50 protein-coding genes and 1 pseudogene (1 of these 51 running past the window's edge) are annotated in these 57,671 nt (G+C 36.8%); 8 read left to right on the top strand and 43 right to left on the bottom strand.

Annotated elements, in window-relative coordinates:
• The 7 genes from OWO01_RS06865 to OWO01_RS06835 form a co-directional block, all read right to left on the bottom strand.
• On the bottom strand, positions 1 to 186 hold the start of the coding sequence (locus OWO01_RS06865) for a flavodoxin domain-containing protein (RefSeq protein WP_268779698.1). 366 nt of this gene lie to the left of the window's left edge; 186 of the gene's 552 nt are visible here — the first part of the coding sequence; it begins with the start codon at positions 184 to 186; its stop codon lies off the left edge, out of view.
• 302 nt (positions 187 to 488) lie between these two features.
• Entirely contained in the window at positions 489 to 1,652 is a 1,164-nt protein-coding gene (mmsB, locus tag OWO01_RS06860) for a multiple monosaccharide ABC transporter permease (protein ID WP_268779697.1), read from the bottom strand.
• On the bottom strand, positions 1,649 to 3,184 hold the full coding sequence (mmsA, locus tag OWO01_RS06855) for a multiple monosaccharide ABC transporter ATP-binding protein (protein ID WP_268779696.1): 1,536 nt from the start codon (positions 3,182 to 3,184) through the stop codon (positions 1,649 to 1,651). The genes mmsB and mmsA overlap by 4 nt, the downstream gene beginning before the upstream one ends.
• A gap of 63 nt (positions 3,185 to 3,247) precedes the next feature.
• Positions 3,248 to 4,309 (bottom strand): multiple monosaccharide ABC transporter substrate-binding protein, encoded by a 1,062-nt coding sequence (gene chvE / locus OWO01_RS06850; protein WP_268779695.1) that lies wholly within the window; start codon positions 4,307 to 4,309, stop codon positions 3,248 to 3,250.
• A gap of 465 nt (positions 4,310 to 4,774) precedes the next feature.
• Complete coding sequence (locus OWO01_RS06845; protein ID WP_268779694.1) at positions 4,775 to 6,208, bottom strand: response regulator transcription factor; 1,434 nt, start codon at positions 6,206 to 6,208, stop codon at positions 4,775 to 4,777.
• The gene (locus OWO01_RS06840) at positions 6,201 to 7,637 is read right to left on the bottom strand and encodes a sensor histidine kinase (RefSeq protein ID WP_268779693.1); all 1,437 of its coding nucleotides are present in this window, start codon (positions 7,635 to 7,637) and stop codon (positions 6,201 to 6,203) included. The genes OWO01_RS06845 and OWO01_RS06840 overlap by 8 nt, the downstream gene beginning before the upstream one ends.
• Entirely contained in the window at positions 7,634 to 8,596 is a 963-nt protein-coding gene (locus OWO01_RS06835; RefSeq protein ID WP_268779692.1) for a substrate-binding domain-containing protein, read from the bottom strand. The genes OWO01_RS06840 and OWO01_RS06835 overlap by 4 nt, the downstream gene beginning before the upstream one ends.
• Positions 8,597 to 9,185: 589 nt before the next feature.
• On the opposite strand from OWO01_RS06835, the gene OWO01_RS06830 reads away from it, so the two are divergent.
• A complete protein-coding gene (locus OWO01_RS06830) occupies positions 9,186 to 9,485 on the top strand; it encodes a class I SAM-dependent methyltransferase (RefSeq protein WP_268779691.1) in 300 nt (99 codons plus the stop codon).
• A gap of 366 nt (positions 9,486 to 9,851) precedes the next feature.
• Here OWO01_RS06830 and OWO01_RS06825 read toward each other — a convergent pair whose 3' ends face one another.
• From OWO01_RS06825 to OWO01_RS06815, 3 genes are all read right to left on the bottom strand, one after another.
• On the bottom strand, positions 9,852 to 10,316 hold the full coding sequence (locus OWO01_RS06825) for a GNAT family N-acetyltransferase (protein WP_268779690.1): 465 nt from the start codon (positions 10,314 to 10,316) through the stop codon (positions 9,852 to 9,854).
• A gap of 120 nt (positions 10,317 to 10,436) precedes the next feature.
• Positions 10,437 to 11,375 carry an alpha/beta fold hydrolase gene (locus OWO01_RS06820; protein ID WP_268779689.1) on the bottom strand — a complete coding sequence of 313 codons (939 nt, stop codon included), beginning with the start codon at positions 11,373 to 11,375 and terminating at the stop codon, positions 10,437 to 10,439.
• Between the two features lie 16 nt (positions 11,376 to 11,391).
• Positions 11,392 to 11,970 (bottom strand): TetR/AcrR family transcriptional regulator, encoded by a 579-nt coding sequence (locus tag OWO01_RS06815; RefSeq protein WP_268779688.1) that lies wholly within the window; start codon positions 11,968 to 11,970, stop codon positions 11,392 to 11,394.
• 477 nt (positions 11,971 to 12,447) lie between these two features.
• Here OWO01_RS06815 and OWO01_RS06810 point away from each other — a divergent pair, with 477 nt between their 5' ends.
• The 3 genes from OWO01_RS06810 to OWO01_RS06800 all read left to right on the top strand — a co-directional run bounded on the left by OWO01_RS06810 (position 12,448) and on the right by OWO01_RS06800 (position 16,520).
• On the top strand, positions 12,448 to 12,786 hold the full coding sequence (locus tag OWO01_RS06810) for a PadR family transcriptional regulator (protein WP_268779687.1): 339 nt from the start codon (positions 12,448 to 12,450) through the stop codon (positions 12,784 to 12,786).
• Positions 12,783 to 13,961, top strand: coding sequence for a DUF2812 domain-containing protein (locus OWO01_RS06805; RefSeq protein ID WP_268779686.1), 1,179 nt, complete (start codon positions 12,783 to 12,785; stop codon positions 13,959 to 13,961). Before OWO01_RS06810 ends, OWO01_RS06805 begins: the two co-directional genes overlap by 4 nt.
• 540 nt (positions 13,962 to 14,501) lie before the next feature.
• On the top strand, positions 14,502 to 16,520 hold the full coding sequence (locus tag OWO01_RS06800; RefSeq protein WP_268779685.1) for a right-handed parallel beta-helix repeat-containing protein: 2,019 nt from the start codon (positions 14,502 to 14,504) through the stop codon (positions 16,518 to 16,520).
• Between the two features lie 307 nt (positions 16,521 to 16,827).
• Here the strand turns inward: OWO01_RS06800 and OWO01_RS06795 are convergent, their stop codons facing one another.
• The 11 genes and pseudogenes from OWO01_RS06795 to OWO01_RS06740 form a co-directional block, all read right to left on the bottom strand.
• Complete coding sequence (locus OWO01_RS06795; RefSeq protein ID WP_268779684.1) at positions 16,828 to 17,913, bottom strand: Gfo/Idh/MocA family protein; 1,086 nt, start codon at positions 17,911 to 17,913, stop codon at positions 16,828 to 16,830.
• 164 nt (positions 17,914 to 18,077) lie between these two features.
• Positions 18,078 to 19,232 (bottom strand): Gfo/Idh/MocA family protein, encoded by a 1,155-nt coding sequence (locus OWO01_RS06790; protein WP_268779683.1) that lies wholly within the window; start codon positions 19,230 to 19,232, stop codon positions 18,078 to 18,080.
• Positions 19,233 to 19,349: 117 nt separating this feature from the next.
• A complete protein-coding gene (locus tag OWO01_RS06785; RefSeq protein WP_268779682.1) occupies positions 19,350 to 20,390 on the bottom strand; it encodes a Gfo/Idh/MocA family protein in 1,041 nt (346 codons plus the stop codon).
• Between the two features lie 474 nt (positions 20,391 to 20,864).
• Positions 20,865 to 21,722, bottom strand: coding sequence for a helix-turn-helix domain-containing protein (locus OWO01_RS06780; protein WP_268779681.1), 858 nt, complete (start codon positions 21,720 to 21,722; stop codon positions 20,865 to 20,867).
• Between the two features lie 374 nt (positions 21,723 to 22,096).
• Positions 22,097 to 22,720 (bottom strand): nucleoside/nucleotide kinase family protein, encoded by a 624-nt coding sequence (locus OWO01_RS06775; RefSeq protein WP_268779680.1) that lies wholly within the window; start codon positions 22,718 to 22,720, stop codon positions 22,097 to 22,099.
• An 870-nt stretch (positions 22,721 to 23,590) separates the two neighbouring features.
• Positions 23,591 to 24,253 (bottom strand): DUF1129 domain-containing protein, encoded by a 663-nt coding sequence (locus OWO01_RS06765; RefSeq protein WP_268779679.1) that lies wholly within the window; start codon positions 24,251 to 24,253, stop codon positions 23,591 to 23,593.
• Entirely contained in the window at positions 24,246 to 24,578 is a 333-nt protein-coding gene (locus OWO01_RS06760) for a PadR family transcriptional regulator (protein WP_268779678.1), read from the bottom strand. Before OWO01_RS06760 ends, OWO01_RS06765 begins: the two co-directional genes overlap by 8 nt.
• A 545-nt stretch (positions 24,579 to 25,123) precedes the next feature.
• Positions 25,124 to 26,182 carry a saccharopine dehydrogenase NADP-binding domain-containing protein gene (locus tag OWO01_RS06755; RefSeq protein ID WP_268779677.1) on the bottom strand — a complete coding sequence of 353 codons (1,059 nt, stop codon included), beginning with the start codon at positions 26,180 to 26,182 and terminating at the stop codon, positions 25,124 to 25,126.
• 18 nt (positions 26,183 to 26,200) lie between these two features.
• A pseudogene (locus OWO01_RS06750) lies at positions 26,201 to 26,725 on the bottom strand (ABC transporter ATP-binding protein); the annotation flags it as partial.
• Positions 26,685 to 26,867 (bottom strand): hypothetical protein, encoded by a 183-nt coding sequence (locus tag OWO01_RS06745; RefSeq protein ID WP_268779675.1) that lies wholly within the window; start codon positions 26,865 to 26,867, stop codon positions 26,685 to 26,687. The pseudogene OWO01_RS06750 and the gene OWO01_RS06745, both read right to left, overlap by 41 nt.
• A complete protein-coding gene (locus OWO01_RS06740) occupies positions 26,845 to 27,024 on the bottom strand; it encodes an AbrB/MazE/SpoVT family DNA-binding domain-containing protein (protein ID WP_268779674.1) in 180 nt (59 codons plus the stop codon). Before OWO01_RS06740 ends, OWO01_RS06745 begins: the two co-directional genes overlap by 23 nt.
• 230 nt (positions 27,025 to 27,254) lie before the next feature.
• Here OWO01_RS06740 and OWO01_RS16140 point away from each other — a divergent pair, with 230 nt between their 5' ends.
• A complete protein-coding gene (locus tag OWO01_RS16140) occupies positions 27,255 to 27,431 on the top strand; it encodes a recombinase family protein (protein WP_418936207.1) in 177 nt (58 codons plus the stop codon).
• A 419-nt stretch (positions 27,432 to 27,850) separates the two neighbouring features.
• On the opposite strand, the gene OWO01_RS06735 is transcribed toward OWO01_RS16140, so the two are convergent.
• Positions 27,851 to 29,206 carry an MATE family efflux transporter gene (locus OWO01_RS06735; protein ID WP_268779673.1) on the bottom strand — a complete coding sequence of 452 codons (1,356 nt, stop codon included), beginning with the start codon at positions 29,204 to 29,206 and terminating at the stop codon, positions 27,851 to 27,853.
• Between the two features lie 94 nt (positions 29,207 to 29,300).
• Here OWO01_RS06735 and OWO01_RS06730 point away from each other — a divergent pair, with 94 nt between their 5' ends.
• Entirely contained in the window at positions 29,301 to 30,107 is an 807-nt protein-coding gene (locus OWO01_RS06730; protein WP_268779672.1) for a MerR family transcriptional regulator, read from the top strand.
• A 436-nt stretch (positions 30,108 to 30,543) separates the two neighbouring features.
• Here the strand turns inward: OWO01_RS06730 and OWO01_RS06725 are convergent, their stop codons facing one another.
• The 18 genes from OWO01_RS06725 to OWO01_RS06640 all read right to left on the bottom strand — a co-directional run bounded on the left by OWO01_RS06725 (position 30,544) and on the right by OWO01_RS06640 (position 50,541).
• Complete coding sequence (locus tag OWO01_RS06725; protein ID WP_268779671.1) at positions 30,544 to 30,897, bottom strand: DUF952 domain-containing protein; 354 nt, start codon at positions 30,895 to 30,897, stop codon at positions 30,544 to 30,546.
• 468 nt (positions 30,898 to 31,365) lie between these two features.
• Positions 31,366 to 31,863 (bottom strand): RDD family protein, encoded by a 498-nt coding sequence (locus OWO01_RS06720; protein WP_268779670.1) that lies wholly within the window; start codon positions 31,861 to 31,863, stop codon positions 31,366 to 31,368.
• Positions 31,864 to 31,978: 115 nt separating this feature from the next.
• Positions 31,979 to 32,098: a DUF6366 family protein gene (locus OWO01_RS06715; RefSeq protein WP_336283857.1), complete on the bottom strand. Its 120-nt coding sequence runs from the start codon at positions 32,096 to 32,098 to the stop codon at positions 31,979 to 31,981.
• Between the two features lie 404 nt (positions 32,099 to 32,502).
• Entirely contained in the window at positions 32,503 to 33,207 is a 705-nt protein-coding gene (locus tag OWO01_RS06710; RefSeq protein WP_268779669.1) for a class I SAM-dependent methyltransferase, read from the bottom strand.
• A 190-nt stretch (positions 33,208 to 33,397) separates the two neighbouring features.
• Positions 33,398 to 34,261 (bottom strand): phosphotransferase family protein, encoded by an 864-nt coding sequence (locus tag OWO01_RS06705; RefSeq protein ID WP_268779668.1) that lies wholly within the window; start codon positions 34,259 to 34,261, stop codon positions 33,398 to 33,400.
• Between the two features lie 267 nt (positions 34,262 to 34,528).
• Positions 34,529 to 35,911 carry a 23S rRNA (uracil(1939)-C(5))-methyltransferase RlmD gene (rlmD, locus tag OWO01_RS06700; protein WP_268779667.1) on the bottom strand — a complete coding sequence of 461 codons (1,383 nt, stop codon included), beginning with the start codon at positions 35,909 to 35,911 and terminating at the stop codon, positions 34,529 to 34,531.
• Between the two features lie 474 nt (positions 35,912 to 36,385).
• A complete protein-coding gene (locus OWO01_RS06695; RefSeq protein ID WP_268779666.1) occupies positions 36,386 to 37,327 on the bottom strand; it encodes a diacylglycerol kinase in 942 nt (313 codons plus the stop codon).
• A gap of 273 nt (positions 37,328 to 37,600) precedes the next feature.
• The gene (gene gatB, locus OWO01_RS06690) at positions 37,601 to 39,031 is read right to left on the bottom strand and encodes an Asp-tRNA(Asn)/Glu-tRNA(Gln) amidotransferase subunit GatB (protein WP_268779665.1); all 1,431 of its coding nucleotides are present in this window, start codon (positions 39,029 to 39,031) and stop codon (positions 37,601 to 37,603) included.
• Entirely contained in the window at positions 39,031 to 40,500 is a 1,470-nt protein-coding gene (gene gatA, locus OWO01_RS06685; RefSeq protein ID WP_268779664.1) for an Asp-tRNA(Asn)/Glu-tRNA(Gln) amidotransferase subunit GatA, read from the bottom strand. Before gatA ends, gatB begins: the two co-directional genes overlap by 1 nt.
• Before the next feature lie 15 nt (positions 40,501 to 40,515).
• On the bottom strand, positions 40,516 to 40,806 hold the full coding sequence (gene gatC / locus OWO01_RS06680) for an Asp-tRNA(Asn)/Glu-tRNA(Gln) amidotransferase subunit GatC (RefSeq protein WP_268779663.1): 291 nt from the start codon (positions 40,804 to 40,806) through the stop codon (positions 40,516 to 40,518).
• Between the two features lie 236 nt (positions 40,807 to 41,042).
• The gene (locus OWO01_RS06675; protein ID WP_272506029.1) at positions 41,043 to 42,212 is read right to left on the bottom strand and encodes a CamS family sex pheromone protein; all 1,170 of its coding nucleotides are present in this window, start codon (positions 42,210 to 42,212) and stop codon (positions 41,043 to 41,045) included.
• Positions 42,213 to 42,246: 34 nt separating this feature from the next.
• Positions 42,247 to 44,253, bottom strand: a complete 2,007-nt coding sequence (gene ligA, locus OWO01_RS06670) for an NAD-dependent DNA ligase LigA (protein WP_268779662.1) — start codon at positions 44,251 to 44,253, stop codon at positions 42,247 to 42,249.
• A 19-nt stretch (positions 44,254 to 44,272) separates the two neighbouring features.
• Complete coding sequence (pcrA, locus tag OWO01_RS06665; RefSeq protein ID WP_268779661.1) at positions 44,273 to 46,513, bottom strand: DNA helicase PcrA; 2,241 nt, start codon at positions 46,511 to 46,513, stop codon at positions 44,273 to 44,275.
• A gap of 12 nt (positions 46,514 to 46,525) precedes the next feature.
• The gene (pcrB, locus tag OWO01_RS06660; protein ID WP_268779660.1) at positions 46,526 to 47,215 is read right to left on the bottom strand and encodes a heptaprenylglyceryl phosphate synthase; all 690 of its coding nucleotides are present in this window, start codon (positions 47,213 to 47,215) and stop codon (positions 46,526 to 46,528) included.
• A gap of 265 nt (positions 47,216 to 47,480) precedes the next feature.
• Positions 47,481 to 47,945 (bottom strand): GNAT family N-acetyltransferase, encoded by a 465-nt coding sequence (locus tag OWO01_RS06655; protein ID WP_268779659.1) that lies wholly within the window; start codon positions 47,943 to 47,945, stop codon positions 47,481 to 47,483.
• Between the two features lie 343 nt (positions 47,946 to 48,288).
• Positions 48,289 to 49,041, bottom strand: coding sequence for a CPBP family intramembrane glutamic endopeptidase (locus OWO01_RS06650; RefSeq protein ID WP_268779658.1), 753 nt, complete (start codon positions 49,039 to 49,041; stop codon positions 48,289 to 48,291).
• Between the two features lie 99 nt (positions 49,042 to 49,140).
• Positions 49,141 to 49,455: a YerC/YecD family TrpR-related protein gene (locus OWO01_RS06645; protein WP_268779657.1), complete on the bottom strand. Its 315-nt coding sequence runs from the start codon at positions 49,453 to 49,455 to the stop codon at positions 49,141 to 49,143.
• A 30-nt stretch (positions 49,456 to 49,485) separates the two neighbouring features.
• Positions 49,486 to 50,541: a DUF3048 domain-containing protein gene (locus OWO01_RS06640; protein WP_268779656.1), complete on the bottom strand. Its 1,056-nt coding sequence runs from the start codon at positions 50,539 to 50,541 to the stop codon at positions 49,486 to 49,488.
• 279 nt (positions 50,542 to 50,820) lie between these two features.
• On the opposite strand from OWO01_RS06640, the gene OWO01_RS06635 reads away from it, so the two are divergent.
• Both OWO01_RS06635 and OWO01_RS06630 read left to right on the top strand, forming a co-directional pair.
• Positions 50,821 to 52,137, top strand: coding sequence for a 6-phospho-beta-glucosidase (locus tag OWO01_RS06635; RefSeq protein WP_268779655.1), 1,317 nt, complete (start codon positions 50,821 to 50,823; stop codon positions 52,135 to 52,137).
• Positions 52,138 to 52,302: 165 nt separating this feature from the next.
• Positions 52,303 to 53,553: a methyl-accepting chemotaxis protein gene (locus tag OWO01_RS06630; RefSeq protein ID WP_268779654.1), complete on the top strand. Its 1,251-nt coding sequence runs from the start codon at positions 52,303 to 52,305 to the stop codon at positions 53,551 to 53,553.
• A gap of 188 nt (positions 53,554 to 53,741) precedes the next feature.
• On the opposite strand, the gene OWO01_RS06625 is transcribed toward OWO01_RS06630, so the two are convergent.
• The 3 genes from OWO01_RS06625 to OWO01_RS06615 form a co-directional block, all read right to left on the bottom strand.
• Positions 53,742 to 54,626 (bottom strand): carbohydrate ABC transporter permease, encoded by an 885-nt coding sequence (locus OWO01_RS06625; protein ID WP_268779653.1) that lies wholly within the window; start codon positions 54,624 to 54,626, stop codon positions 53,742 to 53,744.
• 18 nt (positions 54,627 to 54,644) lie between these two features.
• Positions 54,645 to 55,571 carry an ABC transporter permease gene (locus OWO01_RS06620; RefSeq protein ID WP_268779741.1) on the bottom strand — a complete coding sequence of 309 codons (927 nt, stop codon included), beginning with the start codon at positions 55,569 to 55,571 and terminating at the stop codon, positions 54,645 to 54,647.
• 215 nt (positions 55,572 to 55,786) lie between these two features.
• On the bottom strand, positions 55,787 to 57,352 hold the full coding sequence (locus OWO01_RS06615) for an extracellular solute-binding protein (protein ID WP_268779652.1): 1,566 nt from the start codon (positions 57,350 to 57,352) through the stop codon (positions 55,787 to 55,789).
• Between the last annotated feature and the right edge of the window lie 319 nt (positions 57,353 to 57,671).

Raw genomic sequence — 57,671 nt, 5'->3', positions numbered from 1 at the left:
CTTTAATCCTTGTATGCGACCAGCATGTATGCCGGCACCATAAATAATCAGATCATATGTATTAGTATCAACATGATCGATTTGTTCAAGAGGGATGGTTTGACATGAAATTGTTTCCGAGATCCATTCTACATACTTTTTAGTGAAGCCAGTCTTTGTTTTGTATACAATTAGTATCGACTTCATATTTCTTCTCCTTTTATATTCGGTTTTGCTTCCATTATTTATGGAAATTATATCAATTGTATGCAAACTAGTAAATGGAATGATTGTAAAATGTTCATAGAAGATTAACTATGAATTGTGCTTTTTCTCATGCATAAGCACACAAAGCGAAGCAACCCTAATATTTTTCAAACAAAAGGATTGCCTCGCTTATGGTTCCTTCTAACATCTGTATACCTATTTAACTCATCATACTTTCATAATTACTACCTAGTCTTTTGACTTTCCCCATAACTCACTATGAATTTATCTTTGGTGTGAACTTAAGCATTCCGTTTTTTATTGATTATGTCAAAGGTAACAGCACCAAGTAACACCAACCCTTTGATGGCTTGTTGCCAATCAATACCTACTCCTAAAAGTGACATACCATTGTTCAACACACCCATGATTAGTGCGCCGATTACAGCACCAATAGCTGTTCCTATCCCACCTGTTAGTGAAGCACCACCAATAACCGCTGCTGCGATTGCATCTAATTCAAATAGATTACCAGCTTGTGGAGTAGCTGCGTTTAGACGACCAGCGAAAATTAATCCGGCAAGAGCAGCAAGCACACCCATATTTACATAAACCCAAAACTTAATTTTTCGTGATTTTACTCCTGATAACTGAGCAGCTTTCTCGTTTCCACCAACTGCATACACATGTCGCCCAGGGATTGTCTTTTGCATAAAGAAAGTATACCCAGCAATTAATGCAATCAGAATCAATAAGATATAGGGAATACCTGCGTATACTGCTAGGCGTTCTGTAAATAACGCAATTATAACAGAAATCACAATAACTTTTGTAAGGAAGAGAGGCCCAGATAGTCCTTTCTGATGAAATTTCTTTCTAGCTTTTCGAAGTCTAAATTCATTAAATACAAAAAGAACAATCGCTAATATACCAATGATGATCGCTGTTATGTTATACGTTTCTCCGTTGAAGAAGTCGGGCATATAACTAGAACTCATGAAACGAAATTCTCTCGGAAAAGGTGCTAATGTTCGGCCACTTAACACGACCATCGTTAATCCTCTAAATAACAACATTCCTGCTAACGTAACAATAAATGCTGGTACTCTCACATACGCTACCCAATACCCTTGCCAAGCACCTATCAAAGCACCAACAAGTAGCGAGATAATGATCGACGGAATGACAGGCATGTTCCACCGAATCATGAGGGTACCTGCAATCGCCCCGATAAAAGCAGCAACAGAACCAACAGATAAATCAATTTCACCAGTGATGATTACAAGAACCATACCTATTGCTAAGATGATGATATAGCTGTTTTGCATGATGATATTGGTGATATTAAGAGGGGTTAACAGAATTCCACTTGTTAAAATTTGAAAAATTAACACAATCCCAACAAGGGCAATAATCATACCAAATTTACGTATGTTTTGAGAAATCAGTTCTTTAAATTCCTTCATTTTGCTTCACTCCGATCGTCAGTCATATATGTCATTAGCTTCTCTTGATTCGCATCATCAACAGCAAAGTCAGCTGTGATTTTGCCGTTATTCAAGGTGTAAATCCGATCGCATGTCCCCAGTAATTCTGGTAATTCTGAAGAAATAACGATGATGCTTTTTCCAGACTCAGCTAAACGATTGATAATCTTATATATTTCGTTTTTTGCTCCTACATCAATACCACGGGTCGGCTCATCCAAAATTAATACATCAGGATCGGTAAACATCCATTTACCTAATACCACTTTTTGTTGGTTTCCACCACTTAAATTGATAACTTTTTGCTCAATACTCGGCGCTTTAATTCTTAATTTTTCCCGATAATCTTCGACAACGCTTACTTCTTTTCGCTGATTAATCGTCAATCCGTCTGCTACCTCTTTCAAATTAGCTAAAGTGACATTTTCTCTAATCGTATCATCTAGAACGAGCCCATATTCTTTTCGATTTTCCGATACATAAGCAAGACCATTTTCAATGGCTTTATCTACCGTCGACACATTAATTTCTTTTCCATCTTTCATCACTTTTCCAGATTGGAATTTTCCATAACTTTGTCCAAAAATGCTCATCATCAACTCGGTTCGTCCGGCCCCCATAAGTCCTGCAAGACCTAATACTTCTCCTTTTTTAACATAAAAATTGATCTTATTCGCAATTTTCTTGCCAGGAATTTGGGGATGATCTACGGTCCAGTCTTTGACTTCTAGTAACACATCGCCAATTTTCGGCTGTCTACTTGGATATAAGTTACTTAAACTCCTACCCACCATACTGCGAATAATCCGATCTTCCTCTAAATCCTCACCCTTTGTTAAGGTTTCAATTGTTTGCCCATCACGTAGAACGGTTACATGATCAGATACCTTTATTACTTCTTTTAACTTATGAGAGATTAAAATGGACGTAAGCCCGTTTTTCTTAAACTCTTGAAGCAATTGAAGCAAATTCTCACTTTCTGCTTCGTTTAATGCCGCTGTTGGTTCATCCAAAATCAATAATTTCACTTGTTTCGAAAGTGCCTTTGCAATTTCAACCAATTGTTGTTGTCCCACTCCAATATGTTGAACGAGCTCACTACTATTGACACGCATGCCTACTTTATTGATTAATTTGTCTGTTTCAATGGTTGTTTCTTCCCAGTTAATAATCCCTTTTTTCGCACGTTCATTACCAAGAAAAACGTTTTCTGCTACAGAAAGTTCAGGAATTAAAGCTAATTCTTGATGAATGATGACAATGCCTTTTGCTTCACTTTGGTTTATTTCTTGAAACATACAATTTTCGCCTTCAAACAAAATATCACCACGATACGTTCCATATGGATGAACACCACTCAAAATTTTCATCAATGTTGATTTCCCGGCACCATTTTCACCAACAAGTGAATGAATCTCTCCTTTTTCCACCTTAAAATTCACATTATCAAGTGCTTTAACACCCGGAAATTCTTTCGTTATGCTTTTCATTTCAAGAATAATATTGTTCAAGGTTAGCACCCCTTTTTTAAAAAAGAGGAGGGGTTTGGTTCCCTCCCCTTCTTTCATCATATTTTATAATTCATCTTCATCGTAGTAGCCAGAATCTATTAGTACTTCTTGATAATTGTCAATATCTACAGAAACAGGTTCTAATAGATAAGAAGGAACAACCTTAACATTATTGTCATACGTTTCTGTATCATTAACTTCTGGCTCTTCATCATTTAGCACACTATCCGCCATGTTAACCGCCTGCTCAGCTAAAGCGCGCGTATCTTTAAATACTGTTTGGGTTTGCTCCCCTGCAATAATGGAACGTACCGATGATCGTTCAGCATCTTGACCAGTTACGATCGGTAGGGGACGAGCATCTGTTCCATAGCCTACTGCCTGTAATGAAGATATAACACCTAAACTGATTCCATCAAATGGTGAGTAGACAACATCTAAAGTTTCATCGGAGTAATGAGCACTCAAAATATTATCCATTCGCTCTTGCGCTTCCGAACCGCTCCAACGTAGAGTCGCTGCTTGACTAAATTCTGTCTGCCCACTTCTTACCACGAGCTGACCGTTTTCGATATAAGGATCAAGTACTGACATTGCACCGTCCCAGAAGAAATATGCATTGTTATCATCAGGCGAGCCGGCAAATAACTCAATATTAAATGGACCTTCTCCATCAGCTAATCCTAATTGTTCTTCAATATACTCTCCTTGAATCACACCAACCCCAAAGTTATCGAATGTAGCATAGTAACTGACGTGATCATGATTCATAATCAAGCGGTCATAAGAAATAACAGGAATATTTAAATTTTCTGCTTGATCAAGTACATCCGTTAGCGCTTCTCCATCAATCGAAGCAATCACAAGGATATCTACCCCTCGTGTAATCATGTTTTCAATTTGTGATAATTGATTTTCTACAACATCCTCTGCGTATTGGAGATCTGTTTCATAGCCTAATTCTTCAAACATCTCTACCATATTATTCCCATCATCAACCCAACGCTCAGAAGATTGTGTTGGCATCGCGATCCCCACCGTTTGCGTTCCATCACCATCATCTCCACATGCCGCAACAAACAATAACGTTAAGAGTGTAACTGAAACTAGCACTAATTTTTTCATTACCTTCTCCTCCATTCAATTCTTTAATAGTCAAGCAGCAATTCTCTTGATATGTTTACTTTACCACTGATTTTAAGCGCTTTCATATGAATGGTTCTTGCTATTTTTGCGGTGTGCTAGACAAATTTGTGATCGCTGAAGCATTGCGCTAAATAGTGAAGTTTAAATCAGTGGGAATCTTACGTACAGTTGCTCGGGGACAAAATGGAAGGTGGACAAGTTGGTTACATAAATGTTGATGTAACAACTCTAAACACACCATAATACCTCAATAAGAAAACGAAAGAAAAATGTTCACTCACAAGACATTTTCCTTTCGCTTTTTTAGTTAAATCTAACCGGATATCTTTTATCTTCTTTATCTAGTAAAAATCAAACATAATCATGCAGTGTACATTCAGGTAATTGATACCAAGGATTGATCGTTTATGCGCAAACCTGTCTGTCTACGTTAATATGTTCCTCTTACGGACGGTTGCTCCGGGATAAATATTTGGAAGGAGGTGTGCCCGTTACTTTTTTAAACAGTCGACTAAAATAGTTCGGGTCGCTAAATCCCGCTTCATATGCAATCGCTTTTAATGGCAATTCGCCCTCTCTTAGTAACGTTTTTGCATAGGCTAAGCGTGTATCGCGTAAATAATCAACAAAGGATTGTCCTGTGCACTTCTTAAATGCTTTACTTAAATGATACAGACTTAAACCTACTTCGTTTGCTAATTGTTCTAGCGACAACCCTGGGTCTTTAAAGTGTTCATCAACATAACGTACAGCTTGTTCGACTGGTGATGCATTTTGATATTTTCTTTTTAACATGTGACACTGCTTGAGAAGAAAATCTTTCACTAACGTTTGTAAAGCTTCTCTATGTGTTACTAAATCCATTTCTTGTTGTAAGGGAAAAATGGAATCCTTGATACCAACGTGTGTCAACTGTTCCAATAAAATGGACAAATAACGCCGCATCTTTGGTAACTGATGATGTGTGAGCTGACTAAGTGTATGAACATAACGATCATAACAAGCGCTCAATTCATCAGCATTTGTATTTTCAAAGGCTTTAATTAGGTTCTTTTGACACGTATCGATGTCCTTTAAGGTTGTCTTGAGTCCACTTTTATAAACATTATAAGCGATATCTGGCCGATCAACTAAATCGTAATAACTCAGCAAAGCTTCCTCATAACTCTCTCGCAACTCACTAGCCGGTTTAACACGTCCCATACTAAATCGAATGACCGAGTCTTTTAAACACGCTTGCTTCATTAATTCTAACGCATCATCAGTGGTTTCTACATCAATCCATGCAATAGGAATGTGTGCACCGAAGACAGGACCAATAATCATTCGGTCATCATTTATGTTTGCCGTTAGTTCTTCTTCTGATGTCTTAGCACCAACAAGTGCGACCACAACATTCGTTGTAAATTCTTCCGGTGTATCACTAACGAGCGCTTCAATAAAAGCGGAACGAGCTGTTTGTTTTTTTACCTGTTTTTCCTCAGCCTGATCCAATTCGCGGGACTTTGTCACTTTATTGAAGGTGCTCATCACTTCCTTTTCCGCTGCTGGCTTCAATACATACGCCTTAACCCCGTATTCAATGGCTTGTTTTGCATAATCAAATGTATCGTGTGCAGTGAGCATAATAATATCAACGGATGGTTGATTATCTTTAATTTTTTTCGTCGCTTCTAACCCATCCATGACAGGCATACTAATATCCATAAAAATAACATCGACCATTGTATTTTCACAGAGATCACAGGCTTCTTCTCCGTTTTTCGCTTGAAGAAATGTTAATGATTGCGCTTGTATTTCATCTTTTCTCAACATTTTTTCAATCACTTGTCGTTCAATCGCTTCATCATCTACCAGCAATACCGTAAGTTTAGTCATCTTCTTCACCCTTTTTCGTATTCAATGGTAATGTAATTTTGATGCACGTTCCTTCCCCTTGATTAGAAACGATATCAAAAGTCATTTGATGATTATAGTGACGTAACCTTTCTAACACATTCATTAAGCCTAATCCGGTTGAGTGCCCTTTTGATTGATTGGTCGATTGTGTCGTATCTAATAGTCGATCACGCGTTTCTTTTGTCATGCCTACACCATTATCTTTGACTTGGATGCTTACCGATTCTTTATCACTTGTAATGGTTAATGTTATTACCCCCTCGCCTGCTAACGGTTCAATGCCGTGGATAAGTGCATTTTCTACTAACGGTTGCAAGGTAAGCGGGGGAATTTCTATCTTTAGGCATTGGTTTTCAACCGTATCATAAAAGTGAAAACGATCACCAAATCTTGCCGTTTGAATCGCAAAGTATTTACGAACTGATGACACTTCTTTATCAATGGTTGTAAGATGTTCCAACTCACCAATGTTGTGTCTCAATAATCCCGATAGTGCATGAATAAGTTTCTCTGTTTCTTTTGCATCTTCTAAGTATGCAGTCCGAGAGATTACATTAAGGGTGTTGAATAAGAAATGTGGTTGTATCTGATTTTGCAGAGATTTAATCTTCATTTCTCGCAACAGTTCTCGCAGACGTGCTTTTTCTTTCATTTCTTTAATTGCTTCAACAATGTTGTAGCGCATAACATTAAAACTATCCGCAAGGACTGATAACTCCGTCGTTTGCCCCCCATCTACATTGTCAATAGCATAATCCCCTTGTGCTAACGCTTCTGCCGAGGCCTTTAGTGCATCTAGTGGAACCGTAATCCGCCTACTTAATTGAATCGCAATAAACACAGCGCATACGATACAGACCATGGTTAGAACAAAAATAAATGTATCAAAACGTTCCAATCGCTGTTCTTCTAAATCCACAAGTCTTTGATAACGCGTTAGTGACTGATCCAACAATTTAAAAACTTCTTCTTCAATGTAACCCATGCGTCTTTGTGTTTCTCTAAACGTTTCCATATATTCATCTACTGGTGCATAGTCCACTTGACTCACCGTTTCTGTTGCCAAACGAATAAAATGGGAGACATATTGTTTCAAAGGCAAAACATCGACCTGATCAGCTGTTTGTTTATCAAAGATAATGATAGCGTTTTCAAATTGTTGGAGAGCCATTCCTACTTTTCTTTGTTTTTCTTCTGAGCGCTCTTCTAAACTATCTTCTAACGTATTAAAGATCTGCTGTGTAGTTTGATTAATTGTATTTAGTCTACCTATTTCTTGCGTTTGAGCTTGTTGCAGCTCCATCGTATATTGATAGGAACGATTTTGCAAAAAGATCACCATCAATGTGAAAAACAGTGTGATTAAAAAATAGAATAATAATTGTTTTTTTACACTCAACCTTCTCATGATGACCCATCCTTCACAAGCTGACTATTCGTATGGATCACATCAGGCACAGATTCACCCTGAATAATCTTTTCAATTATTTCCATACTCTTCATCCCCATTTGATGTGGCTCCTGGCTGGCCAATGTCTGCACTTTCCCTTGTTTTAACAATTGAAGATTCTCTTCCAATGTATCGAAACCGACCACATAAATATCCTCTCGCCCCAGTACATCAATCGCTTCTGTAATACCTAAGACGTCAAGCGCACTAATTCCGAGCATCACATTAATTTCCGGATGATTGATCATCATTTGGTATGCTTTTTCTCTCGCGTTGACCCGCTTAATACCAGAAGAAGCTACATCCACAATAGAAGCATCGCCTGCTTGATCGATGACCTCTTTAAATCCCTCTAGTCTCAGTTGATGATGATAATTCGTATATGTTCCTGTAATGATCCCCGCATGTACGTCATCAACATGAGCTAGTACATCTTCAGCGATAGCTTCCCCCGCTAATAAGTTATCAGTGCCTACATAACTCACCCGTTGACTCATCGGTTGATCACTGTCAACGGTAATGACTGGAATATCAAGAGAAATAGCTTCATCAATCAATGGAATAAAGGCTTCCGTCAAACTTTGCACAATAATACCATCTGGTTGAACATCAATCACTCGTCTTAAGATACTCAGTTGTTCATCGGGATCAGAATCTCTGGGCCCTTTGTACTGTAGATAAAGTTCATTTTCTTGGGCATAGTCTTTTGCAGCGTCTCTGACAATGTTCCAATAAAGATGATCTTCCACTTCTCCAATCATGATAATATGGGGACGCCCATTTAACATTTCTGGTTTTTTTTCCTCTTCAATTCTTTGCTGAAGAGTTAATATATCTTTCATTAAATAACCCATATAAACGATTAATACGCAGACGACAAGCAAGACAACACCAGTTAATCCATTTCTTCTCATCATAAACACCCGCTTCCTATTTCCATCATATCATATGGTACTCGACTTCCTAATATGTTCGTGTCGTTAAAAATAAGAAAGAAAATTAGTTTGATAGAACAAACTGCTATAAAGTGAAACTTCAATCAGTGGGGGTTTTTTAGTTATTCCCCCACTGATTGTTAGCCCTAAAGGATGACCTAAAGGTCTTTGAACCATTCGAGGTGCTAGCGTCCGTTACTCCCACTTAAACAACTTGATATTCTCGTTGTTTTGAAGTGAGAGTCTTACAGACGGTTGCTCCGGGATAAATAATCTGGCGATGTGTAATTATTAAACTATCTTACCATTTTCCCTTTTATGGGCGGGGATAAATAGAATGTATTCTATGCAATTTCCTATCATGTAACCACAAGAATGGAGCGACTTTATCATGTATGCTTATACGCAAAGTGAGTATATCATCACAATGACTGAGTTAAACATTATTGTCAATAGTATAGTCATTAGTAAAAATACATTATTTCTATTGGCTTATTTTGGCATATAAGCTATACTTTTTATAATTAAGGGACGTTTTTGTGAGGGGTTTCAGATTAGGGGAGGAAATTAAATGAATAAAATAGAAGCGAACAAACATGCATGGGGGTTATTATCAGAAGATCATTACAACCACTTTAAAACTAAGCTCTCTGAAAATAGTTATGAATTTAACCCTATTGTAAAAAAAGAAATCGGTGATATTAGCGGAAAAAAAGTGCTACACTTGCAATGCAACACCGGTGCTGACACGATTATGTTAGCAAAAATGGGAGCAACTGTCACAGGGGTAGATTTAGTTCCTGGCAATGTTCATTTTGCCAAAGAATTGGCCAAAGATTTAGGTGTGACCAATGTAGATTTCAGTATATGAAAGAATACGATCGTTGTACTCCAGGAGTGGGGGGAACAAAGAAGGATGAAAATAATCTTTGTTATTACCCAGAATTTGAAGGTAAGTTACCTTTAGTATTTAGTTTAAAAGCAACCCCTAGATAAAGGAAAACGAACAGGCAATGGGGGTTTTCGTTATCCCCCACTGATTGTTAGCTGAACCATTCAGGATGCTATTATCCACTCCTCCCACTTAAACAACTTTGATTTTCGACCTGCTTTGAAGTGAGAATTTTGCGAACGGTTGATTCAGGATTAAAGAAAAAACCATTAGATGAAAATCTCTAATGGTTTTTTCGTAATAAATAGAATTTAAAATTATCATTAATTCTATAGCAATCACTCTCTAATAATCTAGAAGTTCAGACTTATAGATCCTTGAGCTTTCTCCCCATGGATGATAACCCATTCCATTGTAAGTAAACCCATATTTTTCGTAATACCCAATGTGCTCAGTACAAAGATACAAATAAGGAAAACCTCCCTTACTAGTATCCTCTTTTGCTTTTTGGAGTAGTAATGATCCGTAATGGTTCCCACGATATTTTTCTTCTATAAACAGTGCACATATCCATGGATATAAATCCATTCTACTAATAAAATCATTTGTAATTAGACCTGCACATCCAATAGTGTTCCCTTCATCACTCAATAGTAAGTACCATTGCGGTAAAGGACTTTTTGCATCAATGCTACTTGAAATACAATCTTCATAAACCATCATTGAACTTTCACTTGCCCACTTTTTCTGAAAATATTGTATCGCCCGCTGCTTAAAATCAGGATTTTCCCTCACCGAAATAATCTTCATTGTACAATCACCTTTCTAAAGATTTTTTTCATTCGTCTATCACTCTCATTGATTCTCTTTAAAAAAATACTTTTCATTCAATTTCACAAAATAGATACAGAGTTTGCTCAATTATATCCATTAGAAAAAGGGCAAAACTTCCTTCCCTCCATCTTTCTGTGTATTGGCAGGTGATTGAAACAAGTCCGCATTATTTCTATCCTTGTTTTCCTTACTTTCTGTACTATTGATCCAATCCATTACTAATTGAGCTAATTCTGGAGCCCTCCATACAAATACACAGTGGCTATCATCCAGCCAAATCAGTTTCTTGTCAGTTTCTAGTTTCTGATAGTATGCGTTAACATACTCTGTTTCGTAGTACCGGTCGTGCTTAGCCGCCATTACTAACGTTGGTGAGCATGGTTGTTCATTTATTGGGCTGTCTTTTGCTATAAGAAGCCATAACAGCGTGTATACAACTTCTAAAGGGAAATCAAATATTCCGGGGTATTCCTTCATCATATTCCGATACCAATTGTTCTCTTTTTCTGCGTTATAACCATTATACTTAGGAATTTTGAATTTCAAACGATATTTAGGAAAAAACTTTGCTGCAATTTTCATAATGGGAAAAACTAATTTAAGTAAAGTACTATTTCCGATCATCGCTAGGTTTCCATGATTTGCAACCCCTAACTGACTATACGATTGAAAATATGGTAGATCTTTGTCTGATGCCAACGCTTGTCCAATGATTCCACCAGTACCAGTTCCGCCGTATAAATGGATCGAATCAGAATAATTCTCCTTTATATATTCAGCAACACTTTTCATTGCTGCTTTGATGTTATTATACGTAAAACGAGCATTTGAGCTATTTCCGATTCCCGGTAAATCAACTGCAAACACATTAAACCCATTATCAAATAGCGGTTGGTAATTCTGGATAGCTACGCCATATTCAACAGAACCGATAGGAGTCATTAGAAAAATTACATTAGGAGCTTTATCATGATTAATCAAACATCTCACAAAAACTCCATTGTCGTCTCCTACAAATTCATTATAAACTTTCATATGTTTCATCTCCTCTTTATTTCAATAATTTCAAAACAAGAACTTTAAGCTCATCTCCTACTTCCTCAATCGAGAATGGAAATTGATCCATTATTACACGGTCAAATAGTTCATGTAACGTTACAATCAGATAATTCGCCATAAATTGTGAATCGTGAATAGAAAGCGTTCCTTCAAGGCGACCTCTCTCAAGCCAAAGTGAAAAAGGTGTAATCCATTTTTTCATATACTTATCTTCCAGACGTTTCATTCCTAAAAATCCATGGAATTTAACATTATGCATTATTTTTAATATTGCAAGGTGCTTCTTAACAAACAATACGATATAGTCAATGATTTCACAGATTTCATCGTCACTATAACCTTTCCGTACAATTTCTTTCATCCATCGGTCTGCGTACGCAAATTTTTCATCTACGAATTCCCAAACAAGCGCTTCTTTCGATTCAAAATATAAGTAAAATGTTCCCTTTGCAATACCAGTACGTTGAACAATATCTTTAATTGTTACTTTGCTAACACTTTTCTCCGCAAACAATTGTTCAGCCGCCTGTAAGATGTTGCTATAGGTTTCTTCACCTTTTTTTGTTTTCACTGGCCTCAGACCTCCAAAAATATTCATTCTATTTACTTATTTTTATGACCGCAGTTCATAAAGTGAAATTTCAATCAGTGGGAAGCTTTAGGTATTCCCCCACTGATTGTTAGCCCTAAAGGACCTTGAACCATTCGGGGTGCTAGCATCCGTTACTCCCACTTATACAACTTGGTATTCTCCTTGTTTTGAAGTGGTAGGCTTACAAACGGTTGCTCCGGGATAAATTAATTCTAACAGCTGCTTATTCTATTTTACATGGTCAATTACTCAAATTTGGTCAGTTTTAACTATTGCTTCCTAGCACTTTTAAACCACTCTTGGGAAGACAAAAGGAATTATGATCACCCACACAGTCGTTCATACTTTACCGTACTGAGATATAGAAATTTTTGGTTTACCTATTGTTATATATGTCACAACGTGATATACTCGCGTTATGATATATCATGACGTAAGATATAGAGGGGGTAGGTTATGACCGAAAAGACTGATAAAGTGATCAAAAAATACGTGCCCATGTCCGAAACAGCTTTTTATATTTTATTAAGCCTGTTCAAACAACCGCAGCACGGATATGGAATCGTGAAGTATGTGGAGGATATAACATCGGGGAGATTAAAGCTTGGTTCAGGTACGGTCTACGGGACGATTACAAAAATGCTAAAAGATCATTTAATCGTTGTTTATGCTAATGAAGAACGAAAAAAAATCTATGAGATAACAGAGCTAGGTGAACTGGTTATTCAACAAGAAATGACACGACTTGAAGAGTTGTATACAAATGCCGTAGCACACAGGGAGGATAAAAAATGAACAAAAAGTTTTGGAAACCGTTTTGGAGCTTTCACATCCAGAGGACAGAGCATTGGATTGAAGAGATGGCTAAAAAGGGCTACACGCTTTCCCGTTTTCAACCAAAATTCAGTCGTTTTACATTTATAAAGGAAACACCTTCTCATCAAATATTTTCTATATCTTTTGATCCTAGCATTCAACATCCTTTACCCAAAGCACTTCAGCTTGACGGTTGGGAAGTGGTGAACAAAAAAAGAAAATGGGCAGTATATGGTAATGTCAAACAAAAGGAAGATGTGAAAACGTCCATCGTTCGAGATAATCTTGAATCAAGAAATAAAAAAATCGAAATATTTTGGTGGATTTATTTCATCTACATTGCATTTTCTGTTACTTCGCAAGCTATGTTATTGTTGCCTCTCTATTTTAGTAGTGATCCAGTTACTGTTACCCGTGTCGAGAGCCCGTTGTGGATCCTCACGTACATCATGTTTGCCTGTCAGATTGCTGTGACAATGATAGGAGTCTATTCTCTCCTTACACTAAAAAAAGAATCACGACGTTTATCAGAGGAGAGTAAACAATCTCAGTTCTTGATTGATTCTACTAGCGAATCAGGTCGATCAAGAGAAAGATGCAACAAGTTTAAATTCGGCTGGACGTTTGCTCCAGACAAACTTGAAACGTGGCTGGAGGATAAAGAACGTTCAGGTTGGCATCTTACCCACATTTATAAAAGAGGATTTACGTTTCAGTTTGTAAGATCTGAAAAGAAGTTGTACGCATACAGCGTCCATTTTGATGGGCGAGTAGATAGTAACGCTCACTCTTTTCACAGTGAAACAGGATGGGAGAGAGTATTTGTCTCAGAGGGTTCTTGGCAACAATGGTCGATCTGGCGGCAAGCCTATTCAGAAGAATCAGAAAAACCTGAGCTCAATATCGATCCTGAAAGTAAGCAACGAGCAGCGATGCGTGTGGCAAGATTTCATACGTTGATGTATACACCTCTTTTACTTTTATTCGGTTATGCCTTCTTTTCCTTTATGCTTCCCAATGTGTTGGAAGAAGGATATTTTTCTATATCAGGAATCGAACAGTTCAACACAACGGTTTATCCTCTCGTCATGTTCATATTTTTAATTTATGTTCTGCGAGCTTGGGCTTATTATTTTAGGGTAAGAAAGAAATAGAAGTGGATTGAGTAGCAATTCATCTTGTGAATTTTTTCAAAGCATGCGTTTTTTCGAAGCGACACCGTTTGATTATTATAAAATTTCAGTTGAAAGTATTCTTTCTGTAAGTTATTTCAAACAAGCTGCTGCATATCAATATTCTTGCTTGTATAGTGGATAATCTACTAATGAATCTATAAACAAACAGGGGAAACGAAAATAGAGGCTGTTGAATATGTCCCAACTTGGGTGTAACGCAAGTGGGACGAGCCTTTCAATTGTTCAGGAAAGTTTTAACTTACTGACACATTTTTTATTTCCCTTGATAAGTTAATCAAGTCTGCTATATCAATAATAATTGAAACAATATTTTTAAGAAAAGATTTCAATTATGCTGCTAAAATGAAAGATCTCGCTAGACACTATATGCACAGGTTTGAGATAATATAATAAGTAAACTGTTTGCAGATTGCTGCAATAATAATTTTTATACAATGCCTGTCGTTAGTGATCAATTATTTGTTACCGCTTTCGCTCGGTAGGAAAAGGAGTGTTCTTATGCAATATCATGTGTCCATACAAGGAAATGATCAAGCAAAAGGGACGTTTGATCAACCCTTTCGTACAATATCACGTGCTGCGGCTCTTGCCATGGCTGGTGATACAGTTACTGTTCATGCTGGAGTATATAGGGAATGGGTTAATCCAGCTAATGGAGGAACAGAAGATCATAGAGTAGTATATAAATCGGCAGGAGACGGAGAAGTAGTCATTACAGGGGCTGAACGTATTACCGACTGGGAGGCCGAAGAAGACGGTGTTTGGAGCACAGAAATACCTAATTCCATATTTTCTGTTCGTAATCCTTTTGAAGTAGAATTAAGTGGTGACTGGCTATTTGACGGAGCTTTCCCAGTACATCTCGGTGATGTATATTTGAATTGCAAATCCTTGTATGAATGCGATAGTGTTGATAAGGTACGGAAGCCAGAAGTTTGGCCCGAAGCTAAATATTCCAAAGATTCACTACTAAAATTTTATGCCGAAGTTAGTTCTACAACAACAAAGATTTGGGCCAATTTTGGTGGGAAAGATCCTCGTCAGGAAAATGTAGAAATTAATGTCCGGCCTTATTGCTTCTGGCCTGAGAAACCAGGACTTAACTACATAACCGTAAGTGGATTCACACTTCGTCAAGCCTCTCCTCAATGGGCACCACCAACGGACTACCAGGAAGGTTTGATTGGACCTCACTGGAGTAAGGGGTGGATTATTGAGAACAATATTATCAGCGAATCCAAAAATGTTGGTATCAGCCTAGGTACTAAAATCGGTACAGGACACACAAACAAGCACATGAAAGGCGGTACACAACGTGAGCAGGAGGTCATCTTACGAGCATTACGCTCGGGATGGCATAAAGATAACGTAGGCAGTCACATCGTTCGAGGTAATGTGATCCATGACTGTGAACAAGCGGGCATTGTGGGACATATGGGTGCAGCCTTCAGCGAAATTAGCCAAAACCGTATTTACAATATTCACCACAAGCGCCTTAGACACGGTGCCGAAGTAGGCGGAATCAAGCTGCATGCTTCTCTGGATACACAAATTAATGAAAATACAATCTACAGCTGTTATCGGGGAGTTTGGCTTGACTGGCAGGCACAAGGTACCCGCATCAGCAGAAATATATTTTTTGACAATATTTCTGAAGACTTCTTCGTTGAGGTTTGTCATGGTCCGTATATGGTTGATCATAATCTGTTCCTCTCTCCGATGAATTTCAGAAATATGGCACAGGGTGGGGCATTTGCGCATAATTTGTTTGCAGGTAAATTTGTGGTTCGTTCCGAGATTACCCGTACTACGCCTTACCACTTTCCTCACGAGACAGCAATGGCAGGTTACTCCAATATTACTGGGGGCGATGACAGGTACTATAATAATATCTTTTTGGGGGATAATGATGACATGAAAGAACCTGTCCCAATAACCTTTTTTGAGCACCTTCCGCTTAAACCTAGGGATGATGCTGGAGATGACGGGAAGCCTTTTATAGATGGTGTTCCGGACGATTCTATTTGCTATCTGCATCCTGTAGGACTGGGAGGCTACGACAAGCACCCTAATGCAAAAGATAAGCAATGGTGGGAATACACCAAAGAGGAGCTTGCTGAGCTTGGAGATGCCGCAAAGGATTTCTTTATAGGAAATGCAGTTCTTCCGGTGGCTATGGGTGGAAATTTACACCTTAACAATGCGATTCCAAGTAGCCATGAATCCAATGCGAAGACATATGAACAGAAGGGCATTAAAGTGGAGATTAATCCTACACAAGGTAAGGTGCAAATTCAGGTCAATGAGCCCAAATTACTTCATGGAGCTTCTGCAATGTTGGTTACCACCGACCTGCTTGGCAAAACTTATCACTCTGATATGAAGTATGAGCAACCGGACAGCACTCCATATCGTTTTGACTCCGACTTTTTCAGGATAAAGAGACCTGATGCAGATGTCACACCCGGTCCGTTTGAATTAACCGAAAAAATTGGCACCATTGATTTTGAATTTTAGTTTATTATTAAAGGTCCAATCGTTTTAGTGATTGGACCTTCATTGTTTTTGCTTTTTATTATCTTTCAAACTGTAGTCACTTTTCTCATCACAACGATAAACCTCTCAATTTTCTACAGCAGGGGTCTGAATCCATATAAAGTGAAACTTCAATCAGTGGGGGTTTTAGTTATTCCCTCAATAATTGTTAGTCCTAAAGGCCCTTGAACCATTCGGAATGCTAGCTTCCGTTGCTCCGGGATAAACAGCAACTGAAAACGCACTTTAGTTCGACAAAATACCACAAAACCCGGGAGGCACCAAATTATTAGCTTTCAGCAGGCTCCACATTAATCGCCATATTTTGAGCTTCAATACAAAGCTCAGCTACTCGGAATGCATGCTCCTGAGTCATGGCATTTTCCGTACCGTTTAAACAGTCTAGGATAAACTGTCCGAAGAACGGGTAACCAACTTTACCAGATAATTTAAAGTGCTTTTCACCTTCTTGATTGACCAAGTATAAATGATCACCGGTGTTATCACGTGCAATATCAATATACTTTCTTATTTCAATATAGCCTTCTGTTCCTAAAATAATTGCGCGTCCATCGCCCCATGTTCCAAGTCCGTCTGGGGTAAACCAGTCAACACGGAAATAAAATGTTGCCCCGTTATCTGCCACGAGTGTCGCATCACCGTAATCTTCAAATTTAGGATACTGCTTGAAATTGTAGTTTGCTACTTTACTATGTAGCACTTTAGCATCCTTTGCACCAGTAAAATGCATAAATTGTTCAATTTGATGGCTTCCAATATCACATAAAATTCCACCATAGCTTTCAGGGTCAAAGAACCAATCTGGTCTACTAGAAACATTTGCTCGGTGAGGACCTGTTCCAATTACTTGGATTACTCGCCCAATTGCCCCTTCTTCAATGAGTTGTCCAGCAAAAATGGCGCTTTCTACATGAAGTCGTTCACCGTAGTAGATACCCCATTTCAAACCAGTTTCAGCAACTTTTTCTCTTGCAAGCTTTACTTGATCGAGTGTTGTAAACGCTGGTTTATCTGCAAAATAATGTTTTCCATGGTCTAACGCTTTTAACCCTACTTTATAGCGGACTGACGGAATACTTGCGCACGCAATTAAATGGATGGTGTCATCTTTTAAAATTTCCTCTTCTGAAGCTGCAATCTTTACTTGAGGGTATGTGATTTTAAACTTTTCCATTTTTTTCGGATCGGGATCATAAACTGCTACCAGTTGCCCACCTGCTTCAATTAATCCATTACACATGCCATAAATGTGTCCATGGTCTAACCCAATTGCGGCGAATAAAAATTGTCCTTCCTCTACTATTTTATTTTCAAACCCTTTAGGTGCATAATTCATTCCATCATTTTTGTTCATCTTGGCTACAACTCCTTAAAAAGTTTTAGATCGAGTTAATTTCATAATTACCACAATAAAATTACATGGAGCAGATATAAACTTTCGAATGTTTTAAACGCAAGCCTATTTGTAATCTTAGTAACGAACTTATAGAATTATGAAATGCATCTTACCTATATTATTTAGTTTTTGTCACTTCCAGTTGTTATTGTGGTGTCAGAAAAGTTCGAAACACTATTTTTCTTTTCAAAGAAATACGTTGCGTTTTTCAGTGACCCTTCTCTTGTATAGAATGGACCTTCTTCTGTTAATGGTAATTTCACTGTTCCTTTCAAGCTAGCTGCTTGGTATATAGCGGTAATTAATTCTAATGTTTGACGACCTTGCTGACCATCGACTAATAGTTCCTTTTTTCCTTGAATGGCTAAAAGAACGTCTTGAATTTGTCCTGGATGTCCTTCATATTCAACTTCTGCTAACTCTCCATATACTTTTTGGAGCTTTTCCTCTAACTCTAAATCTCCTTCAGGAAATCCATTTTCTTTTGACTTTGATGCTGTCACCTTCCATGGAGCTGACACGCGCGCATTCTTCCCTTGGAAAATAAGTTGTTGCTCTTCACCATGGTGTACGACAGAGCTCGTAATTTGTGCTAAACTTCCATCTTCATATTTACCGATTGCTATTGAGATATCTTCAACTTCAGCATTATCGTGTGCTGTATTACTTGTGACCGCAGTAATTTCTGAAGGCATTCCCTTCATCCATTGTAAAATATCAATGTGGTGAACAGCATGATTTAATGTACACCCGCCACCTTCTTTTTCCCAAGTTCCTCTCCACCATAAGTCGTAATAGCTGTACCCTCTCCACCAGAACGAATCAACTTGTGTATGGACGATTGGCCCCATTAACTCCGTATCAAGAACTTGCTTTAATTTCATCATTGAAGTTCGAAAACGATTTTGAGCAATGACAGATAAAAGTTTGCCACTTTTCTTAGCAGCTTCGTTCATTGCATCGCACTCTTCCAGCGAGGATGCCATTGGCTTTTCTACAATAACATGCACTCCTGCATCAAGTGAGTTAATTGAGATTTCTGCATGGGTATATGGTGGCGTACAAACAGAAACTAAGTCAACATCCTCAGACGCTAATAACTTCTGATGGTCATCATAAATATTTACATTCAAATCGTATTCTCTGGCTGCTTTTTCAGCCTTTTCTGGATAGATATCACAAAGAGCAACAATTTCACAGCTTTCTGAGAACTCTTTGTATCCTTGAATATGTGATGGTGCGATTGCTCCTGTACCGATAATTGCAACTTTTAACATGTCTTCACTCCTCATAAAAATTAGATTGTTATTTGGAAACACTTTTCCGAGACAAAGTCGAAAAGAAAGCAAAATTGATTCAACGTACTACTATCTTAATAACTAAATGAGCTTTGCCTATTTTCTAAGATACAGAGCGTTACCGTCATTGTTAGCAGAATCATAGATAGCTAAGACAACCTCTAGGGCATTCCTTCCATCTACTAAGCTAATTATAGGATTTCGATCATGTCGAATTGATTCTACCATGTCTTGAACGACTTTCTCATGCCCAAAACCATATACGGTTGGGGCATTTTCTTCTTGATAACGAATCTGATTCATGACTTCAGCCTGTTCATTTTGATAGTCCTTACTAAATCTCCACGTCTCAATTTTATTCGCTGCGGATCCACTTAGAACAACAGTGCCTTTTTCTCCAAATAGACTAAGGCTACCTTCTAAATCACTTGGAAATACAGTCCCTGCACCTTCTATTAAACCAATCGATCCATTTTCGAATTCTAATGTCGCTGTTCCGACGTTTTCCATTTCAATGTCAAAAAATTTCGTTTTTATATGACCTGATACTTTTTTAACTGATCCCATCATCCAGATTAATAAGTCAATTGTGTGTATCATTTGATTCATTAAAAAACCATCTTTATGCGTTGTTTTTCCTCTCCATGGATCCTGACTATAATAGGATTGATCGCGATACCATCGTACACTTCCCACCCCATGTGTCATTTCACCAAATCGACCTTCTTCTACTGCCTTTCTCGTTACCATTACAGCTTGGTTAAAACGATTTTGAAATGCAATTGTTGCTTTTACCTTATTTCTTTTTTGCGCCTCAATCATTCGGTCTGCATCCTCTAATGTTAAGGCAATCGGTTTTTCAATAATCACGTGCTTTCCAGTATCCATTGCCGCTATTGCAATTTCAGCATGCAGATGATGTTCCGTACAAATGTTTACGACATGAACGGAAGGATCTTGTAATAACTCTTTATAATCCGTGTAAACCTCAATATTCTCTGACCCATGTACTAGTTCACGTGCTTTTTGCTCAACCACATCACATACAGTTGTTAACTGGGCACCATTCGTTTCTAAAATCCCCGCCTTATGGAATGGAGAAATTCTTCCACAGCCAATAATTCCAAAATTAATCATCATTTACACCTCTGTTATTTTGCTTATACCTTTTTTCTGTAGATATCTTTAATAGGTATACACATAAAACATACTATGTTTTCTATAATTCTTTTTTGCAAGCACAAACAAACCTTTTCGAAATAATTAATTGTAAATATTACCTGTTATATTGTTTTTGTTTTTTCTTTTCCTGGTGCAGCCTATCCTTGTTTACTAGATCTTTCTACTCTTTAATTGTTTAGGGCAATTTAAGTTAAAGTATTAAACTTCTTGAGTGTAATAATCGCCCCTAAATTCTATTAACCTTAATGCATCGTATTTCACACATTTTTATCCAAGAAAAATAGTAACAATCTGTTAAAACTGATAATTTCGATTGATTCACCGCTTTCTTTTTATTATTTTGCTTCACTTATTTATATAGTAATAAAAAAAAGAAGTATTGGCTTTTCTGATATTAACCAATACCTCTTTTTATTTAACTGTTATTGCTCAGTTGGAATTTTGCAATAGACTTTTATACTCTTCAGGAGTGACTCCAGTAATCTTTTTAAAAACTTTGCTAAAATGAGCTGGGTGTTTGAAACCTACTTTATAACTTATATCCGTAACACTAACGTGAGAAGACATGAGAAAATCTACTTTCGCTTGATTAACCCTCCTGTGGTATAAATAATTAAAAATAGTAAATCCTGTTGCTTCTTTAAACACTTTTGATAAATAAAATTTACTTATATGTAGCTCCTGTTCAAGTCGATTTAAACTGATTTCTTCCATATAATTTTTATCGATAAAAGAAATAACTTCCTGCACGTGGCCCATCTTTCCAGATGACACCTTATTATCCTTTTTATTGTCTAAAGCCTTTTTAAAATAGGTGTATATTAGTGTCAGCATTTCTACGAAACACACTTGAACACGAAATGGCGACACTTCATTTTTCATTTTATTGTGTTCATTCATTTTTTTTAATAAGTTCTCAAACTCCTCTTGTTCATCTCCATGTAAATGAACACGGTACGATTGAAGAGTAGTAAAAGGGACTAATAAAACTTCCATGCCCATCATACGAAGAACCTCTTTATAATACTTCGAATCAAAATGAATCGATGTACGAACATAATCTTCATCTTCGAAAGTTTTAGCACAATGTAGCGTTAATCCGTGCATAATAATGATATCCCCGGGAGAAAGCGAGTAGATTTTATCGCCAATTAAGTATCTAGATTTTCCTTTGTGAAAATAATAAATTTCGTACTCAATATGAGAATGAAATGAATTTTCTGTTTTCGTTTTTACATTATAGTTTAACTCAAACTGAACCTTTTCCCCTATGATTGAAGTTGTCATTAAACCTCTCCTTAGTAAACACTCACTAATTTGTTAGAGCTGATTTTATTACAAGATGATAATTGTTTTAATACAATTCATTTATTTCACATCATAATTTGCTATTTTCATCATCGTTTTTCTATTAATCAATTAACTTAATTGAAAAAAGTTATTAAAGGCAAGGATATGGCAAACTTGCCTTTATCCACTTCAATCTTACTCTCCCACTAAATTTTTTTCTGAGATAAATCCTTTTGTTTCTTAGCTAATATGTTCTTAACTCGAACAAGAATTGGTGGCATCCATGCTCAGCATTCGCAACTGTTAGTACAATTTGTTTTAGCTCGAATAACGAATAAGAAATATCCTATTTTTTTATCCTCATTTCACCTTCAACGAAGCAGTTTCGCATTCTGTAATGCATTTAGTACATCCTCTCCTTGTTCTTCAGTCGATTTCATTCCATTGATCATCAAGTCAGAACATCCAGCTACCCAATTAAAAACTTTCTTGTAGCCAATTCTGCCTCCGTGGAGATATTGTTCTAGATATTCCATAATTAAAGTCTCTCTTTCCTCGTACGACAGATCAGTAAAATTTTCTCTATAGTTCCTAACTAATCTTCGAGCTAGAGCAATATCAAAAGGTAGATCAATACAAATAACATAATCAATGAGCTCCTTCATTCCAAACCGAAGATTTCCAAATGGCTCCTCAACTATTAGATAATCAGCGGATTTTATAACACGGTTCATGGGATCAATTACCGATCCTCCGAAACTCAGTTTAAGTAAATCCTCATAAAACTCATTGTTCCTAATATCTTCTGGATTGATTTCTTCTCCAGTCACCAATTTTTGAAACATATTCTCCGGATAAATCGTTGTACTTTCGTAAGAATCAAAGAAAAACGCACGTGAATTTGGTATAACACTTACAAGATGATTAACAAGAGTTGTTTTACCTACACCTGAACTTGAACCACAGACAGCGATCACTTTCCGTTTTGAATTCATAAGTCCTCCTTATCCATTTCATTACTGTATAACTGCTTCTTTATCTTAACATTCTTTTCCTTTTGTTGGTATAAAAAAATGCGTTCCTCTCTTATTGCTGGAACGCATTCGTAAGTGGTGGAATGGTTATTGTTTTGTCTCATTACTAAAACGATAAACCCAACCATCCTCAATATAATCATGTTCATCTCTAAACGACGAGTTATACTGTCCAATCAAGGATCTACAATTCGCAATCCTTTTACACTAATGCTCTTCGTTAGTTTAACATGGGTTGCACTGCTATTAATTATGTAATTTGTCAGTTATTTGTTTTAAGTGGATTTCATTCCCATCAGGCAATATAAATGCCTGCTCAAACTTAATATCCAAAACATCAGCTATGGCTTTCAATTCATCCAAAGTTACAGTTTAACGTTTTAATTTCTTATTGAAATTCTGTGGAGTCTAGGAATCTGACCAATACGTCTAGCAAGTTCCGCAACACTTATATTCATTTGTTCACATAGTTGCTTAATCATACATACCGTGGTCATACAGTACCTACAATTTACACTAACTAATATTACAAACCATTTGGTTGATGATTACAATAGATTCAGCAATATTGTCATGGTAGTATAAAGGGTGAAACTTAAATCAGTGGGGGTTTTTAGGTATTCCTGAAGCCTTCGGGGTTCTAGCGTCCGTTACTCCCACGTAAACAACTTGATATTCTAGCTGTTTTGAAGTTGGAGTCTTACGGACGGTTGCTCCGGGGAAACAAAAGAAAACCCACAACTCTACTCTGGAGTCATGGGTTATTGGGCCATTTTTCATCCTTTAATTTCAATACCTGATTTAAAGCATATTACAAAGTGGTCTTATACCTTAGACTTTATCATTTATTACTTTACTAATAACAAAAATGAACATGACGATAATTGCTGCTACCCATAATGGGATGCTTACTATAATGGTTTTTAAATATATATTACCTAGTAATATTATTGCAAAAGCGACACTAATAACAATCCATTCTTTCAAAAATGATCCTACTTTCTTATTGTTTTCAGATTGAAATGCCGTTTTAGTAATATGCCACACAATAAAGTTTGCCATAAAAATAATTGCAAGTATAGTTAGAACGTCTCCAACCGTTAAGACAAATTGAAACGCAGCGTCGTCTGATATGAAGTTCATTACCAAGTTTTTCACTAAAGCAATAACACCTAAAATCCATATTGAATTAAGAGAAGTACCTAAATACTCCATAACCTTATCTTTATTTGTCTTCTTAGGAATAGCTTCAATAATCTCATCACAGATTTCCTTATACCTTCCACCCATGACCTTTTGAATATTATCACCTCGTTGCTGACCATCTAAAATTAATTCAATCATATCTTCTCTTACAACTTCTTGGTTATATTCTGTTAAGTCAGAACCTCTTAAGTAAACGATCATATTCGTATAAATTTCTTGGTTATCATCAGAAATCACTTTTTCTCTGGTGTTATTTTTTTTTAATAATTCCTTTGCTAATTTATTCATTTTTTCCCCCTCCTATTAATAATTGATTAACTGCACGATCTAGCTCCTGCCAATTAGCTTTAAACTGATTTAGCGTGGTAACCCCTTTTTCAGTTAACTGATAATATTTACGTTTTGGCCCACTATTAGAGTCTTGCAAAGTAGCCTTTACAAGCTCACTCTTTTGCAAACGTAAAATAATAGGGTATATCGTTCCTACAGATATCATTCCAAATCCGTAATCCTCTAACTGTTTTGAGATTTCATAAGCATACGTTTCTTGTTTTCGAATAACTTCTAAAATACATCCTTCTAACACACCTTTTAACATTTGTGATGGAATCATAATTTCCCTCTTTCCGCTATCTTGCATTACAATATTGCGTTATGTATATTGTAATGCAAGATAGTTGGTTTGTCAATGCAACTTCATATTATTGAAAAAGACGAAACCGTCTAATAAGAAAATTTCACCTTATTGACGGTCAGTTCAAATATTGTATACTTCTACATTAGCCTCGCTACCTGACAAAAATTCACTCTAAGTCCGGCCTCACCAAATATATATAAAGTGAAACTTCAATCAGTGGGGGTTTTAGGTATTCCATCACTGATTGTTAACACTAAGGGATGACCTAAGCCTTCGGGAAGCTAGCGTCCGTTACTCCCACGTAAACAACTCGGTATTCTCCTTGTTTTGAAGCGGAAGTCTTACGGACGGTTGCTCCAGGATAATTATTTTTATTTCAAACTACAAATGATTCATCAGGAAACATCATTACATTTAGTTGTTCATTTGCTGAAACTAGTCTGCCTATTTAAAAGAGCTTAGAGAAACGTATTCTCTAAGCTCTTTTACCTTCATTCAACTAACATATCCACTGCATAAATTCACTTTCCAAATTCCGTTATTTTAACACCAGAGCAATTTATTACACCTAATAGCTCATCTAAATCCGTTATTTCAAAAGGACAAACGATACCTTTCACTTCATTTCCGCTTGCAATTTTTGCTAACGCAGCTGTTACCATAGCTGTTGCATGATAATCTGAAAAAGTTGATAACGCTATAACTTTTACCCTTTCTTTGTTTCTGATCATCCCCTTTACCTCCACAGTGAGAAAAGCGTTTTCATCTTTCTTATGGTTATGTTTTACAACTTTAGAAAGTAATTTGTTGAAGTTATGTACATATTTCAATAAGCCAATTCTTCTTAATAAAGAGACAAGTCTATTAAATCCAGATGAGTTCCATGAAGTCCAATAGTTTACCGGTACAGTTATTAACTTTTCATTTATCAGATTCTTTTCTGAATGATCAATTAGCCTTATATTTTGTTCTTTAGAATAATCAAAAAAATACATTTTTCTCTTCTTAGTAAATCCAGAAAAAGATTTATTTTGAAACACACTTGGTTGAGCAATAATATTCAACATATCTATTATTCCTGAAACTCCAGCTTTAGCATTTGTACTTTGCAATAGTGCTACATTTATTTCTTTTACATCTTGAAAATTTGAAATAGCTTTTTTAATCATTAAGCCTGATAATCCTGGGAAAAATCCTGACATTATTACCGATCCTACATCTTTTTGCATGGCAAATTGATTTAACTCTATTACTTTCTCAAAAAAATCATAAAAAGGGGTAACATCTATGCATAATATCTTATTTTGAATACATGCTTTTTGAATATGTGGCGTCCTCTGCTTTAAAGCTACTATAACAATGTCTATGTTTCTTATAACTTGTTTTACATTTTCTTCATTATTAACATCTAAAAACTGAAAATCAACAGCACTCTCCAAAGACTTTGCTAATCCGTTTCCTCTTTCATCCTTATAATCTGTAACTATCAAATTTATTTGGTTTTCAAATATTCTTAGTAGTTCAACGCAAACCAATTTACCAAGCACGCCTGTCGCACCAACAACCATAACTTTTTTCATAACTTTTTAGCCTACTCCCCTCCAGAGCTCTCGTCTCGCAAGTACATCAAGTCCAAGAGTTGGTTCATCAAGAAATAAAACTTTCGGTTCAGATATCAATGCCATTGCAATGCTAAGACGTCTCTGCCAACCGCCAGATAATATCTTAGCTCTATCATTTGCTATGTCAGTTAAACCAAAGGATGAAAGGATTTCATTTGTTTTTTCTTTGGAACTTTTCTTATCATTTCCGTGAACTCCAGCAATAAATTCTAGATTTTCTCTTACAGTTAGATTTGGGGCTATTGCAGTTTCTTGAGGAGAAACATTAATTCGTTCTTTTACCTTAAATGTGTCAGATACAATGCTGTTTCCTAATACTAACGCATTACCGTCTGTTGGTTTAACTAGGCATGATAACATTTTTATCGTTGTAGTTTTTCCAGCACCATTTACCCCAAGCAAAGCAAGTAGTTCTCCCTTCTTAACATTCACGTTAAGAGCATTGACTGCAACTCTTTTCTTATATTTCTTTGTAAGGTTTTTTGTTTGAATTGCTATCATTTCTCACCCTCCTCTTTACTGTTTTTTTGATTTCTTCTGCAAAGATTAAGCTTTCTTCTTCACTATTCTCAGGATATATATCTTTTGCTTTCCCATTGAAAATTGCATCTGCAATTTTATTAAAAACGCCCATTCCGTTCAAGTGCTATACCTTTTTGAGCATCTGCTAGTAACATCAATGTATCTCCAGGATTAATATCAAACATGTCTCGTACTTCTTTTGGAATAACAATTTGTCCTTTCGATCCCACTTTAACCGCACCCATGTATTTATCTTCTCTCTTAGCTTTACCTTTCATAGCATAGCCTCCCACGATTGTTTTCGATTTTAATCGATCAAATAGTATTTATATTTTGTAGAACTTGTAAAATAAGTATTATTAGTATTACTTGTATAACAAATTATACTTTTGGTTATTTTATTGTCAACATTGAATTTCAGGTTAACCACAACCGTTTCCTTGGTTGTACCAATGATTGAAATAAACGACTAGTGATTATCCAGTAGATACAGAAGTGATAATGCGCAATCTATTATAGGGAGTATCTAGAAGGGATAAGTCAATCCCCAATCGCACGAAGTTTGAAACAGGAAGGAATACTGTTAGAGGCAAACAAGAAAAAATGGAGACCAAAGACTATTAAGAAAATTTTGCAAAATAAAAGGACTTCAGTGAGGAAGAACTTTATTTTGCAAAAAATATAAAAAAGCGAAAAAAACAGTCCATAGGTGGCATCAATAATCGTTTCATTATCTTTCGCTTGGCAAGAACCACTGTTTTTACTTCTGCTTGAGCGGGATTGGCTTGGTAAAACGAAGGACCAGTCCACACAAGGTATCCTCGATAAACCCCTTACTATAAAGAACCTGTTCACGATCGTAAAGCACTACGCTTGATTTCTTGTAATAAATATTTATCATATAGCAGTTGTGGTTTTTATAGACTTCTCTAGCAAGGGGTAATAAAATTCTTACGTAATGGAAAAACGGGCATACCAAGAACAACCATAATTTAACTACTTTGATAGCGGATTTCAATAATTGGAAGCCATAACCAGTAGACCCAATGGCTTATCCGACAATGAAAGACGAGTTCTACCCGCTTAGTAAAAACATAAATTAGACTAACGATGACCTTGAATCAAGCTTAATTTCAATCGCCCTAATGGGTTCCTCTTTAACATGAAAAAGCCTATTATAAGCGCACTTGACTCGACGAATATGATCGTCAGCCATATTCCATTTTGACCAAATAATAATGGCAGGGTAGATAAACCCAGTAAGGCTGCAATTAAGCTGCGATATAATGCAATCCCTGCTGAACGTAAAGGGTCATTAATCGCTGTATAATAAGTGACAATGTTTATGTTTACACATAGAAAAAGAAAAGAAATTGCATAATATTTCAAAATATTATTAGCTAAATTAATTGTGCTTGTATCTGTCAGAAAAACACTAGCCAATTCCGTGCTAAAAATTAAAGAAGTGACTGCTAAGATTATGCCTAAAAGAAAGCTTACTACCAAACTCAAGTTTCTAATTTGCTTTACCCGATTGTATTGCTTGGCGCCGAAGTTGTAACTAAGCGCTACCTGTCCACCTTCTGCAATCCCATAACCTATTGAAGAGGCAATGGCCGCAATTTGTAGAGAGACTGAGAAAGCAGCCACACCATTACCACCTAGCCTGTTCATCACGATATAATTAAATGCCATACCCGTTACCGCTGTTGCAATATTCGTTAAAAACTCAGAGGAACCATTGTAGCATATACCTTTAATCTCGGAAAAAGAGTAGCGTGGCTTTTTAAATGTCCAGTTCGTCTTGTATATAATTAACACAAAAAAGATTATGGCAGGCAATGTCTGCGAAATGCCGGTTGCTAAAGCAGCTCCTTTAATACCCATCCCTAATTTTGCAACGAAGAAATAATCCAACACAATATTCGTTAACGTGCCACTTAACATAACCATCACAGTTGCAACAGGCTTACCATCAAGCTTAAGAAAAAAACTAAAAGCGAAGCTGAGCAAAAAGAATGGGATAAATAAAGAAATATAGCGCGCATACGTCACTGTATGGAAAAGTACATCCCTCTCTGCACCAATTATATTGGCAAGCGTAGGAATTATTATATAAATAAGAATAGATCCCAATACCCCTGACATTAAAAGTAACCGTGTAGTTACATTAAAATAGTTATTGCTCTTATCATTATTTCCAGCTCCTTTTTCTATCCCTGCTAGTGTTGTGCCACCAATAGCAACCATTGTCCCAACGCCAATTAAAAAAAGAATTAACGGCATAATTAATGTAATTGCCGCCAACCCATCAACTCCAACATAGCGTCCGACAAAAAAGGAGTCTATAAACCCTGCTGTACTTTGTACGATCATCATAAGTATCGAAGGGATCGCATAAGTCCAAAATATTTGGTGAATATTTGTTTTCCCTAAATCTAACCCTGTTTTTTCTTCCACCATTCTCACCTCTTTATGAATTAGTTGAATGCAAGCTCAACAATTGATATGATAAACCTTAAACCAAGTTTAAGGTCAAGGAGGTATTGGCGAAGTGAGAACTTTTTTGACAATAGGTGAAGTCGCAACTCTCTTAAACCTATCTACATCACAGATCAGATTTTATGAGAAAAAAGGGCTTCTAAAACCTCATCTCATTGATGATAACGGCTACAGACTATACTCTTATAAAGAACTAGATACTCTTGAAATGATTAACGCCTTCAGAAAGCTAAATCTTTCAATCCTTGCAATTAAAGGTATTCTTGAGCAAAGGGATTCATATAGTTTTAATCACATATTAGACACTGCAGAACAACAAGTTAACACGGAAATAACTCAACTAAAACAAACATTACGGTTTATAAATAAGTTGAGAAGAAATTATACCCAATTTAATATAGAGAAAGAAAGTGTAAACTTTTTCCCAAAACGCACCCTATATGTTATAGGTGACAATATCAATACAGATCAGCATGAAAGGGACCTTTATGCGTTTGTTCAGCACCATGGGTTACACTACTATGACAATAGCTACCTATTATTCACCATTCTCGGCCAATCTAAGCATATAAGTTGTCTCTTTGATCAAATAAACAACAAACAAATTTTACATCTACCTATCTATGAATTAGAAGCTGGCTGTTATATCTGCCTAAACTTTGTCATCAACAGCTATGATGAGTTAAATGCACTTGAGGAAATTGCTATCAAAAAATGTAAAGATAAGGGGTATGAACCAATTGGAGCGTGCGTTATCGTGGAGGACTTTACAACTTTTTTATTTTCAAGAACAGAAATCCACTTGACTATACAGGTAAGGGTACATTCAGATGATTGCACACACCCTAGCGGTTCATGATTGCATGATATTCATCTCTGTGCAATGCTAAACGCTAAGGTATGCTTATTTTAATAAATTGATGTGCGTAGATCACGTATTTATAATAAACGAGCTCAAATTTCATGAGCACCTGAAAGTGAGAATCTATTCCAGGTATACGAATTTATCAAGATAAACCGGGAAAGTTCACCCGGTCCTTTTAAAAAACAATAAGAAGATATATTTTGTAAAGGGCTGATGGTGACAAGTTAATGCTTGTCATGTCACGCTACTGTGACACCTTCCAATAAGTAAAACGAAAGAACCTACTATTATACTAGAAAATCTTTTGCATCTATTTAAAGATAAAACACCTAAAGATATCGCCATAAAGCTAATTTTTCAAACTTTTTCTTATTACGTAAGAAAAGCTTATAGAATATTCATCTCTAAGCTTTTCAATTAGCATCAGTTCTTATAAAATTAGTTGTTCCAATTCTTTGTTTTGAATAAAATCTCCATCTCCATTTTTTAAGAATGGTAAAACATCAACAACTGAATCGAGATTTAATTCTCCATAAATATGTGGGTATTTTCTTCCACAATTATCATGGTCTTCCCATTTAATAACAGATTCCACTTTGTTTGTATCGATACACAATAGCAATAATGCTTCTTCAACCTCTTTAAAATTAGAAGCTACCCTCCAAAAATTTTCAATTGAAGAACAATGGATGAAACCACAAGTATCCACCGATTCTCTACCGTAATATGGACTTTGCTTGGCTTTATCCCACTTACTTTTAGTTATACAATGTAAGATAAACATCTTTTCACCTCTTTGTATTTTCTTATTTTCGTTTCACAGCCACCCGGGGTGAATAATCTTTGTAAGATAGATCCAGACAAGGGGTGTCACTCTCTATTTTCTCCCTCATATTATTTAATGTTTGTTTAATCTTTTTATTATTTTTCTGGTCTTCATTTAGAAATCTTTCAAAGTAGAGATAAGAATAAATTTCCCTATAGTTTTAAAAAAACGGCAGCTTAGTTAACCAATATTTATCAAGGTTATTTTCTTGGAAATACCCTTGTAAAAACGATTTTAAAAAATGAACGGCAAATTCCCTTTTTCCTTGAGAATCTTCATTACCAAAATTACATATTATGGTTTCTTTATATTTAAAATTGGCACTTCAGTACCTCCGAAACACAGTTTAATAACTTATTATTTGTTAACTATTCCTACAGTAAACACCAAAATTCCAATAACATCAATAAATGTATATAATATAGTCTAATTTAACTCTACGTTTGTGCCTGCTACCATATCTCCCAAATGTCTTTTATCTTTTCTAAATAACCCCATAAACAGCATTGTTAATCCAAGTAGGTTGCCGCTGTTCATAATGACAATAGAAGTTATGGAAAAATCACTATACATCCCATGAATAACACCTATATGTCCTAACTGCCACGGCAAAAACTTGATGATGTTTCTTGTTAAACTTGAGCTAAATCTACGCTTTTTGTACATCAGTTTTAGTCCAGAGATCATTTTTCCCACAGAACCATTTTTGAAGTAATCTAAATATGAAAATAAAAGGATAATTGGTATTACTAACGTAAATGCGGCTATCAGTTGTGCTTGTAATTCTGAATATTCTGGAATTCCGTCTAAAATGAAATAAATGATTCCAAGGTTGACAATCAACAATAAGACTAAATATGCAAGTATGACCACATAATCAACGAGCACTTCTTTTAATCTTATTCGAAATGGTATAATAATCACGGGACACCTCGCATAGTTTTTAACTAACATTAAAACTCACATGAATTCCTTGTTTATTCATTCTGCTCCGTTAGCACAACACTGGATGCAACGACTTCTTGCACTATCGCATCCGTTAGCGAAAGAAGACTGCATAAATTATAAATCCTAATATCAATACCAGAATAAGTATTCCAGAATCCTTCCAACCTAAACCACCAACTAAATCAAAGAGATTACTCCCGTGTACACTAATAGAAGGGTTGTTTAACTCTCTTAGCCTCAGCCTCTTATTTCTTCAGGTTTTTCTTTATCTTTGCTCATATAATCCCTCTCATTTTATAAATTCAACTTTCGCACCCTTTACTTTAGAAAATAACTACTAAAATGGATAAAACTAATGCAATTATTGCAAAAAGAAATCGAACACATACATTTCTTATTTCTGCTTCTGCTTTCCTCATATCTCTTCTGTATTCAAACCAACTAAAAATAGTAAATATGAACAGAAATATTATTAATAGAATTTGCAATAACAAAAATAAGCCTCCTTGACACTGATTTCACATAAACCTATAAACCTTATTGCACATTAACCTGCCTCGTTAATGCAATAAGGTCTGAGATTCTTGTTCCAGATAAGCACTCATTAGTGAAATGTTATTTCTTTCTTACAGTGAAAGTGATTGCATTTGTTTTTAATATTACATCTCTTTCATCACGAACAATTTTATATTCCAAGGGCTTTACTAATTGATTAACTATTTCCCAACCATCATAAATAGCCCTTAATTTATTCAGCATGTCTTCTGTTTTAATGTTTACTTCCATCATCGCATCTAAATTCTCGCCTGTTTCTATATCAATTTCTTCTACCTCTGAATTAACAATGATACAGTTTATTCCTTCATTTTTTGTTCCTGATGCCATTTTTTGAATTACTTTTTCAAGAATATCTTCTGATTCAACATGCTCTAAAGTTGAAACGGCAACGATTAAATCATATTCATTTTTAGTAATCTCGTAATGACCTATATCGGCTTTTATTGTGAAAATTACTTCTTCTACTTCATACTCTTCGCTATAAAGTTTTAATTTATCTAATGCAGAATCCAATAAATCTACGCAGACAACTTTTCCATTTTTATTTTTAATTTCTTGGGCAATCGGGATACTATTTCTTCCCACTCCTGAACCTAAATCAAGCACTTTAAGATTAGTTTTCCCTTCAAACATTAGTAGTAAATCAATCACTGTTTTAACTGGTTTATATAGCCATGAACCCTCCTCAAATAATTTGTACTTTTCATAACAAAAATCATGGTATTTCTTTTCTTCTTTACGAATAAATTGAACTTTACTCATTTTAAAAATCAACCCCTATGATTTCGCTTCTTATCAATTTAAATAAAAAACCATCTTCAACTCTTCTGCCCCTTTAACGAATAAGGTCTACGGTTCTTGTTCCAGATGAGCATCCGTTAATTTAAGTACATTCCTTCACATTCCACGAGATATTATTTAATATTCTGATGTAGGGGGAAATCAACTTATATTATAGTAACCATTTTTTCAATCTTGACAAATTTTCTTCTAAAAACAAAGCATTTTTTTCAATTCCTCGGCGTTTAGACCATCCAATACTATTGAATGCATCTGTAAATCGATAAAAAGGTAACACATTCTCTATGTCAATTAATGGTCTGATACTGTTATAGCCTTCTTGATATGCATTATACAAGCTAACATCATAACTTAAAAAATCACGATACAGTTTGGTAAAATCGACTTCTGTTGAACCAAATCTTACGCTTTCAAAATCTATTATTCCTGAAACTTTATCATCATCAACAATTATATTTGCTGGACGAAAATCCATATGTACGAAGCTCGGTCCATCTGGAGACGGAAGTTGTTGTTTCATCTTTTCAAATTTTTCAATGGCTTTTTTATATAATTGTTCATCCAAAATATCCCTTACATCTTCAGCAAAACTATAAAATTGCTGTTCAACAAAATTAGACCAGTTCGGAAATTCATTTTTTATACCAGTTAACATTTGCTCAGAAAGAGGACGAATAGAATGCATTTCAGCCTGAAGGACCCCAACTCGGAACGCTATTGTTGGTGTAGCATTAGATGTTAACGGTTTCCCTTTTAATTCAGATAATAAAAAAGCACCTGGACAATCCTCATCACCTGTCCAAAAATCCATCATTTCAGGAATAGAGACCCTTCCTTTTAAAATTTCATAGGCTTCTAATTCTCGCTGATACTTCAATTTTGTAAAAGGAATTTTCAAAAAAACATTATCACCATTAGACAAAATACATTTATAAACTGTTGAACTATGAGAGTCTTCAACCTCATTAACTGATAATACCTTCAATCCAAATTGTTGAATGACACGATTTAACATCAAACTTCCCCCCCTATTTATAACCAATCTCCATTTTGTTGTAAAAAGCCACATCTTTTATAAACAAAATCTATATTACAACATTTCTGTAACTAAACTGCTCGTTAGTTGAATAACAGCTAAAATATTTAACCTAAATTTTCTTTAATATTATCATAACTTTTTACATAAAAACGGAAGAAAATATAATAAATTAGTTCCGTTTTTTATTATTCTTTATAAAGAAAAAAGCCTTTCATTTGCTTAAAAAGGCTCACTGTTACATCTTTATTTTCCCTCATAAGTTAGTAGTGCACAGCACTCAACATGACTAGTCTGCGGAAACATATCGACCGGCTGAACTTTCTTTGTTCGGTAGCCACCATCTTCTAATATCCTCAAATCTCGTGCTAATGTGGATGGATTACAGGAAACATATACAATTCGCTCTGGTTTCATTGCAATCATGGCTGCTAGCAATTCTTCCTCACAACCTTTTCGGGGAGGATCGACAACAATCACATCAGGTTTTAACCCCTGAGCAGTCCACCAAGGCATTACTTTCTCTGCCTGTCCGACAACAAAATCAACATTTTCCATCTTGTTAAGCTTCGCATTTTCTTTTGCATCCGTGATCGCTTCTGGTACAATCTCGACACCATACACTTTTCCTGCTTTTTGCGCCAAAAATAGCGAAATCGTACCAATACCACAGTAAGCATCGATAACCGTTTCTCCGCCAGACAAATCTGCAAACGCTAATGTCTGATCATACAATTTTTTCGTTTGCTTCGGATTCACTTGATAAAAAGATTTTGCCGAAATCTTAAATTGAATATCTCCGATCGTATCATAAATGTATCCTTCTCCCCACAGGCATTTCGTTTGCTTGCCGAGAATGACATTCGTGCGCTCTTTGTTTATATTTTGCATGATCGAAGTAATATTAGGAAATGTTTCTTTCAACTGATCAATGAATTGTTGTTTGTGTGGAAGTTCTGCAGTTTTTGTCACGAGTACAATCATCGTTTGATCGGTAGCTTCTCCTGTTCTCGCCATAATGTGCCGCAAAACACCACGATGACTTTGCTCATCATATGCTGGTATGCCAAGACGATCTGCAATCGAACGAACCGCTTCTACCATCCGATCATTAATTTCTGATGTAATGATACAACGATCCATTCCTTCAATAATTTCATGGCTCTTTTTACGATAGAAACCAGTGATTAACTGACCTTCTCGCTCGGCAACAGGAATTTGCACTTTGTTCCGATAGCGCCATGGATCATCCATGCCAATTGTTGATTCAACGGTAATGTGATCGATGTGACCAATTTTCCGCAAAGCACTTTCGACTTGTTTCTGTTTCATCTTCAACTGCATCGCGTAACTCATATGTTGCAATTGACAACCTCCACATTGAAAGTATACGTTGCACGGAGGTTCGACGCGTTCTGGACTTCTTTCGACGATTTCAAGTAATCTTCCAATCGCAAAGTTTTTCTTTACCATGATCGCTTTTACTTGACCCGTTTCGCCAGGAAGCGCGTTAGGTACAAACAATGGGTATCCATCTATTTTTCCCACTCCGTTTCCTTCGTGGGTGATATCTTCAAAATTCAATGTAACTATGTCATTCTTTTTTACAGGTGCTTGTTGTTTGCTCATTGTATCAACGTCCTTTTCTTAGCGCTGTCCATAGTTTATCAAAAACCTTATAGAAAAGAAAGGTAATCATCATTCGATGTCATTTCCCGGGAAATATGAAAAACGCTGTCGTCACGCCCTCGACAATTTCTTAACACATGTGTCGCTAATTATTTAAAAATATGAGAATTACTATCTTTTATTGACCCATTCCATCCAGTTGTTTTATTTTTCTTCGTAAGATAAACCGGGAAAACAACCTGATTCTTTTAGTAAATAATAAGAAGCTATATTTTGTAAGGGGTTGATGGTGACAAGCTAACGCTTGTCATGTCACGCTATAGCGTGACACTTTCCAATAAGTAAAACGACAGATGACCATGAATGGTCATCTGTCGTTTTACTTATTGGAAAGCAACCATCAGACCCTACTGTTATACTAGAAAACCTTTTGCATCTATTTAAAAATAAAGCACCTAAAAAAAAGACCCTCGATCAGTCGAGAGCCTCTATCTTTTCACTAAGTTTTTCATCTTCCATCTGTGATTGTTCTGGAGTTGGGACAAAGTATTCGATATGCTGTTTAAAGTTAATAAATTCACCTGGTAATACTCCACCATATTCCCCATCAATGTTGAGTTGCATCTTTTCGTCTGTATGAATCTTAATCTCACGGGCTCTAGCATGGAAAACTTTCGGATCGTCAAAGTGATTCCCCCGTGTTAATGCAGAGATAATGCGGACAAATTCCGCCATGTTTGTTTTCTTTAAAACTAGTAAATCAAATAATCCATCATCCATTTTCGCCTCTGGAGCAAGCTTTTCAAATCCGCCTACAGAGTTGGTATTTGCAACTAAGAAAAGCATAATTTCCTCTTCAAACAGATTGCCGTCATACTCAATCTTTGTATGAATAGGATGAAGCATTGGTAACAGTTCAATGCCTTTGATAAAATACGCAAGCTGCCCAAGTACAGTTTTTAATTTACTTGGAACTTCATAAGAAACTTCAGTCAGCTTTCCACCACCTGCAATATTAACAAAATAGTGCCCATTTACACGTCCGACATCTAATGCCTTTGTTTTATCTGTTAAAATAACTTCAACCGCTTTATTGATATTTTTCGGCAATCCTAGCGCACGTGCAAAATCATTCGTTGTTCCTGCTGGAATGATTCCCAATTTCGGTCGATGTGCAGCTTCCGCAATTCCATTGATTACCTCATTTATCGTACCATCTCCGCCTACCGCAACAACTGTATCGAAACCACGAGCTACTGCACATTTAGCTGCTTCTGTTGCATCACCTGCACAGGTCGTTGCGTGAACCGAAGTCTCATAACCTGCTTGTTCAAATTTTTGCAATACTTCTGGAATGTCTTTTTTAAATCCTTCACGTCCCGAGGTCGGGTTGTAGATAATACGTGCTCGCTTCATTCCAATCCCCCTTTTTCGTTTTAGCTAATATGCCTACCGGACAAAAAATAATCCTCATTTGCGCTGATGATTTAAGCTAACTTGTAAGTGAGGAAAGATATTACTGTCTTTAGTTTACCATATACAACAGAGTTGTTGGAAAACAGTTCCCTTAATCAGAAAAATATCAAACCTTCATCATTCTATCAGACTTAGAAGTATATGCCTAGTATAGAGAAAAGAGACTACCAATACTTGGTGTATCAGTAGCCCCTCTTATCGAGCGAAGTTCTTCTATCGCTTATTCATTTCTGCTAATAGAATCTTGTTAACCATTGGTGGGTTTGCTTGGCCTTTTGTTTCTTTCATTACTTGTCCGACTAAAAAGCCTAATGCCTTATCTTTACCATTTTTGTAATCTTCAATCGATTGCTCGTTTTTATCAAGAATCGCACTAATAATTTCAGTTAATTGACCTTCATCTGAAATCTGAACAAGTCCTTTTTCCTTAATAATTTTATTAGGATCGCCTCCGTTTTCTACTAATTCTGCGAATACTTTTTTCGCCATCTTAGAAGAAATCGTACCATCACCAATTAATTGAATCATTTTCGCTAAAGATTCAGCAGTTAAAGGCAAATTATGCAGTTCTTTTTGTTGCTTGTTTAAGTATGCAGATACTTCACCCATTAACCAGTTTGATGCTTGTTTAACATCTGCACCTGCTTTAATCGTCGCTTCAAAGAAATCCGACATTTCTTTCGTGCTCGTTAATACCATCGCATCATATGCTGGTAATTGTAACTCACTGATGTAACGTTCTTTTCGAGCATCCGGTAATTCAGGAATTTCCGCACGAATTCGTTCTTTCCACGCATCATCAATGTGAAGTTTTACTAAATCCGGTTCAGGGAAGTAACGATAATCATCCGAACCTTCTTTCACACGCATCAAGATCGTTTTCTTTGTTTGTTCATCATAACGACGAGTTTCTTGTAATATCTCTCCACCATTTAAAAGCACTTCTTGTTGGCGAACCTCTTCGAATTCTAGTCCTTTTTGAACGAAAGAGAAGGAATTTAAGTTTTTCAACTCTGTTTTTACACCAAAAGCAGCTTGTCCGATTGGGCGAAGGGAAATATTTGCATCACAACGAAGCGATCCTTCTTCCATTTTACAGTCCGATACACCTGTATATTGAATAATATTCTTTAATTTTTCCAAGTAAGCATATGCTTCTGCTGGTGAACGTAAATCTGGTTCAGAAACAATCTCAACAAGTGGCGTACCTTGGCGATTAAAGTCAACTAATGAATAACCATCATCACTGTGCGTTAATTTACCTGCATCTTCTTCTAAGTGAAGTCGTGTAATACCAATTCGTTTTGTCTTACCTTCTACTTCAATTTCTATCCAACCATTCTCTCCGATCGGTTGATCAAACTGAGAGATTTGATAAGCTTTAGGATTATCTGGATAAAAATAATTTTTTCGATCAAATTTTGTGTCCGTCGCAATGTCACAGTTTAGCGCCATTGCAGCCTTCATCGCAAAATTTACGGCTGTTTCGTTTAAGACTGGCAAAACACCTGGATATCCTAAATCGATTGGACTAATATTCTCATTAGGTTCTGCCCCAAAATGATTAAAGCTTGGGCTGAAAATTTTCGAATCAGTTTTTAGCTCAACGTGGACCTCTAGTCCGATAATTGTTTCAAAATTCATTATTTGGCACCTCCCAATGCTGGGCGTTGTTTATGGTGATCCGTTGCTTGCTCAAAAGCATATGCTGTTCTAAAGATCATACTCTCGTCAAAGTGTTTGGCAATAATTTGCAAACCGATTGGTAAACCTTGTTCATTGAAACCACAAGGAATCGACATACCTGGGACGCCAGCAAGGTTAACGGGAATCGTTAAAATATCGTTCGCATACATTGTTAATGGATCATCTACTTTTTCGCCTACTTTAAATGCAGGTGTTGGCGTAGTTGGTCCAATAATGACATCATAGTCTTCGAATACTTTTTCAAAATCATTTTTGATTAGTGTACGAACTTTTTGTGCTTTTTTATAGTATGCATCATAATAACCAGAACTTAATGCGAATGTTCCAAGCATAATTCGACGTTTAACTTCATCTCCAAAACCTTCACTTCTTGAGTGTTTAAACATGTCGATCATGTTTTTCGCATTCTCGGAGCGAACTCCGTAGCGTACACCATCAAACCGAGCAAGGTTGGCAGAAGCTTCAGAGGATGACAATAGGTAGTACGCTGCTACCGCATATCTAGAGTGTGGTAAAGAAACTTCTTCCCATGTTGCCCCTAAGTCTTCATACACTTTGAGCGCACTCATTACCGCTGTTTTTACTTCTTCATTGATACCTTCTTGTAAATACTCTTTCGGTACTGCTATTTTTAATCCCTTTACATCTTGCTTAAGGGCATCGGAATAGTTAGGTATAGCTACATTAGCCGATGTGGAATCCATTGGATCATGTCCGACAATGGCTTGTAAAAGGTGTGCATTGTCTTCTACTGTTTTGGTAATTGGGCCGATTTGATCTAATGAAGATGCGAAGGCAACCAAACCAAAGCGAGAAACCAATCCATAAGTTGGTTTTAGTCCAACGACACCACAAAAAGCTGCTGGTTGACGGATAGATCCACCTGTATCTGATCCTAGGGAAAAGAATACTTCGCGAGCCGCAACAGCTGCTGCCGATCCTCCACTGGAACCACCTGGTACATAATCTGTATTCCAAGGATTTCTTGTTCCTTCATAGCTTGAGTTTTCGTTAGAAGAACCCATCGCAAACTCGTCCATGTTTAATTTTCCGATCGTAACTGTATTTTCCTTTGCTAGTTTTTCAACTACTGTAGCATCATACAATGGATCATGAAAATTATCTAAGATTTGACTCGCACATGTTGTACGTAATCCTTTGGTTACCATGTTATCTTTCACGCCTAACGGAATTCCAAACAATGGATTATCAGCTGACTCCACTTGTTCATCTAATTCTTTTGCCTGGGCACGAGCAGCCTCTTCATTTAACGTTAAAAATGCTTTCACATCACCATCAACGGCTGCGATTTGGTCAAAAGAAGCATTCACTAACTCGCTCACTGTAATCTCTTTATTATGTAGCTTCTCTTGCAATTCTTTTAATGTATAATCAAAAACAGACATAAGCTTGTAAACCTCCTATTCTAATATTGATGGAACGCGGAATTGACCATTCTTGTGATCTGGTGCGTTCTTTAATGCATCTTCTTTTTCAATCCACTTTCTTGGTTCATCTTTACGCATAACATTCTTCAAATCCAAAACGTGAGTAGTAGGTTCTACATTGTTTGTATCCAAGTCATTTAATAACTCTGCATAATGGATAATATCTCCAAGTTGCTGTGTCATTGTTTCCACTTCTTCTTCAGTAATGGCTAAACGTGCTAAATGTGCTACGTGTCTTACTTGATCTTTTGAAATCTCGGCCATTTCTGTCACCTCCGACTAATGAAATTTATGTTATCTTTTACGAATCTAACAATACTTATGATAATAGCAAATAATGTAGTAACTTAGCAACTACTGGTTCTATGCTCAAGATCAACCATACGAAAGGCTGACATGCTATTTCGATTGATCGTTGCTTTACAACCGATATCCTCTCGTTTTAGGTAAACCTATAGTCAACAACACATGAACCAAAGACTACTACATTACGTTTGCTGTTATCGATCATAGATATGAATGATTGGTTCTTCTGCTCCCGCCTCGCGAACAATGAGACTTTCTTGTCGATCGTTTGATTTAATGTTTATCTCTAGGTCATAATGCGGTTGAAAGCCATCCATAATCAGACCATAGACATATTGAGTAAACCCTATTGTTTCTGCTTTCCCCCTAAATTGAATAGGAATTTCTAACGTGAGTTTTCGTAATTGATCACCCTCATAAAAACCTTCTCCAATCACACCGACATAATTCGGGAAAAAATCAGCAATGTCAGAGGTGAACTCTTCAATAGTTGCAGCTAAATCTGGATCTTTATCTCTACCACTTGACGACGGGAACAGCACATACTCCTCATCAATTGGCTCCCAACTACCAACAGAGCTACTTCCACCTTGTACGGTGGTTTTCATCACATAGTTACCTGGTACAAGACCATCACGAGCGGCTTCACGGTATATGGCAACCATGATCGGCACCTCCTGCAATCCATCTTTGGCTCGGATTCTTTGGATTACCTCGCTTGTAATACTGTCTACTTGTTCAAGCATTTCATCTTCATCAATGTCTTTGTAATAGTATGGTCCGCCGATCTCTGTTTGAAAACGATAATTCGATTTCATGATAATCGCAAGTGACATTCCGCCTAATTGAACGACATTTTCATCTGTTCTCACTAAATAGTTTTGCTCGAGAATATGCGATAGATACCTAGGATTGTCCCTTTCTTCATCGATGATTTCATCTGTTTCCAATTCATTTCGATCAGTAACTTCAGGATTTAAACCTCGATCTGTTGATTCTGAATAACGTTCCAACCAGCTATAAAGCTCACTGGAACCGATTCTCTGTCCCTCTTGAAAGAAGTGCGTTTCTGGATCAAACACGTCTGTGGAATGACGTCTCAACCCATTCTCAATTTCCGTAATATCTAATCGGTTGGCTACTTGATTAAGAATTACCCCTCTAGATTCACTTAATCGATAGGGAAGCAACACTTGATATTCTTGTTCAGAAACACGAGAACTCGGGATTATCGCTGTTTCTTGTGGTGTTTCCTCTGAGATGGAATCTTCGATGACTTCCTCTCGAGTTGAAAAATTCGGCGCACAACCGACTAGTATTAGCATAGTACCAATACCAATAAGAAAGCTCTTAATCTTCCACATTCCTCTTCCTCCTCTCCTGCTTCTATCTGGCAGATCAAATTATATTATCCAATAATTTTTGTTCATCCCAAATTTCAATCTGCAGTTTCTCTGCTTTTGCTAGTTTTGACCCTGCATCTTCTCCAGCAATCAATATATCTGTATTTTTGCTGACACTGCCGGTAATTTTCCCACCCAGCGATTCGATTTTTTCTTTCGCTTCGTTTCTCGTTAACTGTTCTAGCTTTCCTGTTAACACAATTGTTTTTCCGAAAAGAGGGGAGTCTGACTCGCTTTTTTCAATCGGTTTTGGACCTAAGTAAGTCATATTGACTCCTAATTCTTTTAGTTTACCAATCAGCTGTATAACTTCTTCTTCTGCAAAGTATTGCACAATAGAATCAGCCATTTTCGAACCGATTTCATTGATAGCAACCAGATCTTCATAGCTAGCAGTAGCTAAACGATCAATTGTTTCCAAAGCCATTGCCAACGTTTTGGCTGCTTTTGCTCCAACAAATCGAATCCCTAGGCCAAACAATAAACGTTCGAGAGAATTATTCTTGGAAGCGTTTATTGCTGCCAATAAATTATCTACAGACTTTTCTCCCATCCGCTCTAGATTCAATAATGCTGTTCGATCCAGTTGATAGAGGTCTGCAACATTAGCAACTAATTGCGCGTCATAAAGTTGTTCGACTACTTTTTCACCGAGACCGTCAATATTCATTGCATTTCTCGAGACAAAGTGGGTTAATCCTTCTTTTAATTGCGCATGACAATTCGGATTCATACAACGAAGCGCAACTTCTCCTTCAAGATTCACCAATTCACTGGCGCATGATGGACATTCATCAGGCATCTGGTACGGTTGTTCTTCTCCGCTTCTTTGATCGGAAAGCACTCGTACCACTTCCGGTATGATGTCTCCTGCTTTTTTAATCACAACGGTGTCCCCAATCCGAATATCCTTTGTCTCAATAAAATCCGCATTGTGCAAGGAAGCACGCTGTACGGTCGTTCCAGCAACTTGAACTGGTATTAGTAAAGCCGTTGGTGTTACCGCCCCTGTACGGCCTACACTTAAGATAACATCAATCAGTTTTGTTACTACCTCTTCAGCTGGAAACTTATAAGCAATAGCCCAACGTGGGCTTTTGGCTGTCGTTTTCAATTGATCTTGATATGCGAGGTCATCAACTTTCACAACAATCCCATCAATTTCATAGTCCAAATTTGCACGTTTTTCGTTCCAACCTTCAATATATTCAATCACTTGTTCAATATCTTCGCATTTACGCCATTCTGGATTTGTTTTAAATCCGAGTTCTTTTAAGTATGATAAACGATCACTATGGGTGGTTAATGTGCCAGATTCCCATTCCCCTACTGCATACAAAAAGATATCCAGATTACGTTTGGCTGCAATTTTCGGGTCTAATTGACGCAACGAACCAGCTGCAGCGTTTCTTGGGTTTGCAAATGGCTCTTCTTCTTTCTTCGCTTTTGCTTCATTTAAAGCAAGAAAAGATTTCTTCGGCATAAATGCTTCGCCACGTACTTCCATTGCACTGTTATCTTTAATCGTTAACGGAATACTCTTAATCGTTTTTAAGTTATGGGTAATATCTTCGCCAATATTTCCATCACCACGAGTTGCCCCTTGAACAAATACACCGTCTTGGTATCGAAGCGAGACAGCCAATCCGTCGATTTTTAGTTCACATACATAAGCAACGTTTTCTACTTGAAGCCCTTCCCGAACCCTTCGATCAAATGCACGCAAGTCCTCTGCATCAAAAGCATTAGCCAAGCTAAGCATCGGAACACGATGTTCTACCTTTTCAAAAGCAGATAGAGGTTCTCCTCCCACTCGATGTGTAGGAGAATGCTCTGTGATCAGTTCTGGATACTTTTCTTCTAACGTTCGTAGTTGTTGCATTAACCGATCATACTCTGCATCCGGAACAGTTGGTTGATCGAGAACATGATATTGATAATCGTATTTATTTATTCGTTTTCTTAAATCTTCTAATTCTTTTTCTACTTGTGCTTGATCCATTGGATTGCCTTCACCTCGTTTATTGTTTGGTGATTGGAGCAAATCTTGCTAACAATCGTTTAATCCCTGTTGGTGCTGGAAACGCAATATCCAACTCCATCGATTCGCCTGAACCAGAAACTTTTACAACGGTTCCTACACCCCATTTTTTATGATCGGCTTTATCACCGACTTGCCAAGCTTCTTTCTCTCCACCCGTCGTTTTTTTCTGGGCTTGTCGTTTGACTGGTGACTTATTTGCTACCTGTGCTTGGAAAGGATTTTGTTGTTGGATGGGTTGCCTTGCTATGCTGCTAATCGTTGCCTTCTCTTCTACTTCGATTCCTTCAAACAGTTCTTGAGGAATTTCGTGAACAAAACGGCTAACGGGATTGAAGTTGGTTTTTCCATATAGTGTTCGCATTTTTGCATGAGAAAGGTGAAGAATCTGTTCAGCTCGGGTAATTCCAACATAAGCTAACCGACGCTCTTCCTGCATTTCTTCATCATCCATTAACGAACGACTATGCGGGAAAATATTTTCCTCTAAACCAACCAAAAAGACAACGGGAAATTCTAGACCTTTTGCTGCATGAAGTGTCATTAACGTTACTTTGTTATCGGCAAAAGGGTCATCTTCTACTCGATCAATATCAGCTATCAATGCCAAATCGGTTAAAAAAGCAAGTAGCGTTTTGTCTTCACTATTCTTTTCAAAATGTTGCGTTACTGTTTTAAATTCTTCTAAGTTTTCTAATCGACTTTCCGCTTCAATACTTCGCTCATTTATTAGCATCTCTTCATAGCCTGTCCGTTTCAACACTTCTTCAACCATGTCTGTTGCTGTTAAAAACTCTTGTTGTTGTGTCCAGTTTTTTATCATGGTACCAAAGCTAGCTAATGCTTTGGTCGCTTTCGCACTAAGACCTACAAAATCAATTTCTTGAACGGCAGTGTACATCGAAATATCATGGTCAGCCGCATAGTTTTGCAGTCTATCTAATGTCGTTTTACCGATACCTCGCTTTGGTTCGTTAACAACGCGTGCAAAACTAAGATCATCATCAGGATTAGAAATCAAACGCAAATAAGCTAACATGTCTTTAATTTCTTTTCGATCATAGAACTTTGTTCCGCCTATCATTTGATAAGGAATATTTGCTTTCACAAACGTCTCCTCAATCGATCGGGATTGCGCATTGGTTCGATAAAGAATAGCTACATCGCGATAATTAAATGTTTTTTCTTGTACATAGGCTTCGATTTGATCAGCAATATATAATCCTTCATATTGCTCGGTCGGTGCTTGATAATAATGTAATTTCGCACCATCATGGTTGTCTGTCCAAAGTTTTTTCGGTTTCCTACCTGCATTGTGATCAATCACTGCATTTGCTGCTTGTAAAATTGATTTGGTAGATCGATAATTTTGCTCTAGCATCACGACATGAGCAGTTGGGTAGTCCTTTTCAAATGACATGATATTCTGAATATCCGCTCCACGCCAACGATAGATCGATTGATCCGAATCCCCTACTACGCACAGATTTTGATAACGTTGCGCTAACTGCTGTACTAAATAATATTGCGCATGGTTGGTATCTTGATACTCATCGACATGAATGTATTGAAAACGTCGTTGGTAGTATTCTAGTACTTCCGGTACGCGATCAAATAACTTAATTGTTTGCATAATTAAATCGTCAAAATCAAGCGACTGATTTTTTTGCAATCTTTTTTGATAAGCATGATACACTTCCGCAACTTGCTTATCATAATAATTTCCCACTTCTTTTTCATACTGTTCCGGGGTTTTTAAACTATTTTTTGCTGAACTAATCGCACCAAGCATTGCTCTTGGTTCGAATTTTTTTGTATCTATATTTTTTTCTTTTATTATATTTTTGATGACAGTTAATTGATCGCCACTATCTAGTATCGAAAAGTTTCGACTATAACCAATGCGATCAATGTCTCGTCGTAAAATCCGTACACACATCGAGTGAAAGGTCGATACCCACATATAATCTGCTTCTGGACCGACTAATCGACTTACTCGATCCTTCATTTCTCTAGCAGCCTTGTTGGTAAACGTAATCGCCAAAACACTACGTGGAGAAACTCCTTTTTCATCAAGTAAATAAGCGATCCGGTGAGTTAAGACACGTGTTTTTCCACTTCCTGCACCTGCCATAATCAATAACGGTCCTTCTGTATGCCTTACTGCTTCTTGTTGTCTGTTATTTAATCCATTGAGTAAGTCTGCTAACTTTCGACTCACATTGGTCGCCTCCTACTTATTATTTTTTGCTACTGCTACTGTCTTCAGCGCGCCCGCGAAATCTTCATATAGGCTATTCCCTACCACAATCACATCGGCATGTGCTACCATTTGGCTTGCTTCGGTTTCATTGGTAATTCCCCCACCGTAAAAGAGCTGTGTTTTGTTCAATTCCGCTTTCACTTTTCTTACCAATTCGGGATCGCCATACGTACCACTATATTCTAGATAGAAAATCGGAAATTGAAACAAATGTTCTGCCATTTGCGCATAAGCAATCACATCGTCATCATCCGGCATGCTACAATCTGCTTGCTTAAATGCCTTTGCCTCTGGATTAACGATACAATACCCTTCTGCCTCTAATTCATTCCAATCTAACATATGCCCAAATTCTTTTACGGCCTGATGTTGTATATCCATCATCCATTTCTTTTCCTTACTATTTAACACCATCGGAATATAATAAAAATCAAATCCTGGTGTAACTGCATCCAATGTTGATACTTCTAAAATACATGGAACTGTATATCGTCGAATATGACTAAGCAAATCTAACACTCCATCGAGGGTCACATTATCTGTGCCTCCTACAATGATAGCATCTGTACCAGATTGACAGATTTGATCTAACTGATCATCGGATAATGATTTGTTTGGATCTAATTTGAACACATGTTTCCATTCTTTTCGATTATACAATAATGACTCCTCCACTTCCTAGTAACCATCTTTCCATTATAACAAATAATCGATCTTTTTTAGACTGATCTAGACAAATATTTATACTTTTACGCTATCTTAATCGTACGTGTTGATTTTTATAAAGTGAAACTTCAATCAGTGGGGGTTTTTAGTTATCCCCCCACTGATTGTTAGCTGCACCATTCGAGGTGGCTAACATCGGTTACTCCTGCTAAAATCACTTATTGCATGCAAGCTTTCCTAGTTAATTTACTAGATGTTTTCAACAAATATATTCCATCTTTAAAAACTCAAATAAACTTCCATTTGTATCTTGGCTAAAAGTCTCAACATCTTTAAATCCAACTTTTCTATATAATTTTATCGCTCTTTGATTGAAAGTTGCAACGGACAATGTTATTTTTTTAGGTTTACATTGTGACTGAATAAAGTCAATACCCGCTTTTAAAAACTTTATCCCATCTCCTTTACCAGTTAAATCTGGCCTCATCCCCAATCCAATATCAGCGGTATTCTCGTTAACTTGAGAAAAACTAAAGAATGCAACCAATTCATTTTCTTTTGTAACAGCAAAAATTGAATTCCCTCGCTTTTCTGGATGTAAAAATTCAGCTAAATCTTCTTCATCAGCTTCCATATCATAAAATGAATATTCCCCATCATAATGCCAGTTAAAGGCGATATTTTCTGCTTGTTCTTGAGTGATGACACTAAATTGATAAACCATTTTCGTTTTCCTCCAAATTTCGATACATTCATATTCCTCGTTAACACCACAATAGCTTGTCCACTGCCATTTGTTGAATACGTTAACTTCCGTCTCTATATATAGTGAAATTCAATCAGTTCCACTGATAGCTAGCAGCATCATTCGAGGGGGCTAGCGTCCGTTACTCCCACATAAACAACTTTGATTTTTTTGTTGTTTTGAAGTGGGAAGATTACGGACAGTTGCTACGGGATAAAATTTGAATTACATTACATAATACCATTGGATTGTATACTTCCCCAGTGCTAAAATATTTTTTGGACCTTTCATCCACCAACTCGAAAAAAGTTCCGCTATTCTTTTAAGCTTTGTTTGAAGACCTCTTTTCCTTATTTAACCCTTGTGACGAACCTATAACACCAATCAAAAGTATTACCCATAAAGGAGAATTGCCTATGGCATGAACAGCAAGGGATGCCCATGTGGATCCTGTGTACTGTGCCATAAAAGGAGCAATCAACATACTAGGAAGCATCCCAATAAAATGCCATTTAAGAGCCATATATAGTAACCAAGCCCACAGCAAACCATTCACTACCCAAGCGAAATCACCAAACATATTTTCCTGAATAGGTAACAAGAATCCACGCCACATCATTTCCTCACTAAACATGGCCAGTATATGAAGTGGTACAAACAACAATAACAACTTCCAATTCCCCTTTAAAGGAACACCAAAAAAATCTTTAGGGGGAATACTAAATTTTTTTAATGGATTAAAGGGAGCAGGCAGGTACGCAGGAGGTGAAAGTACTTTTACCCGCGCTAACATCTTGCCAACTGGTTCAAGAATTTGATCCAAAACTATCGTTGCAATAATGGCTATGCCTATCCACAACCAATCATCTTTCGTTAATGGATTTAATCGAAAGCGTTCAGCAACGTCAATCCAATTAAACGCTCCTCCCTCGATTGTTACAAAAAATACAATAGATAGGGGTAGAAGTATAATCACAGGAAGCCATAACCAACTCCAAAATGCATAAACCAAAGGAACACCTCTGCTTACTAATTTCGGCGTTCCATAACCTTTACTGTCATGAACACAAAACAAAAAACACCCCTCCATCAATCATCGTGCATTTGACAGAGAAGTGCTTTTATCCATGTTGATCTTCCTAACGTGTTTAACAAGAAGAAATTTTCCTGTTCATTATTCTTGCTCATTCTCCGGTTCGTTTTTCTCTAACCGTTCTAACACCATTTTATAACCATCGTTTCCGTATGTTAAGCAGCGTTTCACTCGAGAAATCGTTGTTGTAGAGGCACTGGATTCTTCCACAATTGCGTGATACGTACGGCCTTCGTTTAACATTTTTGCAACCAACAACCGCTGCGCGAGCGACGTAATTTCACTCATCGTAGCAATATCATCAAAAAAGCGATAGCATTCTTCTCGATCTTTTAGTGATAAGATCGCATCAAATAACTCATCTAATTGCTCGCCACGTAACTTATCAATTTGCATCTACCGAACCCCCTTCTTCTAACCTAGCACTTATTCAGACTCTGTTACTTCCGAAAGCCCAGGACTTGTCGGAATCACATTTATCCATGTCTTCCCGGGAACAAACCCTACTGCTTCTCCACCACGTACAGGAATAATACGACCATCGCGGCTTTCCCACTGAATTTTTTGCACTTTTCCTTTTTGTAATAAGTAGGCGTTACCACCAGATGTCAGATCAACATCACGTCTACCTTGGTCATCAATCACTCGGTGAGCTGTCTCTATAATAAAGACATTATCAAGCTGAATTGGTGTTTCCGTATTTAATTCTTTTGTTTGCTCCTGTCCGTTATACCGGAAATACGCTTCTTCTGTATTGTCGTAGACATAACGAACATTATCAGAACCATAGTTAAAAGATACTTCTGATACTTCTTCTCCTGTAATATCATTCGATTCATCTTCTGATAAAAACGGAAGTGGATCATACGCTCTTTCCATCTGATAACCACGTGAAGTAGCTACTTCCTCTACAGCTCCGAATTGCAAATAAGAGTTATGCGGGGCAACACGAAAGGATTCTCGTTTGAATAAATGACCATCGTTATCATAGTAAGCGGCATTCAAGTTATCTACAGCATCACTTCTTCTTAACATATCTTCAATAAATCCTGCTGCTCCATGGTAAATATAGAGCGCGCCATAGTTCTCTGCTGTATCAAAGTAATATTCTCTCGCACTCCGAACCGGGCCAACCACGTCTGGCGATTCACTATGAAATAATGCTAAAAACCTAGTAGTATTCCCTTCTGACAAAATCTCGAATACGATATCAGCTTGTGATAACCCACTTTGCGGTCTTGCATTCGGGTGATTATTGATCATCACACTAACAATTCGATTATTAACTTCCTCATCTGTTCGTATACCTGTTAAAGGGTACATGTTGGCCGGCTCAGACGGTTCCGGCGTTTCAATTGGTTCTTTTTCCACTTCTTTCGTAGCTAGATCATTCCCTGATTCGACTTCTTCATCGTCAGAACAACCAATGATTCCAATGAAAAGTAGTAATAAGATTATACCAAGAAAATAGACTTTCTTCATTTTATCACGCATCCTTTTTCTACTGTATCTTCAAGATCTGCTTTCTATTAGATAAAGTATAGCAAAAATAGACCAAGATAGCATCGCCTACCGATGAAAAAGTTGTTCGATGATCAAACAGTATTTTTGAAGGTAACAAGGTGTTACATAAATGAAACAAATTCCTTTCGATGTGATAAAAAACGAAAGCGTTGGATTCTATAGGCAAAGGACTGGGGCATCGTTACAATATACGTATAGAAACTAATCTTTGTCTAAAAGTGAAATGGAGGAATTACTATGTCAAAAGGATTAAAGATCGCAACCATTGGTGGTGGTTCGAGTTACACACCCGAATTAGTAGAAGGCTTTATTAAACGTTATGAAGAATTACCCATTCGTGAATTATGGTTAGTAGACATTGAAGCTGGTAAAGAGAAGTTAGAGATTGTTGGGGAGTTAGCGAAGCGAATGATCAAGAAAGCTGGCCTTCCAATTGAAGTACACCTAACTTTAGATCGAGAAGCAGCACTAAAAGATGCAGACTTTGTTACAACACAATTCCGTGTCGGTTTACTCGAAGCACGAGCAAAAGATGAACGTATTCCATTAAAATACAATGTTTTAGGTCAAGAAACAAACGGACCTGGTGGATTATTCAAAGGCCTTCGTACGATTCCCGTAATTATCGATATCTGTAATGACATCGAGCGCCTCTGCCCAGATGCTTGGTTAATTAATTTCACAAACCCTGCTGGTATGGTAACTGAAGCTGTCTTACGCTATACGAACATCAAAAAAGTTGTGGGGTTATGTAATGTACCAATCGGAATTGAGATGGGAATTGCTAAATTATTAGATGTTGATCATGATCGAATTAAAATTGATTTTGCCGGACTAAACCACATGGTCTATGGATTAGATGTGTATCTAGATGGAGTGAGTGTAAAGGATAAAGTTATTAATCTACTAACAGACCCTGAGAACACTAGTTTTGTGAAAAATATTGACGGGCTTGGTTGGGAACCTGCGTTTATTCGTGCACTGAATGCACTTACCTGTCCATACCATAACTACTATTACAAATCACAAGATATGCTAGAAAAGACGAAGAAAGAAGCAGAAGAAAAAGGAACCCGTGCAGAAGTGGTTTTGAAGCTAGAAAAAGAATTATTTGAACTGTATAAAGATCCTAACTTAGCTATTAAACCACCTCAACTAGAAGAGCGTGGTGGTGCATACTATTCAGATGCTGCCGTTCGATTGATCACTTCCATTTATACAGATAAGCGTGATATTCAACCTGTAAACACTAAAAATAATGGTGCGATCGCAAGCCTTCCTAGTGATTCTGCAGTAGAAATAAGCTGCGTCATCACGAAAGATGGGCCAAAACCAATTGCAATTGGGGACCTACCTGTAGCAGTGCGTGGGCTAGTTCAACAAATTAAATCCTTTGAGCGTATCTCGGCGGAAGCTGCAGCGACAGGTGATTATGATAAGGCAGTGCTTGCATTAACAATCAATCCACTAACACCATCAGATACGGTTGCCCGTGAAATTGTCGATGAGATGATGGAAGCACACAAAGAACACTTACCTTTATTCTTTCAATAAGAGAAATAATCTGTTAAAACATGCCAATGCGTCAATTGGCATGTTTTTTGTTAAAGAAAACAGATCAAGACCGATGATTATATTAGTAGAATCAATTACATATCTGATATACTATGAATGCATGAACACAGAACATTAAATAGCCAAAAAAAGGGAGATAAACAGATGAAACATAAAAAAGTACCAGTTTGGAGAAGGATACAAGTACATGCAGTTTCCATGCTAGTGATTGTATTATTGATTCAAAATACGATATCAGGTTACATACTTCATATCATTGACTCTATGAATATTGAGTTAGGTTTGATCGGAGCATTTTTAAATAGTTTTTTAAGTCTTATTATTTCAACGCTATTAATTGCAGCTTTTCTTCGTTATTATATTTTGAAACCTATTCAACAAATGGAGCAAACCATACATAGATTCGAGCAAGGTGAAGAAGTGCGAATTCAAACAAAAGAAAGAAATGAAATTGGTGTATTAGCTAGTCGTTTGAATAAAATGTTTGACAGTATATCTAACCATGATAAAAAACAAAACGATCAGATAAATCTAGTTGAAAAAAAATCAAAGACAATTGCTGATCATATTGAAACACTAACTAACGAAATAAATCATCTAAATCAATATTCTGAGGATATTACAAATGGTGCCGAACAACAATTAAGTACCTTTGAAGAAACGACGGCAGTAGCAGATACGATGAACAATCAATTTCAGACAATTGCCAAAAATATTGATGAACTAACAGAATCATTTAATAAGATGAAATCTTCTGCGGAAGCTGGAACTAGCCAGGTGAAGAAATCTTCTGAAGCGATGGAACTTATCGCTTCCAGTTCGGAACAAAGTAAAGACGTTGTTACGCAATTAACCAATGAAATTAGTAAGATAAAAGACATTGTTACATTAATTAATGATATTTCCGAGCAAACCAATCTATTGGCATTAAATGCTTCAATCGAAGCTGCTCGTGCCGGAGAACACGGGAAAGGATTTTCTATTGTAGCAGAAGAGGTTCGTAAACTCGCAGAAAGATCAGTGGGTGCGACAGAGCAAATTAACTCGACGGTTGAACAAATTTTAGATGATGTCGAACAATTCACGAACCAAACGGAAACACAAGCAAGTAACATTGCAGAAGAATCGAAGCAAATTCTTGCGATTAATCAAGATTTCGAAACGTTGGCAACGAACATTGTAAAGAATATTAAGATTATGAGAGGCATTAATGAGCACAGCAAAACAATCTCACAATCTAGCGTAGAGATTGCAAGTTCGATGGAGGATGCGATGAGTAAGACAGAATATACAACGGAACATGTCGCACGTATGACCGAAGTTTTATCAGAACAATTATCGAAAATAGAAAATGTGCGAACAGAAGTAACTGAATTAAAAGAGTCTTTTCAATAGAATATGATAGCGATGCCTAACAGCATACCAAAACACCAGATGATCTAAAAGATCGTCTGGTGTTTTTGATTATTAAACTACCTTCACACTTCCCTACAAAAGAGAAGCATTTTTTCTGTCAGATTGAAACGCTAATCCTACACAATTTTCCCTTTACAGATCGAATTGTAAGGAATCACTACTTAATTCTAACCTTTAACAGATCCAATTAATAACCCTTTGGCAAAGTGTTTTTGCAAGAACGGATACACGAGCATAATGGGTAATGTTGCAATGACAATGATCGCAAGTTTCATACCTTCTGCAGGTGGGACATAATCAGGGTCTAGATTACCAAGTGCATTTGGATCGGACGCAATCGTTACCTGTCTTAACAATAGCTGTAATGTCCATTTCGAACTATCATTTAAATACAGTAACGGACTCATGAAATCATTCCAGATTCCAACGGCGTAAAATAAGGCAAATGTTGCAAGAATTGGTTTGGATAATGGTAAAACAATTCTTAAAAAGATACCAACCTCTGATGCTCCGTCGATCTTCGCTGACTCTTCCAGTTCAACCGAGAAGTTTTGGAAGAAGTTTTTAATAATAATCAAGTTAAATGGATTAATTGCTCCTGGTAATATCAATGCCCAATAAGAGTCAATTAAACCTAAGTTTTGAACGACAAGAAATGTGGGAATCATTCCACCACTAAATAACATCGCAAATACAACCATATTTATTAGTAGTTTTCTACCACGCAACTGTCGTTTTGCCATTGGATAAGCCATTGTAAATGTAAAGAATAGTTGAACTAATGTGCCTACTGCTGTAACTCCTACCGTTACGAAAATACTTCTTACAAAAGCTTCGGAAGTAAAAACATAACGATAAGCCTCAAAAGTAAATGTTTCGGGGAAAATAAAAAATGCACGACGAGCTAATTCAGATTCTGTTGCAAATGATCCTGCTAATACATATAAAAAGGGTAAAAGCGTAATAATCGCTACAAATGCTAGAAAAAACATATTAAAAACATCGAAGACACGGCCAGGTTTTGTATTGTGTAATTTATGCAAATCACTCATGATTAATCACTCCTTTCTTTAGAACAATCCACTTTCTTTGTCTATTTTTTTCGCGATAAAGTCTGTGGTCAAAATTAAAATAATTCCAACTACAGATTTGAATAATCCAACAGCTGTACTATATGAATAGGATCCTCTAGTAATACCGACTTGATATACATAGGTATCAAATACATCCGCAACAGAGCGATTTAATGAATTCATCATTAGGAATATTTGATCAAATCCGGTATTTAAAACAGAACCCATCGTTAAAATCAACATGATTACAACCGTACCTCTAATTGCTGGTAGTGTAACGTGCCACATCCGTCTAAATCGCCCTGCACCATCAACAATAGCGGCTTCATATTGTTCAGGAGATACATTGGCCAAGGCAGCCAAAAATATAATCGTCCCCCAACCAGTACCTTTCCATATTCCTTGTAAAATAATCATTGGCCTAAACCATTCTGGATCGGCAAGAAAATTAATCCTTACACCAAATATCGTCTCTACTAAATCAACAATTGCTCCACCATTGATGGAAAATAACAAATGTGTTAAACCTACAACAATTGTCCAAGATAAAAAGTGAGGAATATAAATACACGTTTGAACTAATTTTTTATACGTCGCAATTCGTAATTCATTTAATAAAACCGCTAAGAAAATAGGTGCCGGAAAAGCGATGGCAATCCCTAAAAAAGAAATCCATAAAGTGTTTCCTAATAATCGTAAAAAATCCGGACTATCAAAGAACTGTCTGAAGTGCTCGAATCCTACCCATTGACTTTCAGCTATACCAAGAAATGGTACATAATTTTTAAATGCAATAACGACACCATACATTGGGGCATAGCGAAAAACTAAGAAGTATAAGACACCTGGTATTAACAAAAAGTATAACCACTTATCCCTTACCCACATCTGTTTAGCAGCCTTTTTTGTTTTATTCCACTGCATAGTAAGTTTTTCTAAAAACGATCTTTTAACGACTTCATTTTTTTTAGCTACAGCTACAGCTTTCATGTTTCCCCCTCTTTCTAAAATAAGGGCGACACTTTGGTCACCCTTATTAGCATTTGTTTTACAATTCCTTTCAAGTGAAGCTTCAATCAATAGGGGTTTTAGGTGTGCCCACTGATTGTTAGCCTTAAAGGCCCTTGAACCTACTGAAATTAATCCTGATTCTCATATAACTCATTCAGTTCATCAATAAGGGCTTGACCTCCACTGCTGTACCAGCGATCAATTTCAGCTTGGAATTCATCTTCACTAATCTGGCCAGCAATGTAGCGAATACGTGCATCAGAAATAATATCATCTAACTGATTTCCCTGACGTGTATAAACATCGGATACAAGATGAGCTGCTTGATTAAACACAGCATGCGCTTCGTTATCCTCCATCAATTGATAGCGTTTTTCTGCTAATTGACCAGATGGACGCATTTGATGTATTCCGTCACCAAACATGGACATTTGAGCAAATGAACGATGGAATGGTGCAATTCTTTGTGCTTCTTCTGATTCAATCGGTACTAAATAGCCATCGTCATCAATTTCATAACTTATGCCCTCAATACCGTGATTCAATAAGTTAATTCCATCTGCAGAAACTAAGTGATCTAAGAAGCCTAATACTTCCCGAAGTTCATCTTCTGTTTCTACACTTGATTTAGAAATAGCTAAGAATCCTGAATACCCATCTGTTGGATGACCATACTCGCTACCATCTGGAGCTTTTATTGTTCCGGTAATCTCTACAAAGTACTCATCCGGGTCTTCTGTTCCAACTTCATCAATAAATAAGTTATTTACTTGCATCGCGCGAGAATACGTATCAATTATTACACCGCCATTGCCATTAAACATTTCTCGATTCCAGTCATCAGGACTTAATGTCGTGAAATCATTATTCACTAGACCTTCATCCACAATTTTCTTCGTAAATGCTAAAGCTTCTGCATATTCATCAGTAGCAAAAGCCGGGATTAATTGATTATCCTCAATCCCCCAAACGTTAGGAGCTCCGAACCAAATAGCCAATGTGTCCAAACTACCATACCAAGTTGGAATAATCAGACCAACGGTATCATCTTGACCTGAACCGTTCGGATCATCATAAGTAAATGCGTGCAAAACATCGTATAAGTCATCAATAGTTTCAGGGATGTCCAGATCTAAATTTTCTAACCAATCTTTTCTAATTAAAGCAGTTGAACGCATAATATCACGTTGTCGATAAATACCATACACTTTCCCATTAACAGAACTGTTTCTTAAAATATCTTCATTATATTGACTTAAATGTTCAAATTCACCTAAATAATCTGACAATTCCCAGAAAGCACCTGCTTCCGCTGAATTTAAGAAACCAGGTGTTTTCCCTTGAATAACCATTACATGTGGAATCTCATTAGAAGCTAAAGTAACATTCATGCGATCTTCATAAGAAACGTTAGGGACCCAATTTACGTTTATTTTTTTACCGGTTAGTTCCTCTAGTTCCAACTCTACATCATTGTTAGCTGGTGGTGCGGTTGTCTCAAATGTTGGAGCCATTATGTTGATTTCATCAAAATACACTGTCTCTTCTCCACCATTGCCATTATCACTACTATTGCTTCCTTCATTACTTGTTCCTCCAGTCTTATCATCATCATCGCCACCACAAGCAACTACGATAAATAGAGAAAATAATATTGCAACGATCAAAACTCCCCTTTTCTTTAAAAAACGCATTACACATTCACTCCTTCTTATTGATAAAAATTTGAAACGATCATTGATCTTGTTCGTTCCACAACCAAATAGTAAAGCGCTTTCATTTTTCCTGCAATAACACATTTTTGCCGTAGTTATCAATGCAAAAAAATACAAAAACGCGTTAATCCGACAATAAAACAGGCTTGAATATAATTATTTTGCTGTGGTTATTTCTTCGGAAATAATTTATGATAAAGTAAAACTTCAATCAGTAGGGGTTTTTAGGTATTCCCCCACTGATTGTTAGTCCTAAAGGATGACCTAGCCTTTGGGATGCTAGCGTCCGTTACGCCCA

Origin of the sequence: Natronobacillus azotifigens (assembly GCF_026805325.1) — a bacterium.
GTDB classification, from domain to species: domain Bacteria; phylum Bacillota; class Bacilli; order Bacillales; family Amphibacillaceae; genus Natronobacillus; species Natronobacillus azotifigens.
This window is presented reverse-complemented; position numbering and strand designations above follow the sequence as displayed.

Excerpts from the sequence above, each read along its gene's own strand:
- mmsB (WP_268779697.1), bottom strand. The coding sequence starts at position 1,652 with ATGAAGGAATTTAAAGAACTGATTTCTCAAAACATACGTAAATTTGGT.
- chvE (WP_268779695.1), bottom strand. The coding sequence starts at position 4,309 with ATGAAAAAATTAGTGCTAGTTTCAGTTACACTCTTAACGTTATTGTTT.
- OWO01_RS06845 (WP_268779694.1), bottom strand. The coding sequence starts at position 6,208 with ATGACTAAACTTACGGTATTGCTGGTAGATGATGAAGCGATTGAACGA.
- OWO01_RS06840 (WP_268779693.1), bottom strand. The coding sequence starts at position 7,637 with ATGAGAAGGTTGAGTGTAAAAAAACAATTATTATTCTATTTTTTAATC.
- OWO01_RS06835 (WP_268779692.1), bottom strand. The coding sequence starts at position 8,596 with ATGATGAGAAGAAATGGATTAACTGGTGTTGTCTTGCTTGTCGTCTGC.
- OWO01_RS06830 (WP_268779691.1), top strand. The coding sequence starts at position 9,186 with ATGAATAAAATAGAAGCGAACAAACATGCATGGGGGTTATTATCAGAA.
- OWO01_RS06825 (WP_268779690.1), bottom strand. The coding sequence starts at position 10,316 with ATGAAGATTATTTCGGTGAGGGAAAATCCTGATTTTAAGCAGCGGGCG.
- OWO01_RS06820 (WP_268779689.1), bottom strand. The coding sequence starts at position 11,375 with ATGAAAGTTTATAATGAATTTGTAGGAGACGACAATGGAGTTTTTGTG.
- OWO01_RS06810 (WP_268779687.1), top strand. The coding sequence starts at position 12,448 with ATGACCGAAAAGACTGATAAAGTGATCAAAAAATACGTGCCCATGTCC.
- OWO01_RS06805 (WP_268779686.1), top strand. The coding sequence starts at position 12,783 with ATGAACAAAAAGTTTTGGAAACCGTTTTGGAGCTTTCACATCCAGAGG.
- OWO01_RS06800 (WP_268779685.1), top strand. The coding sequence starts at position 14,502 with ATGCAATATCATGTGTCCATACAAGGAAATGATCAAGCAAAAGGGACG.
- OWO01_RS06795 (WP_268779684.1), bottom strand. The coding sequence starts at position 17,913 with ATGAACAAAAATGATGGAATGAATTATGCACCTAAAGGGTTTGAAAAT.
- OWO01_RS06790 (WP_268779683.1), bottom strand. The coding sequence starts at position 19,232 with ATGTTAAAAGTTGCAATTATCGGTACAGGAGCAATCGCACCATCACAT.
- OWO01_RS06785 (WP_268779682.1), bottom strand. The coding sequence starts at position 20,390 with ATGATTAATTTTGGAATTATTGGCTGTGGAAGAATTTCTCCATTCCAT.
- OWO01_RS06780 (WP_268779681.1), bottom strand. The coding sequence starts at position 21,722 with ATGACAACTTCAATCATAGGGGAAAAGGTTCAGTTTGAGTTAAACTAT.
- OWO01_RS06775 (WP_268779680.1), bottom strand. The coding sequence starts at position 22,720 with ATGAATTCAAAACGGAAAGTGATCGCTGTCTGTGGTTCAAGTTCAGGT.
- OWO01_RS06765 (WP_268779679.1), bottom strand. The coding sequence starts at position 24,253 with ATGAATAAATTAGCAAAGGAATTATTAAAAAAAAATAACACCAGAGAA.
- OWO01_RS06760 (WP_268779678.1), bottom strand. The coding sequence starts at position 24,578 with ATGATTCCATCACAAATGTTAAAAGGTGTGTTAGAAGGATGTATTTTA.
- OWO01_RS06755 (WP_268779677.1), bottom strand. The coding sequence starts at position 26,182 with ATGAAAAAAGTTATGGTTGTTGGTGCGACAGGCGTGCTTGGTAAATTG.
- OWO01_RS06740 (WP_268779674.1), bottom strand. The coding sequence starts at position 27,024 with ATGAAAGGTAAAGCTAAGAGAGAAGATAAATACATGGGTGCGGTTAAA.
- OWO01_RS06725 (WP_268779671.1), bottom strand. The coding sequence starts at position 30,897 with ATGTTTATCTTACATTGTATAACTAAAAGTAAGTGGGATAAAGCCAAG.
- OWO01_RS06710 (WP_268779669.1), bottom strand. The coding sequence starts at position 33,207 with ATGAGTAAAGTTCAATTTATTCGTAAAGAAGAAAAGAAATACCATGAT.
- OWO01_RS06705 (WP_268779668.1), bottom strand. The coding sequence starts at position 34,261 with ATGTTAAATCGTGTCATTCAACAATTTGGATTGAAGGTATTATCAGTT.
- rlmD (WP_268779667.1), bottom strand. The coding sequence starts at position 35,911 with ATGAGCAAACAACAAGCACCTGTAAAAAAGAATGACATAGTTACATTG.
- OWO01_RS06695 (WP_268779666.1), bottom strand. The coding sequence starts at position 37,327 with ATGAAGCGAGCACGTATTATCTACAACCCGACCTCGGGACGTGAAGGA.
- gatB (WP_268779665.1), bottom strand. The coding sequence starts at position 39,031 with ATGAATTTTGAAACAATTATCGGACTAGAGGTCCACGTTGAGCTAAAA.
- gatA (WP_268779664.1), bottom strand. The coding sequence starts at position 40,500 with ATGTCTGTTTTTGATTATACATTAAAAGAATTGCAAGAGAAGCTACAT.
- gatC (WP_268779663.1), bottom strand. The coding sequence starts at position 40,806 with ATGGCCGAGATTTCAAAAGATCAAGTAAGACACGTAGCACATTTAGCA.
- OWO01_RS06675 (WP_272506029.1), bottom strand. The coding sequence starts at position 42,212 with ATGTGGAAGATTAAGAGCTTTCTTATTGGTATTGGTACTATGCTAATA.
- ligA (WP_268779662.1), bottom strand. The coding sequence starts at position 44,253 with ATGGATCAAGCACAAGTAGAAAAAGAATTAGAAGATTTAAGAAAACGA.
- OWO01_RS06655 (WP_268779659.1), bottom strand. The coding sequence starts at position 47,945 with ATGGTTTATCAATTTAGTGTCATCACTCAAGAACAAGCAGAAAATATC.
- OWO01_RS06645 (WP_268779657.1), bottom strand. The coding sequence starts at position 49,455 with ATGCAAATTGATAAGTTACGTGGCGAGCAATTAGATGAGTTATTTGAT.
- OWO01_RS06640 (WP_268779656.1), bottom strand. The coding sequence starts at position 50,541 with ATGAAGAAAGTCTATTTTCTTGGTATAATCTTATTACTACTTTTCATT.
- OWO01_RS06635 (WP_268779655.1), top strand. The coding sequence starts at position 50,821 with ATGTCAAAAGGATTAAAGATCGCAACCATTGGTGGTGGTTCGAGTTAC.
- OWO01_RS06630 (WP_268779654.1), top strand. The coding sequence starts at position 52,303 with ATGAAACATAAAAAAGTACCAGTTTGGAGAAGGATACAAGTACATGCA.
- OWO01_RS06625 (WP_268779653.1), bottom strand. The coding sequence starts at position 54,626 with ATGAGTGATTTGCATAAATTACACAATACAAAACCTGGCCGTGTCTTC.
- OWO01_RS06620 (WP_268779741.1), bottom strand. The coding sequence starts at position 55,571 with ATGCAGTGGAATAAAACAAAAAAGGCTGCTAAACAGATGTGGGTAAGG.
- OWO01_RS06615 (WP_268779652.1), bottom strand. The coding sequence starts at position 57,352 with ATGCGTTTTTTAAAGAAAAGGGGAGTTTTGATCGTTGCAATATTATTT.